Origin of the sequence: Oleidesulfovibrio sp., from assembly GCF_047973035.1 — a bacterium.
In the GTDB taxonomy this organism is placed as follows: Bacteria; Desulfobacterota; Desulfovibrionia; order Desulfovibrionales; family Desulfovibrionaceae; genus Oleidesulfovibrio.
Genome location: NZ_JBKEBF010000006.1, coordinates 1 through 57,671, shown reverse-complemented (window position 1 = coordinate 57,671; position 57,671 = coordinate 1). Strand labels below are relative to the sequence as shown.

The window sequence follows — 57,671 nt, the reverse complement described above, 5'->3', positions numbered from 1 at the left end:
CGTCATGCTCCGCCGCTACGTAGCAATCTGCCGGAATAAAAAAACGGCACTTGTTTACCGTTTCAGGCAAAAAATATCAGGAGATAACAGTGGGTAATCTGGGATTAGTTATTCAGTGGGGAAGCGACGGCTGGCAAGGCGGGCCTAACTATCTGAAAAATCTGTCACTGGCTATCGCCTCCGTTCCGGAAGAGCTGCGCCCCGGCCTGATATTTTTTGTTACCCCCGATCAGGTGGACCATCTGTCACAATACCAGAATATTCTGCCGCTTGCCAAAGACATACGGGTATTCGACCCTGCTGCCAGAATGGACGATATAGATGTTCTGTATCCTTTTCCGGCAAAAGGACAGGTCCCCGCAGGCATAGCCAGGGTGCACTGGATACCGGACTTTCAGCATTGCCACCTGCCGCACATGTTTTCAAAGGCAGACGCGGACTGGCGTAACATGCTGTTTGCAAAACTTGCACGGGGCACCGAAATGGTAGTGCTCAGCAGTCAGACAGCCTTAGACGATTTCCGCCATTTTTTTGATGTCAAATGTCCGACACATGTAATGCGCTTTGCCACGTCACCAGAGCCGGACTGGCTGCGGGGCGATGCTGATGCCGTGAAGACAAAATACGGCATCACCGGCAACTATCTGATGTGCTGCAACCAGTTCTGGCTGCACAAGGACCATATGACGTTGTTCAAAGCCCTTGCTCAGCTGCGCAGCCAAGGGGTAACGCCGCAACTGGTATGCACAGGCGCCACGGAAGACAGCAGGCATCCCGACTACTACCCCTCATTAACACGCTTTCTGGCAGAACAAGGTCTGGCGGAACAGGTAACCATACTCGGCCTGATCCCGCGTTCTGATCAGATTCAACTGCTTCGCAATGCTTCCGGCGTTATCCAGCCGTCATTATTTGAAGGATGGAGCACTGTAATTGAAGATTGCCGCCTGCTCGGCAAAAGCGTTGTGTACTCTGACATTGCTGTCCATCTGGAACAGAACATTGCCGGAGGCGCCGCTTTTACTGCGGGCAATGCAGACTCTCTGGCGCAGGTTCTGGCAGGCAGGCTGCCCGCGATGGCACCGACGGCTAATACTCCGGCGGAAGATCAGGCCCTGCAAGCTGCCTATCAGACCAGACGGCTTTTCGGTCTGGAAGTTTCCAATATGGTCAAATACGCAATGGACATGAACCACAGCAACACTCACGCCGCAACGCTCCCCCCTGCTAGCAAAGCCTCTTTTACCAACCGAGAGCGAGCAGATACCAGCGCGGCTACAACAGACCTGACAGGCAGGAACAGTTACAAAGTCAAAGGCGTCCAGTGGTATGCTCCGCCGCTTGCCGGTACTGCCACCTTGTCCGCGCCGCTCTTTGCCACGGAAACGTATCAGGAAACGTTAGGCATTCTTAAAAAGCTTAAAGATGATGATTACCTGCGCTACCTTCGCGGTTTCATGTCCAGCGGTATACGGCGATACGGCCCGCACTGGCGCTATGCTGATATCTGCACGGTTCTCTATACGTTGTCCGGCATGCTGGGCGTCAGCCGGTACCTTGAAATAGGTGTCCGCCAAGGGCGCAGCATGGCAATGGTCGTTTCGCAGCAGCCGCAGGTACAGATAACCGCCTTTGATATGTGGCTTACCGATTATGCCGGAATGGAAAACCCCGGGCCGGAATTTGTACGTGAGCAGATGCAGATACTGGGCCACAGGGGTACACTTGATTTTATAAATGGCAACTCGCATGAAACACTGCCCGCATACTTTGCGCAAAATCCTGCAGCCAGCTTTGATCTTATTACTGTAGACGGCGACCATACGCCTGAAGGAGCTGTGCAGGATCTGGAAGACGTTCTCCCGCATTTGCGGATCGGCGGCGCAGTTGTTTTTGATGACATAGCCCATCCGGCTCATCCGGAGCTGGCACAGGTATGGCGCGATGTGGTTCTGGCCCGGCCGGAAATGAGCGGCTTTGAATTTACCGAGCTGGGGTACGGCGTAGCCTTTGCGATACGTATGCGATAATGCCTGTCACAGGATCGCAGCAGATAACGGAGAGTTGTACATGGTTAATACAAAACAAATCGAAGCCGCACGGATCATCAGCGGGGAGCGCCGCTCGCCTGAAGCGTTGTCATGGGCAACACAGGTACATGCGTTAAAGCCCGTACAAAACATGCTGCTGCAAGGTAACCTTGCTGGTGCGCTGGAAGCTCTGGCAGGGCTTGGCAGCAACTATCCGAACTCCAGTGTCTTTGCCTGCGAACTGGCAGCCCTCATGTACACGGCGGGTCAAACAGCCGCTGCCGAAAACCTGCTGGAAAAATTCGCAGCCGGTCATCCCGCAGACCACCGCTCCAGAAATTATCTGGGAACAATCCATGCCATGCAGGGAAACCTGCGGGAAGCACTTCCACTTCTGTCATCTGCCATCAAGCTGAATTCTCATGATTTTTCTACACAGACAAACTACAAGTTTGCCTTAAGGCACTTAAGCGGCGAAAAGAAATTGGCCAATCCCACCGTACCATTTGTCATTGCCACAAGCATCCCACCGCGCAATCTGGAAGAAAGCCAGCAGGCGCTTGCCTCGTGGCAAAAACTCGGGGCAGAAGTCCATTCACTCAATACCGCAGAAGAAATAGCCCTGCTCAAGCCCCATTTTAATTTTGTTCACTTTGTTGAGTGCAGGCAGACAGCAAAAGCTACCTTTGGCAAAGACTACCAATACCTTTCCAGCATTCTGCGGCATTTATCCGGCGTACAGCATGAAGTATGCGCAATTTTCAACTCTGACATCATTCTTGATTGCGACCGGAATGATATGAACCAGCTGGTCAATGCCGCCCGTGATTCATTTGTCTTTGCCTCGCGCCTGAATGTAGACACAGCAGACGCCGCCTGCGGCAGAGTGTACGAACGGGGTTTTGACTTTTTCATTTTTCCGAAGGCACTCGCGTCGCGCATCCCGCAGGTTGAATATTGTCTCGGGCAGCACTGGTGGGATTATGCATTTCCGTGGCTTGCCCGCAATGCCGGAATGCCCCTCACCTTCTGCTATTCGCCGGTGGCACGGCACATCAACCATGCAGCGCGCTGGAACGAACAGTTCTTTTATGATTACGGATGGTACACAGCCAGAATCGTATCCCCCGAACTGGCTGCACTGATAACAGAAAGCGCTTCGGGACACATATTCGGTGATGAATACCTCACCAGCCTGGCCCTTTCCATGTATTCATCGCTTGTAGGCGCAAGTCGGCCCCTTCATTGCGGCTCTGAAAAAATGCGTAACGTATTTGCTCCCATAGACGGAGCACGCATTGCTGTTGATCTGCTTTCTACAAATTTATGTGTGATAGGCAACTAAGGGAAGCACTGCCATGAATCAATACAACTCTTGCACTGACAACCACTGCAGCAGCGGCGACATTCTTGCTGAAATACATCGCCTCGGCCTGCACACGGCGGGACAACCTCTCCGGCTGCACCTCGGCTGCGGAGAGAATCATCTGGAAGGGTATGTCAATATTGACTACCCGCCCGCTCATCATGCGGTAATGCGTCCCAAGGCAGACATTTTTGCAGACATCAAAGCTCTGCATTTTCCGGATAACAGTCTGGATGAAATCCGCCTCCATCACGTGTTTGAGCATTTCAACCGCGTTGAAGCGCTGGGGCTTCTTATCCGTTGGCACCGCTGGCTTAAAGTCGGCGGCAGACTGCATATTGAAACGCCCGATCTTGCAGGAAGCGCCAAGACAATACTCTCAAACGTACCGCTGAAAGAAAAAACCGCAGCTGTGCGACACCTTGCCGGTGACCAGACAGAGACATGGGCCTACCACATCGACCACTGGTTCCCCGAAAGGTTCCACGTAACCTTTACGCATATGGGCTTCGGTACGCCGGAGATTATCATCGAAAAATGGCAGAAGCCTCCGCACCTTGCCAACGTGACGGCGATCGGCACAAAAACTGCTGATATTCCCACAGAAAAACTTGTGCAGGCGGCAGACGAACTTTTATGGCTGAGTACTGTGGCTGCCACTGAAATCCCCACATATGAAGTATGGAAGAAGCAGCTGCGTTCGTTCCTGACGTACCAGCCGGTGCACCCTGAACAAAAGGCATCGCAGCAAACAAAGCCTGTTGATTTTCCTTTGCAGTCTGATCTGCCGCTGGATGCCATTCATGACTTTAACCAGCGTGAAAGAGACCGCTGGATGGCAGCCAAAGCCGCAGGCATTCCTGCCGGAAGCAAGGTGCTGGATGTAGGTGCCGGAACCTGCCCGTACCGGCAGTTTTTTGCACATTGCGACTACGTAGCCCATGACTTCAAAGGCTACCACGGCGAAAAGCTGGGAGGCGGAACAGAATACGGAAACATAGATCTGGTAGGCGACATTACGCAGATTCCCGCACCGGATGCGTCTTTTGATGTCATCATGTGCACGGAGGTGCTGGAGCATGTTCCCGACCCTGTAGCTGCACTGAAAAAAATGACGCGCCTGCTGAAATCCGGCGGAAAACTGCTGCTCACCGCGCCGTTAGGTTCAGGGCTGCATCAGGAGCCTTACCACTACTACGGTGGCTTCACCCGACATTTTTATGAAAAGTTTCTGCCCGAACTTGGCCTGCAAGTTACAGAAATCAGCCCGAACGGCGGTTTCTTCCGCCATCTTGCTCAGGAATGCGCGCGGGTGTCATGGCTTTTTAACAGCAAGCCGGAACTCCTGCACGCTGCAGACGAAGAGCTGCGTACCCTGTTCCGCGAAAAGCTGCCGCGTTACCTGTACGCCATGGATGACAAGTACATGCTGGAAGACTTCACCGTGGGCTACTTTGTTGAAGGGGTTAAACAGTGAAGACACAGGCTGTAATCTTCAGCAAAGACAGAGCACTGCAACTGCGTGCCACGATTGAGTCGCTGCTGCTGCGGTGCAGCGATGCTGAATCGTTGGTCATACGGGTGCTCTACAAAGCCTCTGATGCCCGACATGAACAACAATACGCCACACTGCGCGCAACGTTCCCGCATGTGGATTTTGTGGCGGAAACCGACTTCCGGTTGCAGGTACTGCGGCTTGTGGCGGATGCCCCGTATGTGTTGTTCATGGTGGACGACAACATTTTTTATCAGGACTTTTCGCTTCACGACGTGCTGGAATCACTGGAAGCAACACCCGATGCCATAGGCTTTTCGTTACGGCTGGGAAAAAATACAACGTACTGCCACACGCAGGATGCACCGCAACAGGTGCCTTTGTGTGAACAGCTGAATGAACGTGTGCTGCAATGCTGGTGGAAAGACGCAGACCACGATTTCGGCTACCCTCTGGAAGTTTCCAGTTCGGTATACAGGTCGGAGCTTATGCTTGCGTTGCTGCATGACTTGCCGTTCTCCAACCCCAATCTGCTGGAAGCCGGACTTTCTAAGCGGACAAATCTGGTTGAGCACTTTCCGAGACTGCTGTTCTTTGAACAGTCGGTCACCTTCTGCAATCCGCTGAACAGAGTACAAAGCATTTTTGAAAACCGTGTTTCGGCAGACTCCGTTGATGCAGACGCATTGGCAGACATGTTTGCGCAAGGCCGGTACATGGACGTAAAAAGCTATAAAGGCGCCCGACCAGATGCCGCCCATTTCGAAATGCCGCTGCACCTGCATGAACAACAGTCGCAGACCGTACCCGACGACCTAAGCGCACCGTTCATTTCCGTCATTATTCCCGTCTACAACGGTGCCGCGTTTCTTCCCGATGCGGTAGCAAGCGTCGCCGCACAGCAATATGAAAACCTTGAAGTCATCATTGTGAATGACGGCAGTCAGGATGACTCCTCCACTGTAGCCCGCAATCTTGCGGCACAGTATCCGGCCCTGCATATACAGGTGCTGGATAAAGAAAACGGCGGGCTTGCTTCCGCCAGAAATGCCGGTATACGGCAAGCCAAGGGCCAGTGGATTCTACCGCTGGACTGTGACGACTGCTTTGCCGCTGATTTTCTGAACACTGCTGTACAGGCTATCAAGACACGGCCCGAGGTGAATCTGGTTTTCACCAACATGCAGGAATTCGGCGCTAAAAACGGTCAGTGGATTCCCCGCGAATACTCTCTGGCCGAACTTATGCAGCGCAACACTTTTCCTTATGCATCACTCTATCGCCGCGAGTTATGGCAACAATCCGGCGGCTACGTTTCCAGTATGCCATGGGGCGCGGAAGACTGGTTATTCTGGCTTTCCTGCGCGCCGTTCGGGCTTAAGCCCCACAGAATCGACACCCCAATGTTTCTGTACCGGACCCATGCGGAAGGCTCCATGTATACCCGCATGATGGAACGCTGGGATGTGGTGAAAGCGTGTCTCAAAACCCTGTTGCCGGCCCTCTATCCGGTACCTGCCCTTATGCAATCACACGCAGCGGCAGCAACTATGGATGAAGAAACCAAGGCTCTGATTGCCGCCATCAGCACAAAACATGGCGATGCGCCCATGCCGCATTTCTGGCAGGGACTGGTGCATGAAGCCGCCGGAAGGCTGGCAGAAGCTGTGGCGGAATACACGAAAGCTGTCGCTCTTTCGCCCTATCCGCAATGGCAGCCGCAGTTTCGGCTATGCCTTATTAATCTGCGGCTGGGCAGAAAAAAAGCTGCACTGAAAAACGCAGAAGAAACATTGCGCCGCAGACCGGAGCTGGCACAACTGCTGAACCAGAGCCCCGACATTGACCTGCGGCACATGGTGCCGCTGAACGTATTGTAACCACAAGTTACGGACTAGAAGCGCACAGCCGGAAGCAAGGCAGCATAGCCAACATCTTCTGGCAACAAAGTACAGACTGCCGACACAACGCAAAAAGTCCGGCCATCATGTGCAGGGAAGCCATAACACGCAGGTACAAGCTGCGCGCATTGCCAGATAGCACATGAAGGCGTACGAAACTTATTCTGTAGCAACAGGTAGTTTCGTCACTGCAACAAGACAGCCGGAAAATAAGCACGGTGAGTAGAATGAGCGACATGAATACGATAAAAGCAGATGCCTTTGCACGGGAGGCTGCTCAGCTGCTGGCTGAAAACGAACTGACAACAGCGGCCAATCTGGCCTCGCGCGCTCTTTCGCTTGTCCCGCACCATCCGCAGGCCAAAGACATACAAAATGCCGTCAACTCGTTACGTGCGCCGTGGTATTCCGTCATCATTCCCACATGCAACAGACTTGATATTCTTAAAGAGTGCCTTCGCCGCATTGAAGAGCAAACCATATCGCCAGACGAATTTGAAGTCATCGTGGTTGACGATGCATCCGCCGATGATACTGCCGCGTTTTTACATGAGTACACCCCGCCTTTTGCATTCCGGCCCATCATCCAGCCGGAACGTGGCGGCCCCGCGCGGGCCCGTAACGCGGGCATACGCGCAGCCAGAGGGCACATTGTCCATTTTCTGAATGATGATGCTCTGATAGAACGTGATGTACTGCAAATACACAGCACATTGCATAAAGCACTGGCCGACAGCCCTGTTTCTGTGCTGGGCGGATTCAGCTTCGGCGCAACGTTCACAGAAACGCTGTGGGGCTATGCGCTGGAACACGGAGACCTGCTCTTCCGCTATCCCACTTTTACAAACAACGGGTTACACAGCCACCGGGCATATTATTCATGCAACATCAGTACGCCACGCCGCTCGCTGATTCAGGCCGGTCTTTTTGATGAAGATATCGCGGGCAATCTGTGGGGAGCAGAAGACATGGAGCTTGGCAGACGTCTGGAAGCGCTGCCCGTTCCTGTGCTCTACCGCGAAGACAGCCGCTCGACCCATGTGCATGATGTAGGTGTGGAGGGGCTGGCACGCACGGCCTATGTCCGCGGCGGAGGAGCCGTATGGATGTTTGCCAAACATGGCGAGCGTCCCCACTACGCGCCGATTCAGCCTCACGACATCGCCTACTGGCGCAATCTGCCTCCCCGGTTGATGCGCCGCATCGACCAGTTGCATACCGTGCTGGCAGAAGCGGAAAAAATCAGCCCCATAGCCGACGATAGCCCTGCTCCGTATCTGCGCCGTGAAAATTATGCTTCCATGAGTGACCTGTGCCACTCGTTATGGCGCATGCGTACCCGCGAACTGCTGGAACTGACTGAACAAGTAGAACAGCTTGCGTTACACGTTCTGCATGACGCAAAGCAGGGCAAAAGCATGCAGCATTGCGCGGCGCAACTGTATCCTGCCATGCTGTTTATCCGCTTTTTCCACGACACTATCGGAGTATGCGCATCTGACGCCATCCGGCACTACTGCCCCGAAGCGCCCCCCCTTGAAGCGACATCCGCCGGTAAAAAAGCCGCGACTTCGTCGGACCGGAGTCTGCAACAGGTTCCGGCGCCCAACGGCAAGCGTATTTTACTGGCTTGTAATTTTTTCTGGCCCTCAGTGGGCGGTACAGAGCTGTTGATCGAAGAGCTGGGCGTTCATCTGCAAAAGCTTGGCTACCACGTAGAGGTCGCCTGCCGCTGGTTACCCAACCGCAGTGCGTCAATACGGCATGGCATGCCGATTCACTCGTTCCGCTGCCATGGCAAATTTACGGACCAGCACATGGGGCCGGACACGGACAAATACCGCTCACTCGTAAGCAATGGCGGGTACGATGCGGTTATCGTGCTGGCACACCCCGACAACTGGACGTGTCACCTGCTGCGCAACCTTCCGGCTCCCGCACCACGCATAATCATGATGCCCAGCATTAATGCTGAAAACATTGAGCATTGGCAAAGTATGGGCGTCATGGAAACCGTGTCGGAAACCCTGCGTTCTGCAAATACCTGCATTGCAGTGTCTGAAAACGGCAAGGACAGACAGCTTTTTTCAGACTTGGGTGTCCCCTTTGTATTTATCCCTCATGCAGTGGAGCCGGAACCTGTCGAATGGAACATGCGCAACCGGCTGGCAATACCGCCGCAGTCTCCCATGCTGGTGTGTGCAGGCAACTTCTGGCCTGTAAAGAACCAGCTGGAACTGCTTAAACTATTTGCGGCGGAACCGCTTGCCACCACACATAACTGGCAGCTGATTCTGGCAGGCGGCGCGCTGCCGTGGGAAAAAGAATCCAGATATTTTGAAGAATGCTGGTCAATTGCAGAAAATGACCCGCGTATACGCATCCTCGGACCGCTGCCGCCGACTCAGGCGACAGCGCTTATCAGAGATGCCGATGTCCTTCTGGTTCCCTCAAAAGGAGAAAGCGCAGGCCCGCTGGTAGTGCTGGAAGCCATGGCTCAGTCCGTTCCCTGGATAGCAACGCCGCAATGCAATGCAGTTCATGATGAAGCAGGCGGAATCATCACTGAGCTGGAAAATTTTCCCCGTGCTGTACGCAATCTGCTGGACCGACCGCATCTGGCAGCAGAACTCGGGCAAAACGGCAAAGCACACTGGGAATGTTGCTTCCGCCGTGATGCCATGATTTCGCTTTTTGACGCAGTGCTGAAGGAAGTGCCTGCTAAGGCAAGCACCATGCCCCCTGTCTTGCGCAAACAACGTGACGCGCTGATGCAGCAGATAATGCAATAAACAGGCAGGAAGTCCTTTGGCATATAAGGATAAGCTGACGAGTATATAGCCAAGATGGCAGACAGCACGATGCGGGCACACCATTACATATGCGCGGATTCCCCCCTTCTCCTGTACGCCTGCAGCGGCAACTGTCCGGCTGGCAGGCTTGTTGCAGTTCGTAAAGGACTGGGCAAGTTCCGCCATGTTATGCCCTGAAAGATGTTGCCGGGTGAAAGCAGAAGTGACAGGAAAAGCGCAACAAACCGGTAGGAACCATGTGGTTGCCTTGATACTCTTGTCGGACCTTCATCCCTGCAAAAAGCTCAATATGTCAGCTATAAACATGAAGCCGGAAATCTGGGCTACATACAGAATCTGCCGCTGATGCCGAAAAGGCAGACGGTTACGTAATCAGGAGACACGCTATGGATTTTGTCCAACTCGCCAAGCTGGCACAGCGGATGCCACGCAAAAAGAATCTGGTCATATTTGTGGGCAGATCCGGCGGACACTTTATTGACAATGCCAAGTATGCCTTTCTGCATTGCGTCAACAATATGCCGGAACTGAGCTGCTACTTTTTTACCATGAACCCGAAGCTGGCGCTCGATCTGCGCCGCAACGGGCTTCCTGCCATCGGTTACGGCGATGAAGGTGCCATAGAGTTGCTGTTGCGTGCAGGCATAGTGGTGGCGGACGACTTTGAATGGCGTGTGACACCGGAGCTTTACAGCGTATTGCATCCGGCAGTATCCATTCAGCTATGGCATGGTATCCCACTGAAAGCTATCGGCTTTCCTGAAATCGAGTCATCCATCAACATGACGCCGGAAAAAGCAGAACGCCTCCAGCGGGGCTATTCCGACTATGATGCGCTGCTTTCAACTTCGCCCTACTACACCGAACATGCCTTCAGCAAAGCATTCAAGGCGGAGGACTTCCCCGAACTCGGATACCCCCGCAACGATGTGATGCTCCGCCGCCCCACAAAGCAGGACATGATCAACGCCGACCTTGAGTTGTATGCCGAAATAATGAAGCGTCGCAAACAGGGCTGGAAAACAGTGTTCTACATGCCCACATTCCGCGATCTGGGTGGCGACCCGTTTACAGATCAGGCAATCTCGCTGCCGCGATTGAACGAATTCGGCAACAAGCACAAAGTGCTTTTTGTGCTGAAACTGCACCCTTATGTGCATATTAAAATCGGCGGAAGCTTTGACAACATAAAGCAGGCTGAAGCACGAAGCGACATTTATCCCCTGCTGGGTGCCTGCGACATTCTGCTGACAGACTACTCTTCAATTTACTTCGACTTTCTACTGGCAGACAAACCTATCGTTTTTTATCCGTACGATTATACACACTATGTCACAGCCAACCGCGCCTTACTTTTCGACTATGATGCAACCACACCGGGGCCGCGTGCAAATACTCAGAACGAACTGTATGATGTATTGCAGGCAACCCTGGAAGGGCAGGATACAGGAAAAGAACAGCGTGCAGCCCTGAGAGTGCAGGCGTTCACCCATGCAGACGGCAACGCCGCACAGCGTCTGGGGCAGTATATTACTGAAAGGTTTGTAACCAGAGGAGACTAGTATGAAAGCAGTCATTCTTGCCGCCGGAGTAGGCAGCCGCCTTGGAAGACCTTTTCCCAAAAGCCTTTCCGTACTTCCCGACGGAGAACGCATTCTCGGGCGCCAGATACGTATTTTGCAGGAAGCTCGCATCAAGGAAATCTACATAGTGGTAGGCTTTAAAAAAACATTGCTGATGGAAGAGTATCCGCAAGCGTTCTTTTGTTACAACCCCGTCTACTACATAACCAATACATCAAAAAGCCTGCTGGCAGCCATTGAACGCTTCGATGATGATGTGCTCTGGGTGAACGGAGACGTTGTCTTTGACCCAGAAGTCATCAGCGAAATGCTAAAGGCCGACGGCAACATCATAGCAGTGGACAAAAAGCGCTGTGCCGAAGAAGAAGTTAAATACAGCCTGCGGGAAGACGGGACTATCCGAGAAATTTCCAAGATTGTAGCCCATCCACAAGGCGAAGCCGTTGGCGTAAACCTTGTACGCAAAGAAAGCCTGCAACACTTTGTGGAGGCTCTGCGTCGTTGTGATGATCAGGACTACTTTGAAAAAGGCATCGAAATTATGATTCAGGAAGATGCCCAGTTCCGTCCGGTTGATATTTCCAGATACCGCTGCATCGAAGTGGACTTTGCGGAAGACTGGCAGGAAGCAGTTCGCCTGTTTTCCAAATAACACGCAAAAACAATGAACGGGCGGCCGCTTAATGCTGCGGCTGCCCGATTACTTTATAAGCAGTGTAAAAAATAACGGCACACCTGCTGACCTCCCCCTCACCTATTGCTTTCCGGCCTCCTGTATCGTTGGGCGAAAAAAACGCACTCATCGTGTTCAGTTTCTTAAAAATTAGCAGAAACGTTTGTGCATCAGCCGCAGCACGCCCACCCCTTCGCCTCTTCTGTCGTGTGATAGTTCCGTAAAATTCTCCAGCAGCGTTCTGATAATGCTCAGGTCGGCATCACTGTGATATTCCACAAACATGTGCTTCACAGCTTCCAGCCTGTGCCCCATACTTTGCAAAATTTCAATTTCAGAACCTTCCGTATCCAGTTTCAGAATATCCACAGAATCAATGCCAAGTTCATCGAACATCGTTCCCGCATCGCGTACGCAGACTTCTTCATCAACCCATCCGGCAGCCTGTTCTGCGCTGACATCTTTAAGCGAACTTTGCCCCGCCTTACTGGTGTTCAGATGCAGGCACGCCTGACCATCGTGATCAGCCAGGGCCACGGAATGGACATGCACGTTAGCGCAACCTGCAAGGTTTGCCCGCATTGCCCCGCACAGGCTTGCTGACGGTTCAAAGCTATGAATAATGGCTGCGGGAATATTCAGGTGAATATACAAAGAAAAAAGGCCCACATTAGCGCCGATGTCCACAACGACAGGATTACGGAACACACCTTTCAATCTGGTAAGAGGATACTCGTTGCGCACAAACACATCGCCTATCAGAAAGGCTTCCCCCGTAGGAACTGTAAGACGCAGCACATGCTCTTTGTATCGATGGGTCAGCAGAATAAAATCCGGTGCAGCCCGGGTCATGACATGCTCCTGTAATACATACAAATGACAAAGGGTAAAGGTACATCGTGTTTCGGCTCATCTTACTATGAAGCTGGAGCAGCATAGCCTGTAACATCAAAACAATCCTCAGATATGGCCGACAACACATAGCCACCATACCAAGCAGCTTCAAAAACTGGAGGGGTCCTGAAAGTAACCACTCTCCATGCACACCGGTCTTCCTGTCCCTCTGCTAAAAACATCATTATCAGGCAGTCACAATCTCAACCATGCGAAATACAGCTTCACCGTCAGTAGCCTGTACCGCCATCCAGTTGGCTCCCTCGCCGTGGTTTGTAGCTTAGTCTCCGCACCTGCACCGGCTATTCTCCTGTGGCGTTAAAAAGGCATCTCCACCCGACCTGATGCAGGATGCCAATTACGGCAGTACGACAAAAACTGCTCCATACTGGGGGAGTGGTATTTTTTTGAGTGATAGCAAATTGAAAATGTTCTGGAAAATTTCTGCGTCAAATGGATGATGGAAAAGCGCCTGTTAAACCCTGTCATCTCTGCAATCATCCGTGACGTAAACGTAATCCCGATACCTTGTTCCACTGTCCGCAGGATTGCTTCCGGCAGGCTAAGGCTTTGCGCAACTTCATATGATGAAAGCAGCATGCCCAGAGAGTGCTCAAAGAACTCTCTCGTACCGGAATCAGGCTCGCGCAATATCCATTGCTGCCCCTCCAGCGCTTGTGGCGGGTGCTGATTACCGTCTGCCAGAAGATGCCCTTTGTGTGCTATCACAACCATCTCATCTTCCAGCCACTTTTCAGTCACCATGTCAGGATGATGCTTTTCCCCCTCCAATAAAACCGCATCCAATACAAATGAAGACGTCAGTTCAAGCAGTCTGTTGGTATTGGCAATATGCCCCTTGGGCAACCACTGATGAGATTGCTCAAAATCATTCAGTAGTTCGGGCAGAATATATGTTCCGATGGTTTTACTGGCTCCGATATGTACAAACCGGCTGCCTCCGCTACGAAACATCCGCTCCACTTCATGGCTGCGCTGAATGATTTCGTCTGCCAGAGGTCTTAACCGGGTACCTTCATGGTTCAGGCGAATGTGCGGATGCACACGATCAAACAACTGCACGCCAAGGTACTTTTCCAGTTCGTGCAACGCTTGCGAGACTGCGCCCTTTGTCAAAAAAAGTTTTTCAGCTGCCTGCGCCAGATTCTCATACTGCGCTACAGCCAGAAACACCTGTAATTGCTTTAATGTCATTCAGTCGTCCATTTTTACTAAACGATCAGTTTAAGTCATTTCGATATCCTTAATACCTTTTCCGTGAGAAGTTGCAACAAACGAACTGAGGGTATCAACATGCTGAACAACGTTAGCAAAGTATTCTATTCTGTCCCGACTCCTGTTGCGGGTCTGGCATTGGGCATTGCCAGCCTTGGCATCGGCCTTGAAAACTCTCTGCCGTTACACAGTCTGGGACAGATTATCGGCGCGCTGGTTTCCATGGCGCTGGGAATCATGATTCTCACCAAATATATAATGCATCCGGCACTTATTAAAAAAGAGCTGCAGCATCCCGTACTGGGCAGCGTGATGCCTACTCTTGCAATGGCTCTTATGTTGCAGTCCAAAAGCCTGAGCATTCTGAACGCACAGACTGCCGAAATATTATGGCTGGTTGCAGTCTTGGTGCATCTCGCATTGCTGGCAGGATTTACTTTTTACAGAATGAAATCTTTTTGCCTGCATCATATGGTGCCCAGCTGGTTTGTGCCGTTTGTAGGCATCTGCGTTGCGGCACTTACAGTTCCCGGCCCGCAATACCACAACTTTGCCTACGGGCTGATGATCTTCGGTATGGTCAACTACGCAGTCATGCTGCCTGTTATGATCTATCGTCTCATTTTTTCTAAGGAAATCGAAGACCCCGCAAAGCCCACCATAGCTGTTATGGCGGCCCCTGCCAGCCTGTCGCTTGTTGCATACCTTACGCTGGAACAGAGCCCGTCACTGCTGCTGTGCAGCGTGCTTCTGGGTATCGCGGTACTTATGACCAGTATTGTCTATCTGGCTTTCTTCAAACTGTTGCGGTTGCCTTTCAGCCCTGCTTTTGCAGCCTACACATTTCCCATGTCCGTAGGTGCCGCTGCGCTTTACAAGGTGGCAGATCGCCTTGCCGCTTATCCTGTAGCGCATGTGTACAGTGAGCAGATACGTATAGTCGCGGTGGCGGAGCTGGTCATCGCCACCCTTGTCATCGCCTATGTCTGCTTCAGATATCTGCAATATTATGTACGGGCATGGGCAGCTGTCATGCAGGCTCGCAAGGCTGCACGGCTGCTTCCGGCAAAGAGCAAAGAAAAAAACGCAGGCAAAAGACCTGTTACGGGGCAAAGTCCGTTGCACCACAGACAGGTAAAAGAATTGTAAACTGGGTGTTACCTACGCATCGGTGACAGACATCTGAATGCCACTTTGCATCAACTGCATTATTCGCATCTGTAACAGCGCCTTTTGCCTCAATAAAAATGTCCTCTTACATTTCTTTATCTTTAGTTAATATATAAACAGGCACACAATAAAAAAGCGGAGTAGACACCTTCTCCGCTTTTTTACATTTGAAAATGTCCCCAGCATATCCTGCTTCAGCAGATAGCTTATACTCTTTTGAATTTTTGTTTCTGTCTTCCAACTACAAGTAATACAGCAAAGTGCATTCATATTATTGCAGGGACGACAGCGTAAAAAAATCTCAGGACTGTTTGGGAACCCTTTCCAATTCAGTGGAACTGTTTCTGAAAAGGTTCTTTTGCTTCTGCCCTCGCCCCAAAACGATACCGGTAAAAACAAAAAGCTCTCTGCATATCAATGTCATAAAAGGCGTTGCAGCGCAGGCAACTTCCGAAAATTGAAAATAGGGTTGAAAAACGCAAGGCAACGAAAAAAGGCTTACCATGTTTCCATGATAAGCCCTTAATTTTCTCTTTGGCGCGCCTGGGAGGATTCGAACCCCCGGCCGACTGCTTAGAAGGCAATGGAGACATCTTTTCACTATTTTTCATAACGTAGCACTATCACCTATAATCAATGAAGTTTTCAACATGGCAACATTGTTGTGCTTGCCATATTTTTCATCTATTGTCATATTTCAGGTTGGAAATAGGGTTGGAAAATAGGAGAGAGTACATGGCGGCTAGTAAGCGATTCAAAACTAAATATCCGGGAGTTTTTTATCGGATCACCCAGCGCATCGGTGTCCCAAATGCCGAAGAACACGTTTTTTACATTGTGTTTAAAAAAGACGGTAAAGTTTTTGAAGAAAAAGCTGGTAGGCAATATGCCGATGCCATGACCGCCGCAAAGGCATCCCGTATCCGTGTTGAGCGAATCGAGGGCAAACGGCTTTCGCGCAAGATGGTCAAAGAGCAACAGGCGGCATTAAAAAAGGCTGAGTTGGAACGCAACACCATTGCACAAATTCTGAAACTTTATCAGGGAGCACTACCCGACAGAAACTGGAAGACAGATATCTCGCTCTACAGAGTGTATCTTGAAGAAAAATTTGCGACCAAGCGACCTGAAGACGTAACAACCCTTGAAGTGGATGCCGTGGCCCTCACTATGAAACAGGCGGGTAAATCTGCCCAAACTATCAAACACACACTGGGCCTGCTGCGTCGCATTATCCGCTTTGGCATCAAGAAGGGTCTTTGCCCTGCTATTGACCCCGCCACGCTGTATTTTGAAATGCCAGTGGTAGACAACACAAAGACAGAGTGCCTTACTCAAGAGCAGCTGAAACGCTATTTGGAAGCACTCGATAAAGAACCTGATCAAAATGCAGCGTCCTTGCTACGACTCGCGCTGGCAACTGGCATGCGCAAGGGAGCCCTTCTGGCTTTGCAGTGGGCAGATATCGATTTTGAAAAAGGATTTGTTACCTTGCGGGGGGATGTCGCCAAGAAAGGCAAAACTGAGCGTATTCCTTTGTCAGAATCTGCACGAACCGTACTTTTACATGTGCAGCGGACTGATAGCCCGTTTGTGTTTCCCGGCAAAGATGGTGGACAACGAACAACTTTCACGCGCATCGCCCGCAGAGTTCGTGACGCTGCCGGACTGCCCAAAGACTTCAGGCCACTACACGGCCTACGCCATGCATACGCATCCTTCCTTGCCTCTAGCGGCAAGGTAGATCTATACACCCTGCAGAAGCTGCTAACCCACTCAAGCCCACAAATGACATAGCGGTATGCTCATTTGGCTGATGAGGCTCTACAAAGAGCAGCGAGTGTGGTGGATGATATCTTGATGAGCAAAAGCTAGGTAAGGGGTGATCAATTTTCTGATACTCCAAACTAAAGCTATAAAAAATTGTAGCGATTCTCCATTTGCTTTACAAGGCTTTCACAAATCTTCTTTTCGTCCCCCTTTCCCCTTCCCTTTACAGAAGATGGGAAGTCTTTAAAGTCAATATATGGCAATCTGTTTTTTGACGCATGCCTCTCTAACTGTTTGATATACCTGTTGCATTGCTTTTTAATATACTCAGATGATTTTGAACCATTCCCTATAGATGGATATTTTTTTAATATTGCATAAGCATTTTCATATGTATTATCTTTTAGCAAAAGAGTGTAAAGATGCATCTGAATTTTATTATTCGTATCACATTCACCCTCCATTAAATTTTCATAATAGCTAATTAGCCATTTTTTTGCATCGTCGAAATTTGCAATTGGAGGGAATTGCTCTATTGATTTTATATCATACCTAAACTTTTTTAGATTATTTAGCCATGCAACTTCCCCTTTCGCGTGATCAAAAGGGTGATAGAGCTTGCAATATTCATCACAATCAAAAATAAAGTAGTATTGTTCGATACTACGCTTCTTTTTATCCTTATAGTACTCGAAATCATTAAAGTATAAAAATTTTATATATTCTTCTGTTTTTTCATTTCGAATATTTACATCAAGGTGCTTTAATTCTTTTCTCAGTCTACCTTTCACAGCAACAAGGCGTAAATCTGTGTAGTTGTTCATAAATATTGCAGATGTGCTACATATAAATCTCCATCCTTTTCTTTCTTCAATTCTTACTGTACCGACAATCTCCTTACTTTGATGATATAACGAAAGAAAGCGATCACGTTTTTCACTGTCTCTCAATGCACAAGAAGGCGTTCGCATGAGTTGCTCACTGTCTTTCAGCGAATTCAAGATCTCACCTATAGTCTTTTGAAGAGCAGCATTGTTTTTGTTATTTCCAGAAAGATGCACCACCCTAAAAGATATTTGTTGAATAGAGTCACTACAAACATGCTCAACAGATGATATTTTGTTATTTAACGCAAACGAGATATTTTTTTGTATGTGCCCCCCCCCGAGGCTGTGTGCCTGCTACAATTATCGACAAAGAAAATATCATAGCCATTAAGAGAGGCAATTGCCTCCAGCGGGCGCTTTAGCCCTATTGCCATCCTCTCCCCGTAGAGCTTGTGCCCGTAGGGCATGGGGTCATTTGAAGGTCCACATGTTTGCGAGGCGAGCTTCTCTCGTTTTTCAATCTCCATAAGCTTTTCAGCTGCCTTATCACCATATGCTTCTGAAGAAAGATCACAGCCACATATAGTTATGTCGAATTTGTCATACAGAGAGTGCTTTAAAAATAAGAAGGAAATATCAGCGTCAAATTTATACGAAATGCGAACTATCCCGCTATACTTGGCACGGCGTTCAAGTTCAGTGTGCGGATAAATCTCTTTATTCGAATCAGGGTGATAAATTGGAATCTTATGTTTGAGGCATAAGAGCACCATAGCCTGAAGATCTCGGCCTTGTTGATATAACAACTCGCCTACAGGCAAAATAAGTTCATTTCTGCTGGACATCATCCTCCTCCATTTTCAATCAATCTAAGTGCTACTTAATGGCCGCTCTACAAGCAATCCTTATCCCAAAAAATATGCGTATTCTTCAGGGGTAAGGATGCTTCTCACGACGCCTTCTGCTCAACCGAAAATACATCCCCAGTCGCATAGAGAAGTCGCCCCACCACATGGCTTTTGATACTTCAAAAAAGGTTCCCCCAAAAAGGGGACCTTTTTTCAATACCAGCGTGGTATAATAGATTGGAATATTGAAATATTCTTTTTTAACACTGGGAAGCTATTGGAACTATTCTGGCCTACTCCTTTCGTCTATCTTTAACGGAAATCAATTGCAGGAGGTGCAGAATGCACAAACGCAACTCATTGGAAAAATGCTGGCTCACTGAACGAGAAGTCGCCGAAATTACGGGTCTATCAATTTCAACGCTACAAAAGCAGCGGCTTTTCTGCCGAGGGATTCCTTACTCCAAAGTCGGGAAATCGGTGCGCTACGCATACGACGATGTCATGGCCTTTATGTGGGCGGCGCGCATTGACCCGGCTGGCAACCAAACATCGTCAGCACCTGCAACACGCAGGTGCTAACAACCTAAGCTATTATGTTTTTAGGAGGTACTCATGCGTCACGACAAGGCCCCCCAACATCTATTAGAGAACATCGGTATGCAGGAAAACGACAAAGGAAACCGCAAAAACACCATATCTCCCGCACTGCAGAAAATGATAAATCAGGTTCGTCGTGCAATTGAACTTGATACACAGCAGCAACCCTACTTGCAGTCAGACAAGGTCAACGTATCGTTTGACGGTTCCGGAACGCGGAGGGCGATCGAGGAGGGGTTAGCAGCAATAACGAAAACAGTTGAGGAACAGTGCAGCAGATTATCCCCTGAACAAGCAGAAAGCCTGAACAGTATAGATGTCGACATGAAGCTGGTTCCTGAGTTTAGCATCACAACCAGTGTCAATAAACCTGTAGCCTAAAGTTGAAGGTATTATGCATTATAATCTCAAGGACCAGATGAAGAAGGCCGAACACAGCGAAAATGGCACCAGCACCACAGTGGTACGCCCAGTATGCAAGGACAATACTGTGATTGATGCTGAGTATTCAGTTTCAGCAAGCAACAGCGCATCCATACGAGTGCTACCTCTCCCGGCGAGACATATAATGAGCAGCCATCCTTCGCCAGAAAGAGGCAACATGCTACACTGCGATGATGTCTACTTGCGAAGGATTATCCGCTCATGGGACAGACCGATAAAAAGCAGCCATGCGACCAAGGCACAATTCATTCCTCTGATCTCTCCTACTCCTTATTCAGCGGAACTCCAAGAGGCTCTTGGAGCTGCAAATGCTTCTAATATTCAATGCATTGACAATGAACACATGCAAGTTGTTGTTTTTGAAGTCATCGTAGAATATGAAGCTTGCCGCCAATTAAAATCCCTAAAAACACCGCTGTTGCATAAGATTATTGAGCATGCAAAAAGGAATCTTGGGATACGGCTGTGCCCAGATTCTACTATGCTTCACTGGTACCAAGGAAGAAACAGACTGCAAGAGTACGGCTTTGTGGCGCTTTTTCAGCGTGTATTTACCTTGTCCAGGCTGGATGCACTGGCCACGTTGGCAGGCATCGTCAGCCTTAATTTTGAGAATCTCTTTGCAGTGCATAACGTAACCCATGTGGCTGAACGCAAGGGTGATTCACCCCTGCGAGACTGTATCCCGCGAGTAATCGACATCGGCTTTCGTGATGCAAATATGGGCGTGGCATCCTGCATGGATATAACGCAAATCCACGGCCACAGCGGCCAAGTCATCGGTGCGGTGTGTACATACAAAATCCATACACAATATGTTAGCCTGCCTGCCACAGTCGTGCGAGGCCAGCTTTGCATCGGCAGGAATAAGGCTGCGGCTTTTTTGTTCAATCAGGATAAAATCGACCGGCACCCCTTTGCCACAGTTTTGCTCTGCCAGGATATCAGGCTTGCCATTGCTCTTGATAAAAGAATTCATGAGTCGCCTAACCTGTCCGACAGTGAGGTAATCGCTACTGGCCACATAGGCAGAGATTTGTCACCCATCCCCTGGAACTATCTGGCAGGCCATGACGTCATCCTGCTATGTGCTCCTGACAAGGAATGTCACGCGCAAGTTAAAGCCTATCAGAACCATGTGGCAAAGGCAGGAGCGCAAAGCTTCAGAGTATACCCATTCCCCGTGCTTTGGTCTGAGGTTGAGAAGAGGGACGGTTCTGACGCTGGTTTGATCAGCGAAATTGAACAAGTTTTATTTGATAAGGCGGTTGCTCTTGCTAGCATGGCAGCATCCGATCTGATTACAAAGCTTCAATGTGAGGCCCGAAGCTATGATAATTACGTCGCATGGGGCAAAAAGAACGGACTTTTTCAATCAACCGAATGTCACAGACATGACAACCGCGACGCCCCAACGTTGTTCTCTTGCGTTACGGAAGACTGCGCGTTGCCACACAGCACCACACCCTCGTTGAACAGTATTTTCCCCAAGGGTAGCATTAGCCTGCTTCATGGCAAAAAAAACTCGGGGAAGTCCTTTACTCTCTTATCTCTTGCAAAGGCCCTGTGTAGCGGCAGCAGTTTTCATAATTTTGAATGTGCAGGAGCACCATGCAAATGCCTGCTTCTGGATAGCGAAACACAGCCCTTGCTGCTTGGCTCACGGCTCAAGCAGATGACGCTTGATGCGCATATCCGCACGAACCTACATGTCATATCAAAGCTCCACGAACCTAGAGGGTCGCTATGGGCAGACTTTGACCTCACTCGGCAGGAGCATCTTGACGCACTGCTTGCACACGTCCGTAACAGTAATATTGAGTATGTCTTTTTAGATAACCTTACGACCCTTGTGCCTTCTGGAGCTACGTATCAACAAAATACGGCAGGCTTGGTCTTTGATGGCTTGAAAAAACTCTGCGAGTTTGGAGTGGGTGTTATCCTTGTGCATCACACCTTGGACGACCCCGGTCGCAAAGGTGTACATGGCAAAATGCGTGGCAGTAGCGAATTCTCCATCCGCTGCCACACGGAAACCATGGTTATTGGTAAAGAAGAAGTGCTGAAGGAAGGGAATGCTCCCGCCGTTATCATGGAGCGCACACAACAGGATGGGGCTTTGAGCGGCCTTTATGTAAAGTCGTGTAAGACGGCTGCCCATCTTGAAAATAAAATCTTCTGGCAACACCTGCCGCTGAATAAAAGCGAGTGGCAGTTCATTGCCACAACAGATATAACTGGGGAAATTGTAGAAGAGTCCGACCATGCAGCAAAAAAAGGAGCGGAACGACAAAGTTCACCCCAAACCGTACCTGACATAGGGGCTGAAGACGCCGGGCAAGTGTCCACCCATGATGACACCCCTGCCGACACCACCACGCTGTCCCCACGAGAAGAACGCGCACTGGCCTTTGTGCGCACACAAAAGAAGGTCACACGCAAGCAAGTGCAAAGTCACCTCGCCGTAGCGGAAAAGACTGCCGGAAACACCTTGAAGGTACTCCTCGAAGCTAGGCTGATTAAAAAGTCAGGCCACAATGGGGATAAAAACACTTACTATTATGTCGACTAGGGGCCCTCCCTTCGCGCCGCCCAACCACTTCAAGCACCCTTGCCTCCCAAGGGTGCTTTTTTGTGACCTGCAACCGTGCGTCCATACCCCATCCTGCCTTTAACTGTCATACAGCCTGCTCCAGGATAATCCCCCGCACGCCAGAATCACCACCACGAAACCACTCATAGCAAAGAGCGCAGCAAGCATCACAACCCCGCACACCCAAGCAGATCCCCGTCCAATGCCCGAAAAAGCCAGCCCCTCCCAGTCAAATCCCCTGTTCATGCTCGAAATTTGCCCCCTTATGCCCGCAGCCGTGCGGTGCGTTTGCTGGCATATACCGAGGCTTGCGAGCATGCTGGAGGGTGCATTTAGTTATTTCAGCACGATAGGGTTGTGTCTACGAAGCTGGTAAAAGTATTTTTTAACCAAACCAGCTTGGCAGCTGTGACACAAACCCAGAAGATGTCCATGGCGCTCCTCTCTTTTGCTTAGCTACTTACCGCTTTATCTGAGTGAATAACTTTGATAATTACATTTGCCTATACGCGTTTCGCGATGCATGACCTTGGGTCGGGGTATACACAACTCCCCCATTCTGCCATGCGCCTAAGGAGGCATGGCAGCCACGGCTATGGCTCAGTCGTCGGATTGTTTTAACAACAGAGTATGACAAAATGCATGATAAGGCCTCGACTCACGGAATGATAGCTAGGCACTTTAGCGACGTAGCCTCCCAACTCGCCATATTTCTAGAAAGAGTTTTACCGCCGCTATTTGACGACTGGTGGAATAAAGCTGTTGTCAGTAACCTGTCATTTCAACAAAAAAAGTATCTTGAACAGCGCCAGATTACCGCGCTTGGTGGTTTGGATCTAGCAGGGCTGCTCCGTGTGCTGGATCAAAACTGGTACCAAATTTCCAACAGCCTGAATCTTACCTCCGAAGCTCGGCATTTTGTTAAAGAGATGCTTACCATTCGCAACCGTTGGGCGCATGCGGATGCAGACGGATTTCCTACTGACGATATCTACCGCGACCTTGATACCATCCAGCGTTTTTCCGGTGTTATCGGCGCAGATGATGCATTGATTCTGCGTTTACGCACAGCCAAGGCAGAGCTTGTAGCGGTGGATTCCCAGCCGAATACAAGCCCCCCCCCCTCGAAGACACTATCCTCTCTGGATACTGATACAGCCGTTGCGGCCTTCGAGCCAGGACAAATGGTGTTTGTCAAATCAAACCCCTCAAGCCGTGGTGCCGTGCTTGCCGTGCTGCCCGGTGATCCGGAAATCAGACTCAAAGTGTTTGTCGACGGCACAACGCAAACCTTTTACGCATCCCAAGTTCAGGTTGAACAGCAACAGGAATGCATAGAAAATGCTCTGGCATGTGACCAATTCCATGCCCATCTTACGGCCCTGCAAATCAACTATCCGGGGCTATCCACCCTCTACTCCCTCAACGCTGCTCGGGTAGATTTTATTCCGTATCAGTTCAGACCGGTGCTGCGATTTATCCGGTCAGACCGTCCACGCCTGCTCATTGCCGATGGTGTTGGTGTGGGTAAAACCATTGAGGCAGGGCTTATTTTGCGCGAACTTCAAGCTCGGCGTGAAATACGCTCCGTACTCATCATCTGCCCACGGCCTCTGGTTATCGAAAAAAAATGGCAGAATGAAATGAAACGCTTTGAAGAGCGCTTTACCCACCTTGATGGTACAACCCTGCGTTACTGTATCGAAGAAATGTACCTTGACGGGGAGTGGCCGGAACAACACAAGAAGGCTATTCTTCCGTACTCCCTTTTTGATGAAACATTGCTGCATGGTTCAGCGCACGATAAAAAACGTAAACGCAAAGTAGGGTTACTGAATCTTGACCCACCGCCACGCTTTGATCTGGTTATTGTGGATGAGGCTCACCACATCCGTAATCAGGAGACCCTCAGGCATAAGGCTGTGAGCTTCTTCTGTGAGCATGCCGATGCAGTGCTTTTTCTGACGGCCACCCCCATTCAACTGGGGAGCAACGACCTTTTTGTACTTTTAAACACACTCCGGCCAGATCTTATCATCGATCAGGAAAGCTTCCTCCACATGGCAGAGCCAAACCCATTTATCAATGAGGCGGTATCAGCCCTGCGATCTCAAGAGCCGGATTGGCAACAGCAGGCACTAACGGCTCTTGATCAAGCCACTTCTACACAGTGGGGGCAAGCCATCCTCCGGCATAATCCGCATTTTGCCCAGATTTATACCACACTTGCAGGAGAGCCAATCACGCACGAGGAGCGCGTCAAAATGATTTCCTATACCGAGGAACTGCATACCTTTGCCGGAATCATTAATAGAACCCGTCGCCGCGATATCGGCAATTTTACTATTCGCAAGCCGGAAACAGTTGTCGTAGATTTTACTCCTGCTCAGCGGCATCTGCATGATGAACTGCTCAAAATTCAGGCGCGCATTTTTTCCGAACTCCATAACGGGGTCAATGTGGCGTTCATGATGACAACCATCAGACGGCAAGCGGCAAGCTGTCTCTATGGGCTAGCACCTTTCCTCAAGGATATCCTCAACCGTCATCTAGATGAACTGGCTTTGATAGAAGCAGGGGCAAGCGATGTTTCTGCAGATATGGATATTGCTCCCATAGAAGGTCAGATCCAGCAACTTCTGGCAGCGGCTTTGTCTTTAGATCCAAGCGACCCCAAGCTGGAAGCACTGCGTACCATCATTCGCGACAAACAGGCTATGCCCAATAACAAAATCATGTTGTTCAGCTGCTTCCGCCATACGTTGGCCTATCTGTTTGCAAATTTGAGCAAAAAAGGGTTCCGCGTGGGGCTGGTGCATGGAGGAACACCGGATGAAGAGCGCGTGATGCTCCGTGCTCGCTTTGAAAAGTCAAGGGACGAGGCAGATAGCCTAGATATACTGCTGTTCTCTGAAATCGGCTGCGAAGGTCTAGACTACCAGTTCTGTGACTGCATTGTGAACTACGACATTCCATGGAATCCCATGCGCATAGAGCAACGCATTGGCCGCATTGACAGAAACGGACAACAAAGTGAAAGCGTGGCCATTATTAATATGATTACTCCGGGAACGATAGACGCAGACATTTACCATCGTTGCCTCTATCGCATTGGTGTTTTTGAACATGAACTGGGTGGTAGTGAAGAGATACTGGGAGAAATCACCCGGGGAATACGCAATATTGCAGATAATTTCGCGCTGAGTGAAGAAGAACGCAACAGCAAACTCCAGCAGCTGGCTGATAACAAAATTAGATTCATTCAGGAACAGGAAGCCTTAGAGCAAAAACAGGCTGAACTTTTTGGTATCCAACTGCCCCAAGAGCAACTGAACCGCGAAATTGCCGATGCTACCAGCTTCTGGTTGGCTCCGGCTTCGCTTCACAGGCTGGTGGCCATCTATTTGCAGCGTGTATGCGGTAAAGAGCAGGAATTCATCCTAGGCGAAAAGCCCCTCAAAACACTCCGGCTGGCACAGGAGTCCCGAGCCAATCTACTGAAGGATTTCCACAAACTGCAACGGAAAAACACCTCGGCTTACCGAGAATGGGAGAACTGGCTCAAAGGCGGTAGTCAGCGTTTGCCCATTACCTTTGAATCAACCTGCGCCATGCGACACCCCGAGGCAGCCTTCATTATGCCGCTCCACCCCTTGGTCAAACAGGCTGCCTTGTCCTTAAATTTGGAACAGAAGAGTATCACTAGCCTATCAGTAACTTCGGACGCGGTACCCGCAGGATGCTACGAATTTGCCATATACCAATGGCGCTTTCACGGCTTCAGAGAAAACATGGCACTTACACCCATCGCTTCAAGCCCCGAGCTTTCCACGCAACTAGCTAGCCTTATGGAGAGCGCCACCGACCATACCCCCCCAACACCGGAGCCCCTTGATCCCGCAGCATGGGATACCTTAGACGCCCAGCACTATAGCCTGTGGAGTGAGGCCAGAACAAAGCACCAGCAAAAAACACAGGAACAGGTCGAATACAAGCGCGAAAGCCTATCCACCAGCCACCGCGCCCGCATGGCTTTGCTGGAAGAACAGCTTGGCCAAACCGACAACGAAAAAATCAAAAAAATGCGGAATGCCCAAATTGCAGCAGCAGAAGCCGACTACGCCAGACGCATGCAGGAATTAGAGATTGCTTTGGAAAGAGCAGACATAGTGGCGGGGGCTGTGGCGTATGGGGTTCTGTATGTTGAAGGGGACGTTTATAATGACATCGACAATTCAAGATCTTACAGAAAAGCGTCAACGCTGGGTTGATGCCAATAGAGAAAACAACTTTGAAAATGGAATAAAAAGGCTCCTCACAGAGCTATACCCAGATAACGCTCATTTTATTTATGAACTTTTACAAAATGCTGAAGATGCTCGTGCAGGTGTCGTACGCTTCACAATGTCCAATGAAGCTATCGAGTTTGAACATAATGGGAAACGTCTTTTTGATATAAAGGATGTCGATTCCATCACCAGTATTGGAGTAAGCACCAAACGTGATGACCCTACAAGTATTGGCAAGTTCGGAGTAGGATTTAAGGCAGTCTTCGCCTATACAAATACGCCAGAAATTCACTCAGGCAATTTCCATTTCCGCATCCAAGATCTCGTAGTTCCCATAACCCATGACATAAAGAAAACAGCACCTAGAGACAAAAACACACACTTCATTTTTCCATTTAATCATCCCGCAAAGCAGCCTGCCAAAGCCGTTGCAGAAATTAGCCATGGGTTACGTGCCCTAGAGAACAACGCCCTGTTGTTTCTTAGCCATATTCATCTTATCGAGTATTTACTTTCTGATGGTTCATTAGGGATCTTGGAGCGGATTGACCACAAAAATGGGCACATAGAAATTAAGGCATCGCACCCAAAAGGCGAAGAAACAGTCTCACATTGGTTGCGGTATCAAAAGTCCGTCGAAGTAACCGATGAAGATGGCAAGGCCATTACGTGTCAAATTGCCGTGGCCTACAGTCTTCAGCAATCAGAAAAGAATAAAAGCCAGCCCAAATGGAAGATCGTCCCCTTGGATCGCGGTCAGGTGTCAATTTATTTTCCGGCAGAAAAAGAAACTTCCAACCTTAGATTTCATATTCATGCGCCGTTTGCCTCTACAGTTGCTCGCGACAGCGTTCGAGACTGTGAAGCAAATAATCAACTGCGTGACAACATCGCCAAGCTTGTTGTGGAGTCACTTGCAGATATTCGTGACAGGGGCATGTTGACCGTGGGATTCCTTACAGCACTACCTAACCAAGTAGACAATCTTGCACCGTTTTATGAACCAATTCGTGAAGCTATTGTACATGCATTTCAAACTGAAGCACTTACACCTACGCGAAGCAAGAGTCATGCCCCTTCGCAGACACTTTACAGAGGGCCTGCAAAAATTTCTGAAATTATTAATGATGAAAATTTATCGTTATTGACGAATCACACACCACCATTATGGGCAGCTAATCCGCCTCAACAAAACCAACGAGAAGATCGTTTTTTAGACAGCCTTAAGATTGATAGTTGGGGGTGGAAGGATCTTTGCGAAAGCCTAACTTGTTGTAATGATGATAAACAAAAAACTATTGAGGCATGGATAGCTAAGAAGGATGATGCTTGGCTCATCCGCTTTTATGCCCTGCTAGGTGAAGCTCGTGATGAACATTACAAATATATCAATGTGGCCAATATGCAGATCGTCAGAGTTGAAACAAGCCAAGGGGATATACATGTATTACCCCAAGAGGCTTTTTTTCCACCGGAGGGGAGTGTTCCCCCTAGGAATATTCACCTTGTAAAATCTGCAGTCTATAATGTTGGGCGTTCTGATCCGCAAAAAAAATATGCCGCCTCATTTTTAAGCAGCAGTGGTGTGCGTCAATTTGATGCAAGGGTTATTATCGAATTAAAACTGCGCCGCTATTCTTCTCCTCCTAAAGAGGTTCCCAATGGGTACTATAAAGATCTTGCGGAGTTTATAGATTACTCCAAAAAATTCCCCACCAACCTGGAATTATTCAAAAAGTATCGTTTCCTATTTCATGAAACGTCAGGGGGCACACCTCATTGGCTTGAACCCACACAGTTTTGTTTAGATTCTCCATATTCGCAAACTGGACTTGCCGCACTAACAGCAATTCATAAAAAGTATGCCTTATTGGCAAGCTACAAGGATAATTTTCCAGAATCGAAGCTCTTTGATTTTATCGATTTTTTGAAAGCTGTTGGAGTAATGCATACCTTGAAAGTACGTAATGCTCCATTATGGAAAAATCCAAACAACTCGAGCCTATACCCTGTATCCAGCTATAGAGAAACAGACACCAGAATTTCGGTAGACTACTCCATTGATTCTTTAAGCGAATACACCGACCTTCAATCTGTTTCAGCAAGCAGGTTAATTTGGAATGCACTAATTTGCGCAGAGCCCAAAGTCGCCAAAGCAAGATATCGTCCCAATCAACAGTATGGCATCCGTGATGCCGATTCCCAGCTAGTTTGCCATTTGAAAACTTGTGCTTGGATTCCAGATAGTTCTGGGGCATTCCACAAGCCGCAGGACATGACGCGAGAGAATCTACGTACAGACTTTCCCTACGATGATCGCAATGGCCTACTAACTGCCATTGGTTTTGGTGAGCATGCGCAACAACGCAGTGAGGAATATAGAGCAAAGAACCGTGATGCCCAAAAAATAGGCTTTGAATCTGCAGATGAAGCAAAAAAAATGGTGCAACTCGCTCAACTTTTAAAGAACAGTGGAAAATCACCTGACGACCTGCTTCGGCAATTGCAACCAGCACCAAAGCAAGAACGCCCGACATTCCCCAGAAGTTCAGTTGTAAATCCAGAACGGCGTCAAGAACGCCTTGAGGCGGAGCTCGTCAACGCCCTTAAAAAGAAGTTCGAAAAGCGTGAAAGAAGTGTGCGAACCACCTCTAGTGCCATTGCCCCCATCACACAACTCCGAGCCCAATACACGAACGAAGACGACCAAATGGTTTGCCAGATATGCAAAGAAGAGATGCCGTTCCGAAAGCGTAACGGGATGCATTACTTTGAAAAAAAGGAAATGCTCTCAAGTGAGCACTTTTCCGAGGAGCATGAAGCCCAATATCTAGCCCTTTGCCCTGTGTGTGCTGCTAAGTATCAGGAGTTTGTGAAATCCGATGCCAATGCAATGTTCAAGCTGAAAGAAGCTATTCTCAACACAAACAATTCTGAGTTTTCAATCTTCCTTGGAAATGAACAGGCGAGCATTACGTTTGTAGAGAAGCATCTTCAAGACCTTAAAACAATTTTGATTTATAACAAATCTACTGGAGCCTTTTAGAGATCTCTATAAGCTTCCTACCCCCTATTTTTACAAAAAAATCGGGGATACACCTTGCAGCGTATCCCCAACTCCGGCTCATAAACCAGCGTTTATCTAGGCCATGAAATATAGTCCAAAAAACAATACAATACACAGGATAACCCCTGCCGGACCTAAAAACGGCACCAGAGCAATTCCGGCAATACCTGCTCCGACTACACCTTTCAACGCCTGCACCGGACTCATTACAAACATAATGACAAGGGCTATCAACCCTAACAACAAAAGAAATCCCATAAATTATCTCCTCCACAGCTGTACGTGACTTTTTCTAAATCAGCCGACGCACGCGCTACTAGAACTCCCAGGTGCTATACCAAGCGAACAAATAGCACTGACAAGTGCTATAATGCAAGAGTGAAAGCCTGCTATAGTGGGTTTTTTGAAGCTCATAACTCCGTACAATACGTCTGTAGGAGTGCAACATGGCAAATTCGCTTGAAAGCATTGGAAGAAAGATTCGAATACGTCGTAGACATGCCAATTTGACGCAGCAAGCGTTGGCAGAGAGGGCAGGCATCAGCTATAAATATCTTGGAGAGATTGAACGGGGGCAGGGTAACTTATCCGTTGAGATTCTGCTTAAGATCGTCAGCGCGCTAGGAATTGCGGCAGGAGACATACTTGACACTGCAGAGCCCAAGAAGCCGCAGACTGCGCAGCAGATTCAAACCTTGTGTTCCAAAATGTCACCTGAACAGGTGCTTCTTGCTCTCGCACTATTGGAAACCCTCCTGCAACATCCGTTGCCGCACTCCCGATAAGATTTCTACCCTACCGAAAACGCTGCCGCAGCCAACGCATAAAACTTTCGCGCTCATAGGCCACTTTGGGGCCTATCTTGGCCTTGACTGGTGGGCCTTGGCCCAGTGCGTCTAAGTTGGAAAAGGTTTTGGCCGAGATGAGACCACCCATGACGTGAGAGGCTGTTTGCCGGGTAAAAACTGGTGGCAACTCTGCTTCAATGGCCCTGTAGAATTCTGGTGAAGCAATTTCATACTCTTCATGCTGGTAGTTGTACCGCGTTGATGGTTGTTGCAGGTACCGTTTTTGATCCTGATACTGTGCCGGATTGCGCTCTTGAGATCCTGTGCAATTTCTTCGGGCGAAGTTATACATCCGCTGTAAATCAAACATACTGCTCATGAGTCCCTCCTTACATAATGGGCTACTGTGGGATGACTTAGGCTGCCCTGATTCTGATGATTTCAGAACGAAAGCAGTCCGTGCCATTCTGCCCACTACTTCAACGACTTAATAAGTTGATTCGCCTGTGCGCCAGTGAGCTGGTTCAATCCGATACCGAATTCTCCCCGGCAAGCATATTCCGCATCACATCGCTTCTTTTGGGCAAGCTGTTCAATCAGATCAAGCTGCTTCTCAGAAGCTTGTTTTGAACCGCCACCATTGAAACGTGACTTATCTTCCGTTTGGGCCTGATACTTTTGATACGATGCCCCGCTGGATGACCTGCTTGTCCGATGCTGACTTTGCAGTGAAGCCTCGCTGTAACCACTGGCATTTTCGAGAGAAGCAATGGCATCTGTCGCATGGCGAACCGCACGATCTTCGGCCTGTTGTAGGCTATCCCCTTGTCCGAGCTTTGTAACGCGATATCCAGCTTCTGTTTCCATAGTGGCACTGCAAATCCACTCATTCTGTGACTGCGATACCAGTTTTGTTTCAATTCTTTTAATAGGCATAAATGGTTCCTCATTTTTTTATTGTAATATTGATCTTGCAACACTGCTTTGTATTTTTGTCGCATATGCAGTAGTCACAATTACCCAAAAGCATTCCTTCCTGTCACAACGGGGTGTTTCAGGCTGCTATGGGATGTCTCATATAATAGTGTGTAATTTGGAATTAAATCGAGAGTCTGCTTAGCAAGGATGTTGCTGTGGTGCTGATTCCAACAGTTTGATACTTTCAGGCAAAGGGCGTATCTTAAGCATGGTCAAGGTGGTTGGCCTGTGAGAAGCTGTGAAGGACTGTGAACTCTGGCGAAAACAGTGAGAATCAAAGCATGCGCGACATATATATCTCTGAGCACAACGCTGCCCTGCTGGAACGGGTTACACGCAAAAAGCAGGAACTCGACAAAAGAAGGCCTCTCACTCAGGGAGAGCTAGAGCGCTTGCAGGAGGATTTTCTTGTAGATTTCACCTACAACTCTAACGCCATAGAAGGGTGCACGCTGACACTGCGAGAAACAGCTCTGGTGCTGCAAGGCATAACCATAGATAAAAAGCCGCTGAAAGATCACCTAGAGGCTGTAGGACATCGCGATGCTTTTGTGTATGTTCTTGATATCGCCAAAAATAATGTTGCAATCACGCAATCTACCATCAAAGACATTCATGCCCTTGTGTTGATCAACAGGCCAGCAGATAAAGGGGTGTATAGAAAAATTCCTGTACGCATTATGGGTGCTTTTGCTCAGCCAGAGCCGCCGTATCACATAGAAGAAAAATTGCGTGAACTTCTTGCTGAAAATGATGCACCATCACGCAACATGCATCCTGTTGTGCGTATTGCGTTATTTCATCTTATCTTCGAAGGTATTCATCCATTTGTCGATGGAAATGGACGCACAGGGAGATTACTTCTTAATCTTGATTTAATTCAGTGTGGATTTCCACCAGTCAATATCAAGTTTACTGATCGTCAACGCTACTATGAGGCTTTTGATAGCTACTATCGAGATGGAGATGCGAATGCCATGATTGCGCTCATAGCAGAATCTCTTGAAGAACGTTTAGATGTATATCTATCATTTGCGGAATAATCTGAAACACTCGTTTGTGCTCCACGTACATGCAGAATACTGTTAATAATCAGTAATAGAATTCCTCCTCTTATGTGCATTTTTTGGTCTGTGATAGACTCTACTGGACTTACAAATTCAGCCATTTTCAGCTCAAAAACATCAAGCCTGCATGACGTTCCCGATGGTAACACAGCTCAGCCAATCCTTTTTACAAAACAATGAGCGCTGCATGATCAAAGCACGATCACGCAACGCCCATTGTCACATCTAAGTGAGATAAGATAACACCAGCGAACGCGTTACTGACAACGGCAACTGAGAAGCCCCATAATAACGGGCTCTTCGGGGTGCATATTCCTTCTGATTTTGCTTAGCCAGATAACTCCCCCAGTAGATGCACCTTTCCATATCACGACGGAATTGCTCTTCCTGTTCTTCTCTTTGCTCCCCTGTAGCATCACGTGATGGTCTCCGAATCATGATGCCATTTTCAACAAAGTTTTTTTCGCGGTCACGGTCACAAGACCAAACCAAGCTGGACGCTTTGAAGTCAAACAGTCCATGCCAGATAGCCTTGAAATGTGACAGCACGTTCCGGTAGCGTTGCACCTTGTTACCATCAAGCATGATTACACAATGGTAGTGTTGATGCTCTGCTGCCTTTTGTTCACGCGCCCAAACATAATGGAAGTGGATACCCTCAAGTCCCAGTTCTTCCCCTACTATCTTCCAGAATCGAGAAATCTTGTTGTTCGATTCATCAAGAGGGAAGTCTCTTGGAAAACGCAAGTCAAAGCGTATAAAAAGCACTTTGTTGTGACGTCGTGTCATATGTTCGATTCTATCGATAATGCGATCAGCAATTTGAGTGCAAAATGCATATTGCTGATCACAGCCTGTATTCATTTCGTACATTCTGTGGTATCTTGAGTTAGAATATTCTCTTCTCATTAGTCTATCTCCTTTTTTGTTTTTAATAAAAGATGAATTTGAACATACTTTCATGTTCATGATTAAAAAATAAACACATACTCAATTTGTCATTGCAATCTCTGTGCATGATTGACTATTCACAATAGCAAGCAAGAATTTCTATTGTTCTTATTCTATCTTTCCTTAATAATTACATTTACAATTGTATTATGGGTTGAATATAGTTATTATATTTAGATATTACATATAAACCTACTTTAGATTAATAATGTTTCACGTCTTTTTAACGTCGTAATATGCAGTTTACACAAAGAATAATCCATTTTTGCTATCGAAAGTTAGTACACATACTATGGGACACTTTTCTCCAACATAATGCCCAAAACGACAGATGCCCGAGGCGAGAATGAACTCACTTCGGGCATCTGTCTTGCCGCATTGTATTGGCAAGCTTCTGGTCGCTCACATAACACTACTCAGAAGTAGCCAATGCAGGATCGCTGCTTAGGTTTACTGACGCATCCGCTTCAAGCTCGTTTGCGCCAGACTCGTCTGGGCCGGATTCGTCTGCGTCGGACTGGTTTGCGTCGGACTCTTCAGCATCTGTATGGCAAGCTGCAGGCTCGTCATCCAACATAATGGCTGCCGTGACCACAGCGGCAGCACCCGCAAGGCAGCCACCAAGAAAGGCGTACACGGTACTTCTGTTTGGAGCAGGTGCAGCGACTGGGGCAGTCATCGGCTTTCCAGTTTCATGCGATTCGAGTGGTACAGACATATTTTGCTGGTCGCTATAGTTTGTCATAGTGTTCTCTCTCCTTGTATTTTTTAATCATCCATCGTTTCTTTCACAGCTTGCAGTACGACTATCGCCACAGCGATCAGTGACCCCCAGTTCATAAAGAGCCTCCTTTTTTGTAACGGCATTTATTGGGCAACTGAATCAAGTTTGTGCAATGACGGCACAGGATGCAGAGAGTGCAGCACGGTAACGGGCACATGGTTTTCCTCCTGATGTGGTTGGGGCAGGTCACACAGTGACAAGGGCTGATTTCAGCATGCTAAACATGGCGGGAGCCAGTTGGGGCAAGTTCCAGATTGTTTTGCTTGTGCGGGGGAGCAGGTCTTCAATGGCGCAGGACATAATGCCGAGACCATAGCACTCATAGCCGAGGCGCAATGCCGCGCTGACAGCGTCCGAGGCCGCAATATCGCAATCTGGCGCGCCATCGGTTATGATCAAGATCAGCTTACGTGTTTCGTTCAAGGGTAGCATCTGTTGCAGCACCCACCAGAGAGCAGGCCCAAGCGGGGTTGAGCCGCCACTTGCAAGGCTGAATTTCGGATGTACGCTCTGCCCGTGGCGTACCAAAGGGCTTACCGATGCCCACCCGAATTGGGGATTATAGACCGCCGGAAAGGCTGTTACAGCCACATTGATGCCGTTATGTTCCAGCGCGTTTGCCACGGCATACGTTGCCTGACAGGCAAGAGGCATCCTCTTTTTCATGGAGCCGGAGCAGTCCAGCAGGATATGCACAGCGGTGTTGATGGCAGCTCGCTTCTGATGTTGTACAAACAGGCGAGGATCATGAATTGCTGCACGGTAGAGGCCCCGCGTATTCAGCTTGCCCCGTCGTGCGCTTTGATTGCGTTCAAGGCGTGTTGCCTGCAAAAGGCCGTGAAATCGGGCTTGCATTCCTGATGTTGCTTCCTCAATGCTGCGCAATGATTCCATCGAAAGCGTTCCAGTAGGCTTTCGGGCCTCCTGAGCCACTACGGTTGCACCCGTTTCCGGCGTGTTTTTGGCAGAAGCAGCAAGCGTAGTGTGCACCATGCTCCCCAGATCAGCGGGCAGGCTTTGTTCCGTCACGCTGAGAAGCTGCTTCAGAGCCTGTGCGTGCGCCTCATCTGTTGAGCTTGGTGGTTCAGCTATCTTTGCATCACCCTGCGTAGATAGTATGGACGACTTGTTCGTATTCTTTCTTGCACTCTTCCCTCCACAACTTGCAACATGAAGCACAGCACAAATCTGCCGCGCATACTGCAAGCATGCAGCCGAGTCAGGACAGTTTCCGCGCATGGCTTGCAAAATAGCCTCAAGATGCAGACGCAGCCACGGCCACCCTGCATCTACCTGCACTTCCAAACTCTGACACTGTGGAACAAGCTCCGGCACATCCCAGCTGCGTACAGTAAGCAGGAGCCAGTCCAGCACCAGCCTTGTCTTGTCGTTATACTCCTCCTGTGCGTTTTTCAAAAAGTAATGCCGTATCAACCATGCAAAGTTACCACGGCATCCCGGATACATGGCAGCCATAGCGTTTTCAACACGCCAGTCTTCAAAGATGTTCCACACATGCCGCTCCAGCGGACTTCCCGCCGACCGAGGCACTGCAAAATCGGTATGCCGGATGTGCGCCGATTCGTGATCCACCAAAGCACGCACAAGGCCCATGAATGTTTCATCATGGTCCGATGGCAGAGCCGGAAGCTGGATCACGTCCCCGTCAGTATACGCCTCGGTTCCGCCAATACGAATGGTCACGCCGTATCGCCTGCCCAGAGCAGAAGCCAACAACGGCAACGAATGCAGGATGTTCCGGTGAGGTATAGCTGTCATGATCATCACCACAATCCCAAACTATCCAGATGAGCCCCCACGGGCAGCAGAGCCTGCGGAAGCTCTTCCCCGTCCGCGATATCTGCATCGTCTGCGATACCTGCATCGTTAGGGACATCAGCCGTTTCATCCTCTTCACCCTCCATTGCCGGGAATGCACCACTTTCATACGACATCGACACACCGCCCAGAATGCTCAATACATCGTGAGCGCTGCTCCCTTGCAGCATGGATTGCGCATGTGCCAGCAACGCCTCAGGATCACGTAACAGGCTGACAACGCCTTGCAGCATCACAAGCGTCGGGCCCAGGATGTGGCCACGTTTGCCTACCGCAGAAAATGCTGTTGCCAGCAGATCAGCCACCGGCGCAACGCGAGGCTCCACAAAACTTAGCCCCGCCAGCTTGTTGTGGATGGTCTTCAGCGGTGACAACGCTTTGCGCGTCACTTCCTGCTTACCCACAAAGCTTTTTTGCCACGCGTCCGTTGCGGCCTTTGCCACCTCACCGAACAGCGTTTCGCCCAGAGAAGTAACCGCATCATCCAGCCCTGCATTAACCACGGATTCCGGCGAAGCATCGCGTACCGCAGCAGGCTGCACTTTAAACATCTGCCAGCCGAACCCGAACCGTGACCGCACATAGTCCGCGCTCACAACAGAATTGCTGATAATAGATTCCCAACCGGGGTTGTTTTGAATCCAGTCCCGCACAGCATCATCATAGCGGTTTAAGAATGCTTCTTTCTCGCGCACGAACTCCACCGCAATGGTTTCAAGTTCTGCCTGAATCGAAGTGATGCAGCTTTCCGGCAAAGCCCATCCGCCCAGAAAGCGCACACCGTTACGGTCAAGCAGTGTTGTAGCGCGGCTTTTTAACGCGCCGAAAACGCGCAAATCAGCAGGGTTGCAAATGCGCTTACTGCCAAGCGAGGCCAGCTCTTCAGGTGGCAAATTGTCCGAGGATACGCCGCCGCTGAAGTCTTCGGCCGTCAGTTTTTTACGGGCTGACCAGATGGTGACGGACAGGTTTATGGCCACAAGGTTGTCGAGAATGGTCATGTTTGGGTGCATGATTGAGCTCCTTTTTTGTTGGGATTCTTTTTTTGAGTTTTTTGGCCTTCGGCGGGGGGAAGGGAATGCCTTCGGCGACCAAAGGGAGTGACTCCCTTTGGAAACCCCAATTGGCGATAGCGTGTTTTCTCTGATATTCTGGTGTGGCGCTACGAAGGGGTTTTGTAGATGGATAACAAAACTCAACTGGTTTTCAGGAGGGGGGAGATTCTTAAGAGGGGGAAGCCACCCTTCAAAGCTCTCCCGCTGCGGGAAACATGCGCTGTGCCAGCTCGTGCAGCATGGCCCGTGTTTCTCGCGAGGCTCGAAAGCCTAATGCTCTGTCCAGAGCGTAGCCCACAGGCTGGATTCCCTGCCGTGCCAACGGTTGGAATCGTCTGGTCAGCGTGGCCCAGCGAATCAGCGTTCGTGTGGAAAAGGTCACGTCGATGGTCTCGCCGTACTTCTGCTTTTCACTTTCACCCATGAAGAGCCGCCGCACTTCACCTGCAAAGCTCACCATTGTTTCGCGGATCTCCTGCGGAATATCCGACGCTATCCGTTCAAGAAGCATGTTTTCTGTTTCCGGAGCAGGATAGCCAACCTCGCAGAGCCAAAACCTGTCCATCAGGGCGATGTTCTGCCGCAGGGTTCCTTGATACAGGCCACTTTCGTCTGATGCGCCGTTGGTGTTGGCGGTAGCCACAAACCGGAACATGGGATGCGGGTGGATGATTTCCCCACCGTTTTCAGGGATGCAGAGCGGGCCGCCGTCGAACACACCATTTAAGCCTGTGGCCGTGGCAGGGTCGAGCAAGTCCGCCTCGTTGAGCAGAAAGATGCCGCCATAGCGCATGGCCAATGCCAACGGGCCGTGTTGATAGACCATGTTGCCATTCTGGACGCTCAGGTGACCCGCAAGGTCGGGAAACTCCAGTCTGCCATGGCCGGTGACATCAAAGACGGGATAATTCAGGCGAGCAGCAAGCTGTCGCACAAGGCTTGTTTTCCCGCTTCCTGTTGGCCCGAAAATGTAGAGCGGGTCGGCTTTCTCTTCTGTTCCCGACAAAAGCCAGACCACGATTTCCCGCATGGAGTCGTGAAACAGATAGTCGGGATCAACATGCGGTGTGAAACTGCATGGTACACTGTATCCGCGTATGGTTCGGCCTGAAGGCTTGCCACTAAAGATGGTTCCGGCATCCATATATACTGTAGTGAGTGTGTCGAGTTCGTTTGCTGCATTGCTGTGTGTGGTGTTTGTTGTCATTGTATGATTCCTCTTGCTATGTGCATGGTAGGGTGTTGTTTGATTGCAAGGCTTGTACGGCTCTCTATAAACCAAAACAGCACAGCCTCCGTTGTGGAGGCTGTGCTGTTGCTTGTGCTGCGTGCTGTATGTGCGTTGCTGTTCGAAGTGTTGCGCGTGTACGGGCTTGAGAGCTACGCCGCGTGACGCTGAGCATACCGCCACCAAAGTTTGCGGCTGGCATCCCAGCGAAACCCTGCTTCTTTGAGTTGGGCCGCATTCGTCCGAGTCAAACCTGAGGCCGTGATACAATTTCGTCCATCCTGCGTTTGAACTGTCTGATAGAGGACTCCATCAATGGCAGGTAACGAGTTCTGAATGGATAACGGATTTTGAGACGCACGAGGGGAACCTATCTCAGTAGTGTTCTGCGCCGCTCCAGCGTCGGTATCTTTCCCTGATTTTGCGGTACCTTTTCCTATTTTGGGTTCCTGCATCGACCTAGCGTCATTTTCCGAAGCTCTCGCTTGTGGCACACTTTTTCGCCCAGAACTGCGCTGCTGATTTCGAGGCATGGCCTCTTGCGCATCATCATCTACTTCCGTCACCAGCCCGACTAGCGTTGCAAGGCCGTACCGACGGGCATAGGTTAACGCCGAGCCATACCCTTGTGGATCAGCCTTTGGCAGCGGCATCACCATAAGTGAGGATTGCCACTGTCCCGACTCCGCATGAACCAGCTTAGTCACCAATCCCAACAGGCTTTGCGGGCATCCGGTTCCTTCATGAATCGGCTGCACCGCCTGTACTGGATACTGCACAACCCATATACCACTGGCAGTCAACGCCTCCCGACACGCTTCCACAACAGAGTTCAGACTCGCATACCGACTCCCCACAAATGGATTCGCCGCATCCTTCATGACAGGAACTAGCCCCTGCTGCACCTGCAACATGGCCTTGGCAAGCTCCGTGATGCTTTCGGAACAAGTTATTATGTGATTTTCCATTGAGAATACCTCCTTGAAGCAGAGATAAAAAGCCCTCACCCAGTTTAAACGCCGGATAAGGGCAAATGAACAGCGTATTCAAAGAAGTAATATAGCCGTGAAATCGGGATGAATGACATATGCGTCCGCAGGGAGACAGCGATACTGCTTGCTAGCAAAAGAAAATGTCCAAGGAAAATTCATAAAAACAGGCCACGATCTTGATAAGTTACTGATATTATCAAAACCACCTCAGCCCATATTAAGAAATTGAAAGATCAGAAAATCACGAGTATGGATAGTGAAATAAAATAAAAACTTCGGGCTGGGTTAAAAGCTCTACGAAATGGTCCAGAATGATGTCAAATTTCTGATGCCTAGTTAGAGTGTCTGCATTTACAAATTATTACGCAGTTCAGCAGTCACCAATAGTAAAGCTAGCAGTACCCCCAACACACAGTGACACCTAAATGAGAATAATCCCACTGCAAGATCAAGACGGAGAATATTGAGATGGCCAACACGGTTCCCGCACCAGGAGCAAGAATTATAGTCCGCGATGCCCAATGGCTCGTCCGTAAGGTCGAACGCACACAGGGCAACGGCCATGTCGTTCATGCCATTGGCCTCTCCGAACTGGTGCGCGACAAGGAGGCACAGTTCCTCACCCGGGCAGACCGCATTGTGGTCATGGATCCGGCTGAAACAACCCTCGTTCAGGACACGTCTCCCAATTTCAGGTCATCGCTTTTGTACATGGAAAGCTTGTTACGCAAGACTGTTCCTACTGACGACAAGATATATTGCGGGCACAAAGCTGCTATGGACTCTGTCCCTTATCAGCTTGACCCCGCCGCTCTTGCCCTCAAGCAGCCCAGACAGCGCATTCTCATTGCTGATGCCGTTGGCCTTGGTAAGACTCTAGAATGCGGCCTTCTCCTTTCGGAGCTTATCCGTCGCGGCAGGGGACGCCGCATTCTCGTTGTGACTGTGAAAAGCATGCTTACCCAGTTTCAAAAGGAAATGTGGTCCCGCTTTTCCATCCCCCTTACCCGACTGGACTCTGTGGGCCTGAATAGAATCCGTACAACCATTCCCACCAACCACAACCCGTTCCATTATTTCGATAAATCCATCATTTCCGTCGACACCCTCAAACAGGACTCGGAATACCGGGTATACCTTGAAAACGCATGGTGGGATGCCATCATCATCGACGAAGCCCACAACGTAGCCGAGCGCGGCAAGGCCAAATCCCAGCGGGCTCGCCTTGCAAAGCTGCTTGCGTCACGGTCCGACAGCCTGATCATGCTTTCTGCAACTCCGCATGACGGCTCAGCCCAAAGCTTTGCTTCGCTCATGAACATGCTGGACCCGACGGCAATAGCCAACACCGATAAGTACGGCCCAGAAGACATTCGCGGCCTCTTCATCCGTCGCTTCAAGAAAGATATAAAGCATCAGGTACGCAGCGAATTCAAAGAGCGGGTCATTCAATCCGTCAAATCACCGGCCTCCCCTGCGGAAGAAGCCGCCTTCGAGGCCCTTGCAAACGCCACCTTTGCCAAGTTGGACACAAAACGCGGGGCCAGCCAGCTTTTCCGCACCGTACTGGAGAAGGCGCTCTTCTCCTCGCCCGCTGCATGCGCCAAAACCATTGAAAATCGTATTCGCAAACTGGAAGCGGCAGGTGGCATAGACGATCTTGCGGATATTGCCGAACTCAAGGCTATCCAGAAAGCTGTTTCTGCCGTTAACGAGCAGGATTTCTCCAAATTCCAGCGCCTTGTTCAAGTGCTGACCGACAAGGACGGACATTTCCATTTCACTGGCAAGGCATTCGACGACAGACTGGTCATTTTTACTGAACGTATTGAAACGCTTGAGTTTCTGAACAAACATCTGCCAAAGGTTCTGCAGCTTACCGACAAGCAGGTCACAACCCTGCGCGGGGATGATCCCGACACCAGGCAGCAGGAAGTGGTAGAAGAATTCGGTAAGGACCAATCCCCTCTTCGCCTGCTTATCGCCACAGACGTTGCCTCGGAAGGCATCAACCTGCACTACCTCTGCCACAAGATGGTGCACTTCGATGTCCCATGGTCTCTCATGGCCTTCCAGCAGCGCAATGGACGAATCGACCGCTATGGTCAAACCCGTACGCCCTACATTGCCTACCTGATGACAGATTGCCAAACGCCCAAGATCAAGGGTGATGTCAGAATTCTTGAACTGCTCATCCAGAAGGATGAAGAAGCTATTCAGAACATTGGCGACCCTTCTGCCTTTATGGGCGTATACGACATAGGGGAAGAAGAACGGATCACCGCAGCAGCGATTGAAGCCGGAAAAACCGCAGAAGAATTTGAGCAGAGCCTGCAGCAGCCCCAGGTTGAAGACGACATTTTTGCCATGCTCACTGCGGCCGTCACTCCTGGAGACGCGTCCAAGGCAGAGCAACAGCCGCTTACCGGTACCATGCCCAGCCTTTTCGCCAGCGATTTTGAATACGCCCGCGAGGCCTTCAAACTGCTGAACATGGATGCCTCCGTCAATACGCAGGATCGCAGTATTGTAATCCCTCTTACCGATGAACTGAAATACCGCTTCCGCCACTACCCTTCCGAAGTCATGTCCGGCCGCAAGTCGTTTATGCTGTGCGATGACAAGAACATCATCCAGCAGGAGATAGCCCGCAGCCGCAAGGAAGAGAACGCCTGGCCAAGCATTCAGTACCTCTGGGAACAGGATCCTCTTGTCCAGTGGATATCAGACAAAGCCATCAGCAATTTCAGACGTCTCGAAGCGCCCGTGTTACCGCTCTCAAGATTATCGAAGGACGAGGCAATATTCCTCATTTCCGGCCTTATTCCCAACCGCAAGGGACACCCCATCGTACAAAACTGGTTCGGGTGCCATACACAGGCTGGCAGCTTCAAAGGCTTCCTTTCCCTTGAGGACGTTATGGGGCGGACAAAGCTTGGCATAGAAAAGCTCGCAAACACCGGCACGGTGGTGCAGACAGAGCCCCTGCAGAAGCTTCTGCCCGGCATAATCGCACAGGCAAAACGCTACATGCATGATCAGCGTTCAGAGTTTGAAAAGCGCATTAATCCGCTTCTGCAGGAACAGCTGCAGCGCTTGAGTTCGCTGCATAACGCCCATCTGGGCCAATACCTTCTCGACGACACCCTGCCGCAGGTGACCAAGAACAAGAACGAAGTCAGACGCAGGGAAACGAACAAGCTTTTTGACGAATATAAGGCCTGGATCAAGGACACCCTTGAAACGGAAGACAGCCCATACATCAAGATCATTGCAGTGCTGACCGCAGGCGGAGAATAGCCCATGGCCATAGATATCACCGGCATTTCGAACGAAAACGAATTCTACACCAGCCACTACATTGCCGCTGTTCTGGAAAACGACCTCAAAGGTGTTTTTACGGAATGGAACCGTAAAGAAACGGAAGAAAACTGCAAGTCTCCGGTCACCAAACTGACCGACGTTGCCAGACAATACTTCAGCTTTCGGAAAAGCCTGCGTGAAGCCCGCAACGGTGAAACCCTTGAGCTGAGGGCAGAGTTCGCTCAGGCACTGCTGGAGGCTCTGGATTATGAAATGCACCCTGTGGAACGGGAGCTGGAAGGCGACATATACCTCCCCATTATCAGTGAAGTCTGCCGCACCAGCGGTGCACCGGAGCTATGGATCATTCAGGCTGTAGATGCATCGGATGAAGGCATTGACCCGTTTTCCCTCTCCCCCATCCGTGACCAGTACCTGACAGGCGAAGCAGCCCTCTCCATGCTGCCGTCAAATGACACCGAGGCTCCCTGCTTTGAAGAGCTTCTGAACCGGCACATATTCACACGTCCGGAGCCGCCCCGCTTCGTACTGCTACTGTCCGCCTTTCAGGTTGTCCTAATTGACCGCAACAAATGGAACCGCAAACGACTGCTGCGCTTTGACCTGCAGGAGATTTTCGACCGCAGGGAGCGCACCACCCTGCAGGCCATGGCGGCCTTTCTGTGCCGGGATTCCCTGTGCCCCGCAGAAGGCATGGCCCTTATCGACACGCTGGACGAAAACTCGCACAAGCATGCTTTCGGCGTGTCGCAGGACCTCAAATACGCCCTGCGCGAATCCATTGAACTGCTGGGCAATGAGGCCGTGCAATATCTGCGCACAGTCCGCAAAGACAAAATGTACGGCGGCGCCCTCGATGAGCAGCAGCTTTCCATGGAGTGCCTGCGCTACATGTATCGTCTGCTCTTTCTCTTCTACATAGAGGCGCGCCCCGAGCTTGGCTACGTGCCCATCAAAAGCGAGGTATACCGCACCGGCTACAGTTTGGAGTCACTCCGTGATCTAGAGCATGTGCAGCTCACCACGGAAGAGTCACTGGTCGGTTCCTATATCCATGAGAGCCTGAGCACCTTGTTCACCATGATCTGGGAAGGCTACCGGGGTGAATATCGCAAGAATATGCACCCCCTTGGTGACGACATTCCCCGTATCGGCGAATTCGACATAGCCCCGCTCAAATCGCATCTATTCGATCCGGCGCAGACGCCTATGCTGGGCAAGGTGAAGTTCCGCAACAGCGTGCTGCTCAAAGTTATCCAGCTCATGTCGCTTTCCCGCCCCGGCAACGGCAGAGCCCGTCGTGGACGCATTTCCTACGCACAGCTCGGCATCAACCAGTTGGGTGCGGTGTACGAAGCCCTGCTTTCCTACCGTGGGTTCTTTGCACAGACCGACCTGTACGAGGTGAAAAAACCGGACGCTGAATATGACGAGCTGGAAGCCGCCTACTTTGTCAAAGGCGAAGACCTGCCCAAGTATCAGGACAACGAAAAGGTGCTGGATGACCAAGGAGAGCCGAAAAAGTACCCCAAGGGCACCTTCATTTATCGTCTTGCCGGACGCGACCGCGAAAAATCCGCTTCCTACTACACGCCGGAAGTGCTCACCCGCTGCCTTGTCAAATACGCACTCAAGGAGTTGGTGCAGGACAAGAGCGCGGATGACCTGCTCACCCTCACCATCTGCGAACCGGCCATGGGTTCCGCAGCGTTCTTGAACGAAGCCGTGAACCAGCTTGCGGAACTGTATCTGGAACGCAAGCAGCAGGAGCGCGGCGGGCGCATTCCCGTGGAGGAATACAGCCGCGAACTACAGCGCGTTAAAATGTTCATCTCAGACAACAACACCTTCGGCGTAGACCTTAACCCCGTTGCGGTGGAGCTTGCCGAGGTCAGCCTGTGGCTGAACACCATTTCGGATGAAGGACTTGTGCCGTGGTTCGGCAACCAGCTTGCCTGCGGCAACTCGCTGGTGGGAGCACGGCGTCAGGTATGGCCTTCCAGCTTCATTACCCGTGGCGCGCCCAAGGGTTCCACGTGGCAAGATGTGCCCCCCGTACGCATTGCCCCCACAGAAGAACGCAAGGCGGAACAGGTGTACCACTTCCTTCTGCCGGATGCAGGCATGGCGGAATACACCGATAAGGTCGTAAAGGACCTCGCCCCCACACAGATTAAGGAGATCAAGGACTGGAAAAAGGAGTTCACCAAGCTTTTTTCCAAGGAACATACCCAGCAGCTGCTCAAGCTCTCCCGCGCCATAGACAAGCTGTGGGCCGCCCATGCGGAAAAACAGGCAGAGCTGCGCCGCCGCACTGCCGACCCCATTCATGTGTGGGGACAGCAGGAACAATCCAGCATGCGGCAGACCTCCACCGTGCAGGAAAAAGACCGCATTCTTGCACTGGAACAGTACGCCACGGATATCCGCCACGCCACACCGTACAAGCGCCTGAAGCTGGCCATGGACTACTGGTGCGCCCTGTGGTTCTGGCCCATAGATAAGGCAGACATGCTGCCCAGCCGTGATGAATATCTTTTTGAAATGTCGCTGCTGCTGGAAGGCGAGGTCTACCAGAGCCAGTCCACCAATGGCGAAATGCTGCTGCCGGGTCTGCATCTTAAAGGCCAGAAACAGATGGAACTGCCGTTTGATCGCACCCTCGGGCTGGTGGATGTGGATGCGCTGTGCACCACGTTCCCCCGCCTGCAGATGGTGCGGGATGTAGCCGCCCGGTATCGTTTCCACCATTGGGAGCTGGAGTTTGCGGATGTTTTCCGCAAGCGCGGCGGGTTTGACCTTATTCTGGGGAACCCCCCGTGGCTCAAGATTGAATGGAACGAAGGCGGCCTGATGGGTGATTATGAGCCCGAGTTTGTGCTGCGTAAATTCAGTGCATCCAAGCTTGCATCGCTCCGCAATGAAACGCTGGAGACTTTTGGTATCCAGCAGCCATATTTGAATGAATACGTAGACGCCGCCGCTACAAAAAACTTTCTGAACGCAGCACAGAACTATCCTGATCTTAAAGGGATGCAGACCAACCTGTACAAATGCTTCCTGCCGCAGGCATGGATGCTGGGTACAGCCTCCGGCGTTTCCGGCTTCCTGCACCCGGAAGGGATTTATGATGACCCCAAGGGTGGAGCCTTGCGACGTGAAGCATTTTCCAGACTTCGCGCTCACTTCCAGTTTGTCAACGAGCTGAATTTATTTGCAGAAGTTGATCATCACGCTAAATTCAGCATCAATATTTCATCGACTCACCCCAAAAGCACCACCGGTTTTGCCCATGTTGCGACTGTATTCGCTCCATCCACAATTTATGACTGCTTTGACCACAATGGAGCAGGCCCAGCCCCAGGCATCAAGGATGACGACAGCAAGTGGAACACTGCCGGGCACAAAAGCCGCATTCTCACCATAACAGATAGTGAACTGGCCCTTTTTGCCAAGCTCTATGATTCAGAGGGTACGCCACCGCTGGAAGCGCGTTTGCCAGCCCTGCATACCGCAGAACTGATAGACGTACTGAAGAAGTTTGCAGCACAACCTAAGCGACTTGGGGATATGAGGGATGAGTACATATCCCTTGAAATGTGGCATGAAACCAATGCCCAAAAAGACGGCACCATGCGTCGTGAAACTCGCTTCCCCAATGACGCTTCTGAACTCATTTTGTCCGGGCCCCATTTCTTTGTGGGCAACCCGCTGTATAAATCCCCACGGGCGGAGTGCACACAGAACTCGCATTACGATATTCTGGACCTCACCACCCTGCCGGACGACTACCTGCCCCGCACCAACTACGTGCCCGCCTGCGATGCAGACACGTATCGCACTCGCACGCCCAAAGTGCCGTGGGGAGAGAAGAAGCCAGTTACGGAGTTTTATAGGTTTGTAAACAGAAGAATGTTTGGAACATCTGCCGAACGTTCATTAATTGCTTCTATCGCGCCACCTAATGTTGGCCATGTTCATCCAGTTCTCTCAACGACATTTTCCGACATTAAATTTTGCATTGAGTTTGCAGCATGCTGTGCTTCAAGCTCATACGATTTTTTTCTAAAAAGCACCGGTAAAAGTGATGTATACGAATCAACACTAAGAACATTCCCTTTAATAGTATCCACGAATAATACAAATCGATACCTTACCCTAGCTTGCGTAACAACTCACTATGCAACGCTATGGCAAGAATGCTTCTCTATATCCATGACCGATGAGCGTTGGACCAAAAAAGACCCGCGTCTTCCCAACAACTTCTTTGCCAACCTTACCCCCGTATGGACGCGCGATTGCGCACTGCGCACGGACTACGCCCGCCGGCAAGCGCTGGTGGAGATAGACGTGCTTGTGGCCCTGGAGTTGGGTATGACTCTGGATGAGCTTAAGACCATCTACCGAGTTCAGTTCCCTGTCATGCGCCAGTATGAAGCGGATACGTGGTACGACGCCAACGGACGCATTGTGTTCACGGCATCCAAGGGTCTCATAGGCGTGGGGCTGCCCCGAAAGGCGAACAAAAAGGACGCCATATACGGCATTCACACACCACATAGGCAGGAAGAGAACATTCCTCTTGGCTGGGAAGACATTCAGGGCGTGAAAGAAGGCACGGTCACCAAGACCGTTGAAGACGACACCCTGCCGGGAGGACCGGTTATGCGCACCATTACCTACGTTGCGCCCTTTGACCGCTGCGACAGAGAGCAAGACTACGAAACCGCATGGACTGTATTCAGCGAGAGAGATATAAATAATGCCAAGTGAAATTAATATCTACTGCGACGAAAGTTGCCATTTAGAGAATGACGGAATCCCAATCATGGTGTTAGGAGCTTTAAGCTGCCCCAAAGACAAAATACACTCTGTGTCTCGAGCAATTCGTGACATTAAAAGCAGGCATGGACTGTCGACAAGCATAGAGGTTAAATGGAGCAAAGTTTCACCGGCTGGAGTTGCTTTCTACCACGACCTCATCCGTGTTTTTTTTGAAACACCTTACCTTGAATTCAGAGCTCTTGTTGTTGAAGATAAAAACAACCTTGATCACAATAGATTCAACCAAACACATGATGACTGGTATTACAAAATGTACTTTGATCTACTCAAAGTCATAATCGCCCCCCAACAACACACCTACAACATATATCTTGGCTACAAAGACACCCAAGGCTCTGTAAAAGTGCAACGCCTGCACAATTACCTTGCCAATGCGCACTATGACTTTTCAAGAGAAATTATAAGAAAAATACAATTAATTCGATCAGATGAAGGAGAACTCCTTCCCTTGGCCGACCTGCTTATCGGTGCCGTTGCATATGCCAACCGTGAACTTGAGGGAAGCGAGGGCAAGCTCTCCATCCTGCGCCACATCCGTCAGACATCTGGATACTCCTTAACTCGTACCACCCTTCTTAGAGAAAGGAAGATGAATATCTTCAAATGGTCGGCGCAAAGGGGGCTCCAAAATGGCATATGATTGGCTCCCAGATATTTATCCGTTTACTGCGTGCAACAATGATTGGGCTAGGTATTGTGACCAACTCTACGCCTTTTTCCATGCTGATTTCATACATTCGAAGCCAATATTTGAAACACTTTCAGTTAACACGAAGCGTCACCCGGAACATGACGATAAGGCCGCAACTTTTTGGCACATTATTTCCGAAGGAAGCCACGAAGAAGAGCGGACACCTGATCTTCGGAGATGCGAACGGATTCGGTGGCCTCGACCGGTGATAGAAAACTCACACGAAGTAAAGGTTTGGGAAAATGATAGAAAAGGGCAAAAAAATATTTGTATATGGGCAGAAGAAGAAGATTACTTAGTCATCTTGAGAAAAAGGGAGGGGTACTTCCTTTTTTGGACGGCTTACCCTGTCATTCAAGAACACAGGAAGAGAAAGCTTGAGAAGGAATATCAAGACTTTCAAGCAATCCAAAATGCAAACGCCGCCACACACCAAGGTGCATGACGGCATCGTTACTCTTTCTACTCATGGCAGATGAGCTACTAAGAATATAGACAGCACCCTGAGTTGTGTCAACAACTCCCTACATATCATATTCAAGCTTGATAATCGAGGACGGCATGCTCCCCGCAGTTACGGCTACACAAATACAGCAAGGCCTCAAAGACTTTCTGACCACGAACTTCTCCATCTCCTCGCCCTACTTCAACGAGCTGCTGGAGGAATTCATCCGTAACGGCAATGCCTTCAAGGGGCCGTACCTGTCTCTCGGGCTGCCCTTTGCCAAAGGGACACGCGGGGCGGACTGCTTTCCGGAACTGCGACTCAAATACCCGCCATACCTGCATCAGGAGCAGGCGTTTGAGAGGCTTTCCGGCTCCGATCCTGCTTCCACGCTTGTAGCGACGGGAACCGGTTCCGGTAAAACGGAATGTTTTCTGTATCCCGTGCTCGACTACTGCCGCCAGCATGCCCACAAGCGCGGCATAAAGGCCATTCTCATCTACCCCATGAACGCGCTGGCCACCGACCAGGCGCGGCGTATTGCGGAATTCATACACTCTACCCCTTCGCTCAACGGCATGGTACGGGCCGGTTTGTACGTGGGCCAGCGTGAGGCGCAGCCCAAAAAGATCATGGGCGAGCACCACGTCATTACGGACAAGGATGTCATCCGCACTTCGCCGCCCGACATTCTGCTCACCAACTACAAGATGCTGGACTATATGCTCGTGCGGCATCAGGACCGCAATTTGTGGCAGCTCAATGAACCGGATACGCTCAAGTATTTGGTGGTGGACGAACTGCACACCTTTGACGGTGCACAGGGTACGGACCTTGCCTGCCTGGTACGACGACTCAAGGCGCGGCTGAACACCCCGGCCAACGGGTTGTGCTGCGTGGGCACATCCGCCACCCTCGGTTCCGATGCGGGCATCAAGCACCTGCTGCAGTATGCAGAAGATGTATTCGGCGAGCCCTTTGACGAAACAGCCATCATCCGGGAGCACCGCGTCAGCGCTGTGGAGTTTCTTGGCGACGGCGTCATCCGCCACGCCATGCCGCCGCTGCCTTCCGACCTGGAAAGTCTGGGTCCTGAAAACCATCCTACGCCGGGGGCCTATCTTTCAACCCAATACGGCCTCTGGTTCGACCCGGACTCCATCAAAAATGGTGTTTCCACTGAGCAAATACAGGCTATTCAGGACAACCCGTTCAGGGTCCGCCTTGGCGCTGAACTGAAGGAACACCTGTTTTTCCAGAATCTGGTACGAGAAATAAAAGGGGACATCAAGGACTTCAGCGAACTGCTGGAAACCATGCGCCCCTTCTTCCGTGGCATTACCGGAGCGACCGAAGAATACCGTTCGCTGGTCCTGCTGAGCCTACTCTCACTCATCAGCCACGCCCGCCGCACGATCACCATAGAGAACGACGGACAGTTGAAGGACGTCATTCTGCCCTTCCTCAACGTGCGCATGCAGTTCTGGCTCCGCGAACTGGCCCGAATGGTCGTCAGTGTGGATGCCAAAGACGCAACCACAGGAAAGCAGCCTGTGCTGCGTTTTTCCACCGACCTGCCAGAGGAATCTCCCACACAGTTCCTGCCCCTTGTTCATTGTCGTGAATGTGGCGCCTCCGGCTGGCTGGGCCTCACGGATATCAGCCGGGGCTACTATCGCACCGAACTGCAGCCCATTTACGCCAGCTTCTTCAAAAAGAAGGACAGCAACTTCCGCCTGTTCTTCCCGGACGTGGCGGAAGCAAAAGAAGCGAATGGAGAAGGTGCGGAATGTTTTATCTGCGGCTCATGCAGGGCCATCCATCCCTACAAGTCCGAGAATGGAACCTGCCGCAAGTGTCATAGCCCCAACATCATCAAGGTGTTCATTCCGAACAACTCTTCCAAGGACTGCCCGTTCTGCAAAGCCCGCAGCAGCATGCTGCTGGTTGGTGCGCGTGCCGCCAGCCTTACCAGCGCCATCATTTCCCTGCTGTACGCCAGTCATTTCAATGATGACAAAAAGCTCATCACCTTCTCGGACAACGTGCAGGACGCTTCGCACCGCGCAGGTTTCTTCGGGGCCCGCACGTACGGGTTCACGCTCCGCTCCGCCATGCAGCAGTGCCTCCAGCACCAAGTCAGTGAGAGTACATTGGCCGCGTTCCCTGCCAGCTTCTCGGCATTCTGGAAAAATGCGCTTACCACGCCAGAATACCTTGCCACCTTCATCCATCCCGGCATGGAATGGCGGCAGGACTATGACCTGCTGAAGAAGAATGGCGAACTCCCCGCTACCTCCAAGCTGTCCGCAGACATAGACCGGCGTCTGGAATGGGAAATATATTCCAACTACAGCCTGTATTCCAGAATCGGAAGAACGCTGGAAAAAACCTCCGCTTCCATTGCCTATCCCCAACCGGATCTGATTACAGAAGCTACGGAGCGGCTGACGCCTGTGCTACTGAATGAATATGAGGAGCTGCGGGACATCACTCCGGAGCAGGTACGCATTTTCATTACCGGCATAATTACGCACCTGCGCCAAAATGGCGCAGTGTGGCTGCCGATATTAGGCGGCTACATGCAGGATTGGGGAAAACCGTACCGAATGTCACAACAGCACATACCGTGGATGCCTGCGTTCGGCCCGCAGCACAAGCTCCCCCGCCTGTTGACAAACCGTGCTGGCGTGGAACGCTTTGAACAGGTTTTCAAGCATTCAGGCAACAAGCTCACGTGGTGCACCATGTGGGCTACCAAGAATTTTGCGCGCCTGAAAAGTCTGGGTATTAGCCTGACACAGGGGATATATGACAGAACGCTGGCAGCGCTCAGAGACTGCAACCTGATTATCGAAATGGATGTGGAGAACAGGGGCCAGAACCACAAGGTGTGGGCGCTCAATCCCTCATCCTTGCTGCTGACTACGCAGGTAACACAATACCGTTGCAACCCGTGTGGCCATGGTCTTTCCGCCGCTTCTGCTGAAGATGCAACATGGACGGAAGCGCCATGCCACAGACACGGCTGCACCGGAAAATACGCCCCGCTACCCTCAAAGCAGGACTATTACGGTAAGCTGTACTGCATGGGAGACATTACCCGCCTGTTTACGGCCGAGCATACTGGCCTGCTCACACGTGATGAACGGGAAGCGACAGAAGACACGTTCAAAAGCTCCGGCGAAAAACGGCAGCCATGGTTCCCCAACCTGCTCTCCTGTACTCCCACATTGGAAATGGGCATTGATATTGGCGACCTGTCGTCCACAGTGCAATGCTCTGTTCCCCCGTCACAGTCCAATTACCTGCAGCGCATAGGCCGCGCAGGCCGTAAGGACGGAAACGCGCTGAACGTCACCATTGCCAATGCCAAGCCCCACGACCTCTATTTCTTCGAAAGCCCCAACGTCATGATGGCGGGTGACGTTGAATCGCCCGGCGTCTTCCTCAATGCCTCCGCCGTGCTGGAACGCCAGCTTACTGCCTACTGTCTTGATCGCTGGGTAATGACAGGCATTACGGAACGGGACATCCCCGACAAGCTTGTCTCTGCCATCAGCGCCGTTGAAAAACGCAATGAGCAGGCGTTTCCCTACAACTTCCTTCGATTCATTGAAACGAATGCAACCGACCTGCTGGACCGCTTTCTGAGTATCTTCGAGGGCAAGCTGTCAACTGACGCACAAAAACATCTGTACGTTTTCATTCATGGCAGGACCGGAGGCGAAGGCGACATGGCCGAACTGCCGCCGTTGTCATGGAAGATTGTCGAAGGCATTGGCCGCATTTTGAAGGAAAGGAACTCCCTGCGCAAAAAGGCCAGCAAAGGGACGGAAGAAGTCAAAAAACTTGAGGCAGACCCAACAGGCGGCGAGGCTACCAAAGAACGCATTCAGGAACTGAAGCGGGAAGTAGCAGCGCTCCGTTCACTTGCATCCGCCATAGGCCAAAAAAATATCTTCAACTTCTTCACCGACGAAGGGCTGATCCCCAACTACGCCTTCCCAGAACAAGGCGTCACGCTGCATTCCATCATCTATCGAAAGAAAGATAAGGCAGATGAAAATGGCAACTACGATGTGAATACCTTTGAGTATGAGCGGGCTGCGCAAAACGCCCTGACAGAATTCGCCCTGGGTAATACTTTTTACGCAGGCAAACGCAAAGTAACCATCGATCAGGTGGATATCGAAACCTCAGAAGTGACTGCTTGGCGTCTTTGCCCTGAGTGTTCGTATTCTGTTGCCGTTGCCCAGAGCGATGGCCCCGGCCCATGCCCGAATTGCGGGTCAGAACTATACGCCGATGCGGGGCAAAAGCGCCAGATGCTCCGAATGTCACAAGTGTTCGCCACCACATCTGAACAGCAAAGCCGTGTTGCGGACGATTCAGACTCCCGGGAACCGCAGTTCTACGTGCGCCAACTGCTCGTTGGCTATAGCCCGCAGGACGTGACCGAGGCCTGGAGGCTGGATACGGAAGAAACCGTTTTCGGTTATGCATTCCTCTCCCGCGCAAATTTCCGAGAGATCAACTTCGGAGAATTTGCCGATGATGAAAACGGCCTTTCAGTTGCAGGCATAGACACACCGAAAAAAGGGTTCCGGATATGTGCGCAATGCGGAAAGCTGCTCCCGTTAAACAGTGGCCCCAAGGATCACGCCTGGGGTTGTTCCTCCCGCAAGGAAGGGACAAAGGAGTCCGTGCTGGACTGTGTGTACCTCTACCGGGACTTCAACTCCGAAGCGATCAAGATACTGCTGCCCTTTACCGGCATGTGGAAGGCATCCGCAGAGCTGGAATCGTTCATTGCAGCCTTCAACCTCGGCCTGCGCCTGAGATTTGGGGGCTCCATCAGCCACCTGCGTAGCACGCTGCACACAGAGCCGGACACGCAGGAACGGGCACTGCGCAAGCAATACCTTGTCATTTATGACTCGGTCCCCGGAGGTACAGGCTACCTTAAGGAGCTGATGCGCGATGCGCGTATCATCGAAGTCCTTGAAATGGCATACCAACATCTCACACACTGCAGCTGTGGTGAAAAACAGGAATTGGATGGTTGCTACCGCTGCCTCTTGGCATACCGTAACAGCTCACAAATGCGGGCAATTTCCAAACAGAAAGCCATAGAAATTCTTGAACAGATACTGAAGAATAAGAGCAAGCTCGTTCCGGCGAAGGATCTTCAGTCTGTGTCCCTAGGCTCGTTGTTCGAATCTGAACTGGAAGTCAGGTTTATTGAGGCTCTCCGCCGCCAGAACTCTGAACATCTGCGGGTGAAACTTGTACGGCAGATCGTAAACGGTCGCGAAGGCTTTTTCTTAGAAATCGGTGAGTCGCGGTGGTTCATCGAACAGCAGGTAGATCTTGGTCCCGAGAAAGGAGTCGCAATCCATAGCCGAGCAGACTTTGTCTTTACTCCTGCCCGGTCACAAATGCCGTCCCAACCCGTTGTCGTATATACGGACGGGTTTACATGGCACAAGAACCGACTGGGGCAGGATATGGCGCAACGCATGGCCATTGTCCGTTCAGGTCGCTATGTCGTTTGGTCGTTAACATTCCATGATGTGCAGGAAGTATTCGACAACAAGCCATTCCCGGCTCCGGACTACATAAAGAACTGGTCTGCTGACGCGAAGGACATCATCTGGGAGCGAATATGCCCAGACAAGCAAATGCGCTTTGAAAACATGACCAGCTTCCGGATGTTCATCCGTTTTCTTACCACCCCGGAAAACAACGCATGGAAAACAGCAGCGAATGCATATGCCATGTGCGGTGTAACCACCCCTGTCACCAGCCGTGAAGAGGCTCTCAAAACGGTTACCCGCTATATTCCTGAAACACTTACACAAGCAGCCCTGCTGGATAGTACGGCTCTGTTTGGCCACCATGAATCGCCACAAACACACCGTTTCTTCTCGGCCGTACAGAAACCACAATCAAGCTCCGCAGCACTCTGCCTTATCGATTCGGAGGAGATCAGGGAGAGCAAGGAATTTGAAGGCGAATGGACTGCATTCTTACGAGGCTACAACCTGTTTCAATTTCTGGAGCATTCCGCAGCCATTGCACAATCCGGAATCGAAGCGGGGCTGTATGACGATCTGCTTGAAAAACAACCTGAAGCAGACACCGAACGCAAGGATACCGAACAGCAGGCAGAATGGGACGAGCTTAGCGAATTACTCTCGCCAGAGTTCCACCCCATCTTGGCAAAACTCATTGAAGCGCGTGCCCCTGTGCCGGAAGTTGGCATAGAAGTGACAAGTGACGGAGTCGTTCTTGGCGAGCTCGAACTCGCATGGCCCACGAAAAACGTAGGCATCGTCACCGAGGACTATGCTCATCTTCAAAATGAAGCCCGTCTGACTGAGTGGACGCTTTACAATCTCGCAGACGCCGAGAAGACATTCTCTGAGCTGCTTACTCAAATAGCATAAGGACATGTCATGTCTATGAACAACATTTCCATCGCCGTTTCTGCTGACTTCTTTACAGCATTTGCCCAGATCCCCAAGCGCCAGCAGACCAAGGTACTAGAGTTTGTAAACAAATTCAGAACTGACCCAAGATCGTCAGGGATTAACTACGAGAAAATTAACGCAGCACGCGACAAGAACCTGCGCTCCGTCAGAATTGACAATACCTATCGCGGAATCGTCATGAAACCGGAGAATGGTAACGTTTACCTACTTCTTTGGGTCGACCATCATGATAAAGCCTACGAATGGGCCAAAGACCGCCGCTGTGACATAAACCCGGAAACAGGCTGTATTCAAATTTATGTTGTCGATGAAGTACTCGCACCTGCGGAGACTCCTGCCGTAGAGCTGCCCTGCCTTTTCGCCGGAATTCGAGATCGCGATTTTCTTAGACTTGGCGTGCCTGAGCCGCAACTGGAACTGATAAAAAGAATACACGCCATCGAAGACCTGGAATCCCTTAAGCCTTCCTTACCCGTGGACTCCTTTGAAGCCCTTACGTTCCTCGCGCAAGGCGATCCGCTGGAAGAAGTCTTAACCGTAATCGACTCATATAAAGGCAATGCGAAACATGTGAATACAGAAGATTTTGCGACAGCCCTACTCAACCCGATTTCGCTGCAAAAATTCTCTGTAGATCCTTCAGAACAAGAGCTGGAAGCTATGCTTCGTGCCCCTCTAGAAAAGTGGCGTGTATTCCTGCACCCCTCCCAGCGCAGCCTCGTCGAAAAAGATTGGAACGGAGCGGTTCGGCTTCTTGGAGGAGCCGGAACTGGTAAAACTGTTGTTGCTCTGCACCGTGCTAAATGGCTTGCCGAGAACAAATGCAACGATGGAGATCGAATCCTTCTTACAACCTTTACCAAAAACTTGGCAGCGGATATTGAGAGCAACCTCAAGACTATTTGCTCCCGAAAATCTCTTGAACGAATTCATGTTGTTAACCTTGATAAATGGGTGAACGACTTCCTTCGTCAAAACGACTTCCGTTTCGAAATTGATTACGGCTCTCGTACAGCCCCCCTCTGGGAACATGCATTCGAAGCCTTGCCACCGGAAGCGACGGAACGGTTCAGCCGCAGTTTTTTCCGTGAAGAATGGGAAAACATTATCCAGCCGGAAGGAATTACAACTCTCGCTGAGTATTTCAAGGCCTCAAGATCAGGAAGAGGAACTCCGATGGGGCGGAAGGAACGGCAGCTCATCTGGCCTATATTTGAGGAATACCGCATTGCCCTGGACGAACACCGTCTTCGTGAGCCCGCTGATGCCATGCGAGAGGTAAGACACTTACTCCAAGGGATGCAACGGAAGCCATACCGGTATATCATCATCGATGAAGCACAGGATATGAGTAAACAGGCTTTTTTACTCATCCGATCCATGGCCCCCGAAGGCAGTAACGATCTCTTTATAACTGGGGATGCTCACCAGCGTATATATGGGAATAAGGTTGTATTGGGGCAATGCGGGATCAATATCAGGGGCAGGGGTAAAAAACTCCGCATTAACTATCGCACCACTGAAGAAATCAGAAATTGGGCCACTGCCATCATGCATGGGGTACATGTAGATGACCTTGATGGAGATTTGGACTCTAACGACCAAGATGTCTCCCTCATGCACGGGGAACGTCCTGATATCCGCATGTTCCAAGACATACATGGGGAAACCGATGCCCTGGCGAACTACATTTCCTCACTTATCCAGCATGAAATACCGTTAAATGACATATGTCTCGTGGCTAGAACGACTAAACTTGTTGACGCTTACTCCCAACTGCTTAGGGACAAGGGCATAAAGATTTTTCCAATTCAAAGATCGCAGGTCGATGACAGGTCTGTAGATGGAGTGCGCGTCGCAACGATCCACCGCGTAAAGGGACTGGAATTCAACGTAATGATTATTGCAGGAGCAAATGATGAAAACCTTGCTCCTGCAGGGCCCTCCTCTGATGACCAGACGATAAAGCGCCTTAAACGAGATAGGGAACAAGCCCTGCTTTACGTGGCAGCAACGCGCGCCAAGAAGCATCTCCTCATTACAGGATATGGTCGTCCATATGCCCTGTTTAGCACTTCAGACAAGCGTCATGAGTAACACTAATAACCCATCTGACAGGAACAAAGGCAGCAGGTATCAGTTCCAAAAATTTGCACAACGGGTTTATTTTGTAGCAGACTACCATATTCAAATGCTTGTATTGCAATGCCCTTCCCCCAACTAGGCAACTCTGACATTATGGTGACGGATGGAGGCCCTCTGCCAATGAACCGGGTGTGAGCATTTTTATACGATAGAGTCGTAAGCACTCCCTCCATCTTTACTTATCCTGCTTTGCTATAGGGGGACAGCCAAGATGAGAAATAGCGTGGAGCCTAAAACAGATAGGACAAACATAGGACAGATATAGGCCAAATCCGCTACTGGCGCGGCCTTCTAGTGAGTATAGGTCGACTGTTTCGGATAAAAAGAAGGGCGAAATCCAAAATGAGAAAAACTCTGGATTTCGCCCTTCTTTGTACACCCAAAATGAGAAATATGTTTGATGAGAAACGTTATTCTTGTGGGATCTTCTTTTCTGGGGTGGC

General features: G+C 50.3%; 35 protein-coding genes. 22 read left to right on the top strand and 13 right to left on the bottom strand.

The features are described from left to right. Window positions 1-89: 89 nt before the first annotated feature. From ACK5LI_RS01260 to ACK5LI_RS01230, 7 genes are all read left to right on the top strand, one after another. A complete protein-coding gene (locus ACK5LI_RS01260) occupies window positions 90-2,030 on the top strand; it encodes a class I SAM-dependent methyltransferase (protein WP_416945816.1) in 1,941 nt (646 codons plus the stop codon). A gap of 40 nt (window positions 2,031-2,070) precedes the next feature. Next, a complete protein-coding gene (locus ACK5LI_RS01255) occupies window positions 2,071-3,375 on the top strand; it encodes a tetratricopeptide repeat protein (protein ID WP_416945815.1) in 1,305 nt (434 codons plus the stop codon). Between the two features lie 13 nt (window positions 3,376-3,388). Further along, window positions 3,389-4,873 carry a methyltransferase domain-containing protein gene (locus tag ACK5LI_RS01250; RefSeq protein ID WP_416945814.1) on the top strand — a complete coding sequence of 495 codons (1,485 nt, stop codon included), beginning with the start codon at window positions 3,389-3,391 and terminating at the stop codon, window positions 4,871-4,873. After that, window positions 4,870-6,771 (top strand): glycosyltransferase, encoded by a 1,902-nt coding sequence (locus tag ACK5LI_RS01245; protein WP_416945813.1) that lies wholly within the window; start codon window positions 4,870-4,872, stop codon window positions 6,769-6,771. The genes ACK5LI_RS01250 and ACK5LI_RS01245 overlap by 4 nt, the downstream gene beginning before the upstream one ends. Window positions 6,772-7,019: 248 nt before the next feature. Beyond that, window positions 7,020-9,584: a glycosyltransferase gene (locus tag ACK5LI_RS01240; RefSeq protein WP_416945812.1), complete on the top strand. Its 2,565-nt coding sequence runs from the start codon at window positions 7,020-7,022 to the stop codon at window positions 9,582-9,584. Between the two features lie 407 nt (window positions 9,585-9,991). Continuing rightward, window positions 9,992-11,167 (top strand): CDP-glycerol glycerophosphotransferase family protein, encoded by a 1,176-nt coding sequence (locus ACK5LI_RS01235; protein WP_416945811.1) that lies wholly within the window; start codon window positions 9,992-9,994, stop codon window positions 11,165-11,167. A gap of 1 nt (window position 11,168) precedes the next feature. Then, window positions 11,169-11,840, top strand: a complete 672-nt coding sequence (locus ACK5LI_RS01230; protein WP_416945810.1) for an NTP transferase domain-containing protein — start codon at window positions 11,169-11,171, stop codon at window positions 11,838-11,840. Between the two features lie 171 nt (window positions 11,841-12,011). On the opposite strand, the gene ACK5LI_RS01225 is transcribed toward ACK5LI_RS01230, so the two are convergent. Together ACK5LI_RS01225 and ACK5LI_RS01220 are read right to left on the bottom strand one after the other, a co-directional pair. Further along, window positions 12,012-12,713: an FkbM family methyltransferase gene (locus ACK5LI_RS01225; protein ID WP_416945809.1), complete on the bottom strand. Its 702-nt coding sequence runs from the start codon at window positions 12,711-12,713 to the stop codon at window positions 12,012-12,014. Window positions 12,714-13,073: 360 nt separating this feature from the next. Next, window positions 13,074-13,970 (bottom strand): LysR substrate-binding domain-containing protein, encoded by an 897-nt coding sequence (locus ACK5LI_RS01220; RefSeq protein WP_416945808.1) that lies wholly within the window; start codon window positions 13,968-13,970, stop codon window positions 13,074-13,076. A gap of 99 nt (window positions 13,971-14,069) precedes the next feature. Between ACK5LI_RS01220 and ACK5LI_RS01215 the strand changes: the two genes are divergently transcribed. Then, a complete protein-coding gene (locus tag ACK5LI_RS01215; RefSeq protein ID WP_416945807.1) occupies window positions 14,070-15,140 on the top strand; it encodes a TDT family transporter in 1,071 nt (356 codons plus the stop codon). A 735-nt stretch (window positions 15,141-15,875) separates the two neighbouring features. Continuing rightward, on the top strand, window positions 15,876-16,958 hold the full coding sequence (locus ACK5LI_RS01210; RefSeq protein WP_416945806.1) for a tyrosine-type recombinase/integrase: 1,083 nt from the start codon (window positions 15,876-15,878) through the stop codon (window positions 16,956-16,958). A gap of 116 nt (window positions 16,959-17,074) precedes the next feature. Here the strand turns inward: ACK5LI_RS01210 and ACK5LI_RS01205 are convergent, their stop codons facing one another. Together ACK5LI_RS01205 and ACK5LI_RS01200 are read right to left on the bottom strand one after the other, a co-directional pair. Next, a complete protein-coding gene (locus tag ACK5LI_RS01205) occupies window positions 17,075-17,932 on the bottom strand; it encodes a hypothetical protein (RefSeq protein WP_416945805.1) in 858 nt (285 codons plus the stop codon). 125 nt (window positions 17,933-18,057) lie between these two features. Next, entirely contained in the window at window positions 18,058-18,603 is a 546-nt protein-coding gene (locus ACK5LI_RS01200; protein ID WP_416945804.1) for a hypothetical protein, read from the bottom strand. Between the two features lie 345 nt (window positions 18,604-18,948). Between ACK5LI_RS01200 and ACK5LI_RS01195 the strand changes: the two genes are divergently transcribed. The 5 genes from ACK5LI_RS01195 (at window position 18,949) to ACK5LI_RS01175 (ending at window position 29,578) form a co-directional block, all read left to right on the top strand. Then, on the top strand, window positions 18,949-19,188 hold the full coding sequence (locus ACK5LI_RS01195; protein WP_416945803.1) for a helix-turn-helix domain-containing protein: 240 nt from the start codon (window positions 18,949-18,951) through the stop codon (window positions 19,186-19,188). 33 nt (window positions 19,189-19,221) lie between these two features. Next, window positions 19,222-19,587, top strand: a complete 366-nt coding sequence (locus tag ACK5LI_RS01190; protein ID WP_416945802.1) for a hypothetical protein — start codon at window positions 19,222-19,224, stop codon at window positions 19,585-19,587. Window positions 19,588-19,807: 220 nt separating this feature from the next. Further along, window positions 19,808-22,222, top strand: coding sequence for an AAA family ATPase (locus tag ACK5LI_RS01185; RefSeq protein WP_416945801.1), 2,415 nt, complete (start codon window positions 19,808-19,810; stop codon window positions 22,220-22,222). 659 nt (window positions 22,223-22,881) lie between these two features. Beyond that, window positions 22,882-26,514, top strand: coding sequence for a helicase-related protein (locus tag ACK5LI_RS01180; RefSeq protein WP_416945800.1), 3,633 nt, complete (start codon window positions 22,882-22,884; stop codon window positions 26,512-26,514). Then, window positions 26,465-29,578: a sacsin N-terminal ATP-binding-like domain-containing protein gene (locus ACK5LI_RS01175; protein ID WP_416945799.1), complete on the top strand. Its 3,114-nt coding sequence runs from the start codon at window positions 26,465-26,467 to the stop codon at window positions 29,576-29,578. The genes ACK5LI_RS01180 and ACK5LI_RS01175 overlap by 50 nt, the downstream gene beginning before the upstream one ends. Window positions 29,579-29,674: 96 nt before the next feature. Here the strand turns inward: ACK5LI_RS01175 and ACK5LI_RS01170 are convergent, their stop codons facing one another. Next, window positions 29,675-29,857: a hypothetical protein gene (locus ACK5LI_RS01170; protein WP_416945798.1), complete on the bottom strand. Its 183-nt coding sequence runs from the start codon at window positions 29,855-29,857 to the stop codon at window positions 29,675-29,677. 188 nt (window positions 29,858-30,045) lie between these two features. On the opposite strand from ACK5LI_RS01170, the gene ACK5LI_RS01165 reads away from it, so the two are divergent. After that, on the top strand, window positions 30,046-30,384 hold the full coding sequence (locus tag ACK5LI_RS01165) for a helix-turn-helix domain-containing protein (protein ID WP_416945797.1): 339 nt from the start codon (window positions 30,046-30,048) through the stop codon (window positions 30,382-30,384). Between the two features lie 10 nt (window positions 30,385-30,394). Here ACK5LI_RS01165 and ACK5LI_RS01160 read toward each other — a convergent pair whose 3' ends face one another. Then, window positions 30,395-30,766, bottom strand: a complete 372-nt coding sequence (locus ACK5LI_RS01160; protein WP_416945796.1) for a hypothetical protein — start codon at window positions 30,764-30,766, stop codon at window positions 30,395-30,397. Window positions 30,767-30,861: 95 nt separating this feature from the next. After that, complete coding sequence (locus tag ACK5LI_RS01155) at window positions 30,862-31,323, bottom strand: hypothetical protein (protein ID WP_416945795.1); 462 nt, start codon at window positions 31,321-31,323, stop codon at window positions 30,862-30,864. 323 nt (window positions 31,324-31,646) lie between these two features. Between ACK5LI_RS01155 and ACK5LI_RS01150 the strand changes: the two genes are divergently transcribed. Beyond that, on the top strand, window positions 31,647-32,408 hold the full coding sequence (locus tag ACK5LI_RS01150; protein WP_416945794.1) for a Fic family protein: 762 nt from the start codon (window positions 31,647-31,649) through the stop codon (window positions 32,406-32,408). Window positions 32,409-32,657: 249 nt separating this feature from the next. Here the strand turns inward: ACK5LI_RS01150 and ACK5LI_RS01145 are convergent, their stop codons facing one another. From ACK5LI_RS01145 to ACK5LI_RS01120, 6 genes are all read right to left on the bottom strand, one after another. After that, window positions 32,658-33,341 carry a YagK/YfjJ domain-containing protein gene (locus ACK5LI_RS01145; RefSeq protein ID WP_416945793.1) on the bottom strand — a complete coding sequence of 228 codons (684 nt, stop codon included), beginning with the start codon at window positions 33,339-33,341 and terminating at the stop codon, window positions 32,658-32,660. A 454-nt stretch (window positions 33,342-33,795) separates the two neighbouring features. Continuing rightward, on the bottom strand, window positions 33,796-34,128 hold the full coding sequence (locus ACK5LI_RS01140) for a hypothetical protein (RefSeq protein WP_416945792.1): 333 nt from the start codon (window positions 34,126-34,128) through the stop codon (window positions 33,796-33,798). Window positions 34,129-34,353: 225 nt separating this feature from the next. Beyond that, the gene (locus ACK5LI_RS01135; protein WP_416945791.1) at window positions 34,354-35,946 is read right to left on the bottom strand and encodes a cobaltochelatase CobT-related protein; all 1,593 of its coding nucleotides are present in this window, start codon (window positions 35,944-35,946) and stop codon (window positions 34,354-34,356) included. A gap of 5 nt (window positions 35,947-35,951) precedes the next feature. Beyond that, the gene (locus ACK5LI_RS01130) at window positions 35,952-37,019 is read right to left on the bottom strand and encodes a DUF3150 domain-containing protein (protein ID WP_416945790.1); all 1,068 of its coding nucleotides are present in this window, start codon (window positions 37,017-37,019) and stop codon (window positions 35,952-35,954) included. 232 nt (window positions 37,020-37,251) lie between these two features. Then, a complete protein-coding gene (locus ACK5LI_RS01125) occupies window positions 37,252-38,268 on the bottom strand; it encodes an AAA family ATPase (protein ID WP_416945789.1) in 1,017 nt (338 codons plus the stop codon). Window positions 38,269-38,441: 173 nt separating this feature from the next. Continuing rightward, window positions 38,442-39,257, bottom strand: a complete 816-nt coding sequence (locus ACK5LI_RS01120) for an ERF family protein (protein WP_416945788.1) — start codon at window positions 39,255-39,257, stop codon at window positions 38,442-38,444. Between the two features lie 492 nt (window positions 39,258-39,749). Between ACK5LI_RS01120 and ACK5LI_RS01115 the strand changes: the two genes are divergently transcribed. The 6 genes from ACK5LI_RS01115 to ACK5LI_RS01090 all read left to right on the top strand — a co-directional run bounded on the left by ACK5LI_RS01115 (window position 39,750) and on the right by ACK5LI_RS01090 (window position 57,180). Continuing rightward, window positions 39,750-42,581 carry a helicase-related protein gene (locus tag ACK5LI_RS01115; RefSeq protein WP_416945787.1) on the top strand — a complete coding sequence of 944 codons (2,832 nt, stop codon included), beginning with the start codon at window positions 39,750-39,752 and terminating at the stop codon, window positions 42,579-42,581. A gap of 3 nt (window positions 42,582-42,584) precedes the next feature. Next, window positions 42,585-47,378, top strand: coding sequence for a hypothetical protein (locus ACK5LI_RS01110; protein WP_416945786.1), 4,794 nt, complete (start codon window positions 42,585-42,587; stop codon window positions 47,376-47,378). After that, a complete protein-coding gene (locus tag ACK5LI_RS01105; RefSeq protein ID WP_416945785.1) occupies window positions 47,368-48,090 on the top strand; it encodes a DUF3800 domain-containing protein in 723 nt (240 codons plus the stop codon). The genes ACK5LI_RS01110 and ACK5LI_RS01105 overlap by 11 nt, the downstream gene beginning before the upstream one ends. Further along, complete coding sequence (locus ACK5LI_RS01100) at window positions 48,080-48,586, top strand: hypothetical protein (RefSeq protein WP_416945784.1); 507 nt, start codon at window positions 48,080-48,082, stop codon at window positions 48,584-48,586. Before ACK5LI_RS01105 ends, ACK5LI_RS01100 begins: the two co-directional genes overlap by 11 nt. Window positions 48,587-48,702: 116 nt before the next feature. Then, complete coding sequence (locus tag ACK5LI_RS01095; RefSeq protein WP_416945783.1) at window positions 48,703-55,038, top strand: DEAD/DEAH box helicase; 6,336 nt, start codon at window positions 48,703-48,705, stop codon at window positions 55,036-55,038. A gap of 9 nt (window positions 55,039-55,047) precedes the next feature. Continuing rightward, window positions 55,048-57,180: a UvrD-helicase domain-containing protein gene (locus tag ACK5LI_RS01090; RefSeq protein ID WP_416945782.1), complete on the top strand. Its 2,133-nt coding sequence runs from the start codon at window positions 55,048-55,050 to the stop codon at window positions 57,178-57,180. The last annotated feature ends 491 nt before the right edge of the window (window positions 57,181-57,671 follow it).

Excerpts from the sequence above, each read along its gene's own strand:
- ACK5LI_RS01125 (WP_416945789.1), bottom strand. The coding sequence starts at position 38,268 with ATGACAACAAACACCACACACAGCAATGCAGCAAACGAACTCGACACA.
- ACK5LI_RS01140 (WP_416945792.1), bottom strand. The coding sequence starts at position 34,128 with ATGACAAACTATAGCGACCAGCAAAATATGTCTGTACCACTCGAATCG.
- ACK5LI_RS01115 (WP_416945787.1), top strand. The coding sequence starts at position 39,750 with ATGGCCAACACGGTTCCCGCACCAGGAGCAAGAATTATAGTCCGCGAT.
- ACK5LI_RS01235 (WP_416945811.1), top strand. The coding sequence starts at position 9,992 with ATGGATTTTGTCCAACTCGCCAAGCTGGCACAGCGGATGCCACGCAAA.
- ACK5LI_RS01230 (WP_416945810.1), top strand. The coding sequence starts at position 11,169 with ATGAAAGCAGTCATTCTTGCCGCCGGAGTAGGCAGCCGCCTTGGAAGA.
- ACK5LI_RS01105 (WP_416945785.1), top strand. The coding sequence starts at position 47,368 with ATGCCAAGTGAAATTAATATCTACTGCGACGAAAGTTGCCATTTAGAG.
- ACK5LI_RS01175 (WP_416945799.1), top strand. The coding sequence starts at position 26,465 with ATGACATCGACAATTCAAGATCTTACAGAAAAGCGTCAACGCTGGGTT.
- ACK5LI_RS01165 (WP_416945797.1), top strand. The coding sequence starts at position 30,046 with ATGGCAAATTCGCTTGAAAGCATTGGAAGAAAGATTCGAATACGTCGT.
- ACK5LI_RS01095 (WP_416945783.1), top strand. The coding sequence starts at position 48,703 with ATGCTCCCCGCAGTTACGGCTACACAAATACAGCAAGGCCTCAAAGAC.
- ACK5LI_RS01160 (WP_416945796.1), bottom strand. The coding sequence starts at position 30,766 with ATGAGCAGTATGTTTGATTTACAGCGGATGTATAACTTCGCCCGAAGA.
- ACK5LI_RS01190 (WP_416945802.1), top strand. The coding sequence starts at position 19,222 with ATGCGTCACGACAAGGCCCCCCAACATCTATTAGAGAACATCGGTATG.
- ACK5LI_RS01145 (WP_416945793.1), bottom strand. The coding sequence starts at position 33,341 with ATGAGAAGAGAATATTCTAACTCAAGATACCACAGAATGTACGAAATG.
- ACK5LI_RS01120 (WP_416945788.1), bottom strand. The coding sequence starts at position 39,257 with ATGGAAAATCACATAATAACTTGTTCCGAAAGCATCACGGAGCTTGCC.
- ACK5LI_RS01150 (WP_416945794.1), top strand. The coding sequence starts at position 31,647 with ATGCGCGACATATATATCTCTGAGCACAACGCTGCCCTGCTGGAACGG.
- ACK5LI_RS01185 (WP_416945801.1), top strand. The coding sequence starts at position 19,808 with ATGCTACACTGCGATGATGTCTACTTGCGAAGGATTATCCGCTCATGG.
- ACK5LI_RS01250 (WP_416945814.1), top strand. The coding sequence starts at position 3,389 with ATGAATCAATACAACTCTTGCACTGACAACCACTGCAGCAGCGGCGAC.
- ACK5LI_RS01170 (WP_416945798.1), bottom strand. The coding sequence starts at position 29,857 with ATGGGATTTCTTTTGTTGTTAGGGTTGATAGCCCTTGTCATTATGTTT.
- ACK5LI_RS01110 (WP_416945786.1), top strand. The coding sequence starts at position 42,585 with ATGGCCATAGATATCACCGGCATTTCGAACGAAAACGAATTCTACACC.
- ACK5LI_RS01255 (WP_416945815.1), top strand. The coding sequence starts at position 2,071 with ATGGTTAATACAAAACAAATCGAAGCCGCACGGATCATCAGCGGGGAG.
- ACK5LI_RS01225 (WP_416945809.1), bottom strand. The coding sequence starts at position 12,713 with ATGACCCGGGCTGCACCGGATTTTATTCTGCTGACCCATCGATACAAA.
- ACK5LI_RS01200 (WP_416945804.1), bottom strand. The coding sequence starts at position 18,603 with ATGTCCAGCAGAAATGAACTTATTTTGCCTGTAGGCGAGTTGTTATAT.
- ACK5LI_RS01155 (WP_416945795.1), bottom strand. The coding sequence starts at position 31,323 with ATGCCTATTAAAAGAATTGAAACAAAACTGGTATCGCAGTCACAGAAT.
- ACK5LI_RS01130 (WP_416945790.1), bottom strand. The coding sequence starts at position 37,019 with ATGCACCCAAACATGACCATTCTCGACAACCTTGTGGCCATAAACCTG.
- ACK5LI_RS01090 (WP_416945782.1), top strand. The coding sequence starts at position 55,048 with ATGTCTATGAACAACATTTCCATCGCCGTTTCTGCTGACTTCTTTACA.
- ACK5LI_RS01195 (WP_416945803.1), top strand. The coding sequence starts at position 18,949 with ATGCACAAACGCAACTCATTGGAAAAATGCTGGCTCACTGAACGAGAA.
- ACK5LI_RS01240 (WP_416945812.1), top strand. The coding sequence starts at position 7,020 with ATGAGCGACATGAATACGATAAAAGCAGATGCCTTTGCACGGGAGGCT.
- ACK5LI_RS01100 (WP_416945784.1), top strand. The coding sequence starts at position 48,080 with ATGGCATATGATTGGCTCCCAGATATTTATCCGTTTACTGCGTGCAAC.
- ACK5LI_RS01135 (WP_416945791.1), bottom strand. The coding sequence starts at position 35,946 with ATGACAGCTATACCTCACCGGAACATCCTGCATTCGTTGCCGTTGTTG.
- ACK5LI_RS01215 (WP_416945807.1), top strand. The coding sequence starts at position 14,070 with ATGCTGAACAACGTTAGCAAAGTATTCTATTCTGTCCCGACTCCTGTT.
- ACK5LI_RS01180 (WP_416945800.1), top strand. The coding sequence starts at position 22,882 with ATGCATGATAAGGCCTCGACTCACGGAATGATAGCTAGGCACTTTAGC.
- ACK5LI_RS01220 (WP_416945808.1), bottom strand. The coding sequence starts at position 13,970 with ATGACATTAAAGCAATTACAGGTGTTTCTGGCTGTAGCGCAGTATGAG.